This window comes from Polaromonas sp. DSP2-3-2b2, from assembly GCF_049895905.1.
Classification (GTDB): domain Bacteria; phylum Pseudomonadota; class Gammaproteobacteria; order Burkholderiales; family Burkholderiaceae_C; genus Polaromonas.
In genome coordinates, this window is sequence record NZ_JAFCTH010000017.1 from 1 (window position 1) to 55,482 (window position 55,482).

A 55,482-nucleotide genomic window follows, 5' to 3' on the forward strand; every position below is an offset into this window, starting at 1 on the left:
CGGCGGGGGGTAACTTTCTTTTCTGGCAAAAAAGAAACTCACGAAAGAAAGTTGCCTTGGGAGCGGGTTAGAGCTGAGCGCTCTATCGGGCCATCGCTTCGCGCGGCCCTGGGTTCCTTGATCAACGGCTAGTGGCCAATGCCTGTCACTGGCTGGTTCGACCGCTCGTTCGCCAACAGCTTCACGCTCTGCTTGATCGTTTCTGCTGTGCTTTAAACACTGCTGGCAGTTTCTTGCGTTTTTTTTCTTGGTTGAGCAGGCAGACTGAAGGCGATTGATAAAAAGACGATTGCTGTCCCGCAATCACTGGCGGCCAACCCCTGCCAGCCTCCAGCAAAAAGAAACAATAAAAAGCGACGCGCGCAGCGCAAGCCAACCAGATCAAGCAGAGCGTGAAGCTGTTGGCGAACGAAGGGTAGAACCAGCAAGCTTTCGGCATCGTCGCCAGCCACCGATCAGGTACCCAAGGGCCCAGCGCAGCGATGGCCCGTCAGAGCGCTCAGCTCTAACCCGCTCCCGACCCCAGGGCAACTTTCTTTGGTGACTTTCTTTTTTGCCAGAAAAGAAAGTTACCCTCCGCCGGGAAGGCGCTCCACACCAAAAAACCCAAGAAAAGCAGGAAAAAGAGACCGCAACCCTGCGCCATGCCAAGCAAGGGCAACGCCAAGGACCGACAAAGCCGTTGACCTGCGGCAAGGTAAGTAGCTACGAAAGCTTCGCTTGGAAAGCAGCTTTCCCTGCTCAAGCGGCCGCAGCGCCCAGGGTGAAATAGAACGTGGCGCCTTCGCCTTGCACCGAATCGGCCCAGACCCTGCCACCATGGCGCGCAACGATCCGCTGCACCGTCGCCAGGCCGATCCCGGTGCCGGCAAATTCAGCGGCGGTATGCAGGCGCTGAAAAGCGCCAAACAGCTTGGGGGCATACGCCATGTCAAAGCCGGCGCCGTTGTCCCGGACGAAAAACACCTCCTCGCCCTCTGGGCCGGCCATCCGGCCCAGCGCGATGCAGGTACGGGCCTTGCCGGCGCTGAACTTCCAGGCATTGCCGAGCAGGTTGCAAAGCACCTGCCTGAGCAGGCGCGAGTCGCCCCGCACCATCAGGCCGGGCTGGACCTCCAGGCGGGTTGCCCGGTTTGGCTCGCGCTCCTGCAGGGCAGACAGCAGCGCCTCGGCAGTGGCGCTCAGGTCAACCGTTTCCCAGGCCAGGCTGGAGCGCGACACCTGGGCCAGCGACAACATAGCATCGATCAGCTCGCCCATCTGTTGGGCACCGGCGCGAATGCGCGCGAGGTAATGCTGGTTGCGCTCGGTCGGCGGCGTCGTGCCCTGGCTGGCAATTGACTTGGCCAGCAGGTTGCTGAATCCGTTGATGCTGCTCAGCGGGCTGCGCAGGTCATGCGAGACCGAATAGGAAAACGCCTCCAGCTGCTCGTTGGCAAACTTCAGTTGCGCCGTGCGCTGCTGCACGCGATCTTCGAGGCTGGAATTGAGCAGCAGGATGTCGGCACGTGCCTGGCGGCGCTCGCGAATGTCGGTGTTGACGATCATCACGCCATTGACCTGCCCGTTTTCATCGCGCACCACGGTGCCGCGCATCTCGACATACACCGGCGAGCCGTCGCTGGCAACCTGCTCCAGCTCGCCGGTCCAGTCGCCCTTGGCCGCCTTGATCTGCTCAATGACGGCAGTCAGCACCTGCGGGTCGCGGTATAGCAGCGTCTGCATGGTCATGCCCAGCACCTGTTCCGCCGGCCAGCCATAGAGGCGCTCTGCGCCTTTGCTCCAGAAGCGGATGCTCAGGTCCAGGTTGCGCACCACGATGGCGCCCGGCGCCAGGTCGATCAGCGAAGCCTGCTCATGCAGCCGCACCGCCGTCCGGCGTTCGGCCTCCTGGCTGCGCAACTGCTCCAGCCGGGAACGCAGGCTGACGATGCCAAAGGCCAGGTTGTCGGCCAGCTCCTGCAACAGCTGGATCTCTTCGGGGGAAAACCGCTGAAGCTGGCCGGCATACAGGCACAGCACGCCAAAACTGTGCCCGTCGCTGCACAAAGGCAAGGCGAGGGTGCTGAAATAACCCCGCTGCATCGCCGCATCACGCCAGTGAAATTCGCTGCACTGCTGGCTGATGTCCTCGATTTGCTGCGGCAGCCCGGTGCGCACGGCCCGGCCCGCCGCCCCCCGCCCTTGCGGACGGTCATCGCGCCAGCACAGGGTGATGGCATCCAGGTAGCCCAGTTCCTGGCCCGCATGGGCCACGGGCTGGATGCTTTTTTCCTCGTCGTGGTGGGCGTAACCCACCCAGGCCATGCGGTAGCCGCCGACCTCCACCGCCACGCGGCACACCTCGGCCAGCAAGGCGGCTTCGTCATGAATCCGGTTGATGGCCATGCTCGAACGGCTCAGCATCTCCAATGCCCGGTGGGTGGTGGCCAGCGCCATTTCGGCCAGCTTGCTGGCGGTGATGTCGCGTATGGTGCCCACCACACGCTCGAGTTCGCCCGCATCGCTGAACACCGGGTAGGAGCGGTCGCGCAGCCAGCGGATCCGGCCATCCGCCGAACGAATGCGGTATTCCACCCGGGAATTTTTTCCGGCTGCATTGAGCGCATTGGCCAGCGCCAGCACCGGCAGGTCCTCGGGCAGGACGGCATCGGCCTGGGAGCCCGGCACGGCGTACAGGCTCTCGCAGCTGCGGCCCCAGACCTTTTCATAGCCCGGGCTGACATAGCGCACCCGGCCCTGGTGGGCATCGACGTTGTAGAACACATCCTCGACGTTTTCGGCCAGTTCGCGAAAGCGCGCCTCGCTGTTGACCAGCGCTTGCTCGGCGCGTGCGTGCTCCAGCGCCAGCCGCGCCAGCCGGATGGCCGCGTCGATCAGCAGCTGGTCGGCAGGCTGCGGCCTGCCGGGCGTGCGGCGGTAAATGGCAAAGGTGGCCAGCACTTCGCCGTCCGTCGCCACGACCGGCGTGCTCCAGCAGGCCAGCAGTCCGTGAGTGGCCAGCAGTTCCCGAAAATCGTGCATCAGCGGGTCGCACCGAGCGTCTTCGACGATCACGCTTTCGCGGCGAAAGGCCGCGGTTCCGCAGGCGCCCATGCCTTCGGCGATCCTCAGGCCGTCGGTGGCTTGCACGAAGGCTGGCGGCAGGCCGGGCGCAATGGCCTGGCGCAGCTGCCCGCCCTGCGCCATCAGCATGGAACACAGGCTGTCAGGCGCGCTGCTTTCGATCAGCCGGAGGATGGCCTCGATCGACTCGCGCACGGGCGCGCCGCCGGCGATCAAAACCAGCACTTCTTCCTGGGCCAGGGCGAAGCTTTCCGCGGCCTTGGCATCGGTGACATCGACGAACACCAAAAGTGCGCCGACCTGCCGGCGCTCGGCGTCCAGCAGCGGATGGGTGCTCATGCGCAGGATACGGTCGTGCGTGCCCGGCCGGGAGAGCAGCAGGTCCCGTTTGTCGATGCTGGCGCCTGCCAGGGTCTGCGACAAGGGTTCGTCCGAAAGCAGGCTGGCGCCATCGAGCGACTTGAGCGGGTTGCCCTGCCGCCAGTCGCTGAACAAGACCTCTTCGCCGGGCGCGGGGAAGAGCTTGCGCGCGGTCTGGTTGAACAGCAGGAAACGGCCTTGCATGTCAATGGCGATCACGCCTTCGCTCATGCTGTTCAGGATCAGGTCGAGCATGGCGCGCTCGCCATCGCCCTTGCGCAGGGCGGCATCGAGTGCGCTGCGCTGCGCCTGCAGGTAAGCGGCCATGCGGTTGAAGGCCAGCGCCAGTCGGCCGATCTCGTTGTGGTGCGAAAGGCCCAGGCTGACGCGCGCCAGAAAATTGCCCCGGGCGATTTCGTTGGCTTCCTTCAGGATGGCATTGGCCGGATCGACCACCAGGCGCCGGCCCATCGCCCAGGCGCTGGCCATGCCTAAAGCGGCCATGGCCAGCAGGGCGGCCAAATCAGCCATCAGCAGGGTGCGCGGCGTGGCGACCAGGACACTGCACGGCACGCTGATGGCCACGAACAGCCCGCCCTTGGTGGCGCCGACCGGGGCATAGGCGTACACCTGCTCGACGCCGCGGCTATCGGTAGCCTGTCCCACGCCCGGCTGCCACAACCGGGCCGCGCCCAGCACCACCGGATCGCGCTCCTGGCTGCCGGCCAGGCCGGCGGCCGGATGGGATGCCAGGACCGTGCCCTGGCGGTCGATCACCCGCAGCTGCGCACCATCCGGGATTTTTTCCGCTGCCAAGACATCGGCAAACCTCGTGACATCCACGGCGGCAAAGGCCACGCCGTTGAGAACGCCGTCGTTGCTGTACACCGGCATGCCGAAGGCCACGCCGGGCCGGCCCGTGGACCGCGAAACCGCATAGTCGCCGACTGAAAATGCCCGCTGTTCGAGCGCCTGGGTAAAAAAGGCCCGGTCGCCGATATCTATATTGGCGACCGGACTGGCGGCATGGCACGACAGCCTGCCGTTCAGGTCGACAACGCCCAGGTTGGCATACGCCATGTCCTGCGCCTGCAGGTTTTTCAGGTACTGCTCGCACAGGCGATTTCGCGTGTCCTTGATGGAAGGGCCGCTGGCAATGTCGCCCAGCAGCTGGGCGGCCCGTTCCACCAGGCGCTGCTGGTGCGCCGCCGCCAGCAGCGCATCGGACTGCAGGCCGGCCTGGGCCAGTGCCAGCACGGTCTGCTGGTTTTTAGTCGCCGACCAGGCGAACAGGCCAAAGACCGGCACCAGCCCGGCCAGCACGAGCAGGACCAGGCGGGAACGAAGACCAAGCCGGCTCAACATCGGGAATTTCCGGGCGGGATCAATGGGGAATGTGCGAAGCGTGATGCGGACATGGGGTCGGGCGAACGCCTGTACGAAGCGCGTGGCAAAGTTCGGACAGGCGCCCTGGGTTTACTGTTTGCGCTGCACAAACAGGTTGCGCTTGGCGTCTTCGGGATAGGCAAAGGTCACCGCGCCATTTTTGACCATGCCCATCACCAGCATGTTTTGTGTGGTCGCATCCTTGTCCTGCTTGCTGAAGGGCTGCTCGTAGGTGGCGGTGACGCCGTAGTAGGTGCGGTTGCGGCTTTCCAGCGCGGTCTTGATGGCCGGGCCGGTGAGCTTGCCGCCCCTGATGCCGAACAGCGAATGGATCAGCACGTACACCGCGTCATAACCTTGCGCTGCGGCCATCGGGACCGGGATCTTCTTGACCTTGTACTTGCGCGCATAGCCGGTCAGGAACGACGCCCGGCGCTCATTGCTGGGCTCGGCGATGAAGGTCTGGGCCATCAGCGCGCCCTCGGCGGCATCTTTCGCACCGTCGATGAAGAAGGGAAACGACAGCGTCCAGGCGCCGACCTGCGGCACCTTCCAGCCCAGCGACTGGCGGCCACGGGCAATCACCGCATTTTCGGGGCCGACGGTGTAGCTGAAGACCACGTTGGCGCCGGCCGCCCTGGCGGCCTTGAGTTCCTCGCCCAGGTCCTTGACCCCCAGCGCGAACCGGGCGACATGCACCGGCTTGAGCTTTTTGGCGGCCAGTGCGGCCTCGACATCCTTCAGGCCGGCCTCGCCGTAACCGGTGGTGTCGGCAAAAATAGCCACTTTGTCCCAGCCGCGCTTGACGATGTCTTCGACCACAAAGGGCGCCTGGATGGCGTCGCTGGGCGAGGTGCGGAAGATGTAGCTGTCGGGCGCGGGGTATTTGGCGGTGAGCGGCTTGCCGGTGGCGCACGGGATGATCAGCGGCAACTGGCTCGTCTGGTACACCTCCAGCGACTTGGCGGCGACGCCGGTGTTGCAAAAACCAATGGTTGCCACGACCTTTTCAGCGACCAGTTCCTGCGACAGCTTCAGGCCGGTGTCGGGATTGGCCTGGTCGTCCTTGAGAACGATCTCGATCTTGCGGCCCAGGTAGCCGCCGACGGCATTGATTTCATCGACGGCCTGCGAAATGCCATTGAGCATCGGCACGCCGAAGTCCGCCGAGCCGCCGGTGAACGGACCGATAACGCCGATCTTCAGCGTATGGGCAGCTGCGCCCGCCGCCGGATCGCCCTGCGCGACGGCTGGCAGCGAAATGGTCAGCGCGGCCGCAAGGGCCGCTGCAATTCCGGTCACGGCGCGCAGGCCGGCAGAGCGCAAAGAAAGCATCGAATTTCTCCTGGGGGGTTACCCGAGTATATGAAACAGCTTGTATTCAGACCCCAAGTTTCAGCCCGCCGTGAAACAAACGGTTGTCAAAATGGTTTTCAGCTGCAGCCTTTTGGCCGGATGCACCAAAATTCAGGCGGCCAGCGCTGCCTCAGCCGACCGGGTCAGCGCGCAGCTCAAGGCATCAAGCACTTCGGACTCCAGGTTCCAGCAATGCCAGTAAAGCTGGATCGGCAGCACGCAGGAAGGCACCAGGTTGACCAGCAGGCCCTGCTCCAGCAGGGGTTGCGCAAGCAGGCGCGGCAGCACGCTGGCGCCCCAGCCGGCCAGCACGGCGCGCACCTGGCCTTCGGACGAGGGCACGAACAACTGGTTGAGCATGACGCGCTTGAGCCCGAAGGCCTTGCCGACGAATTCGCTCTGCATGTCGTCCTTGCGGTTGAAGGCGACGAAGGCAATGTCGCGGAAATTGTGCGCCGTCAGCGCATCAAAGCCCAGACGCTCCTGCGCCAGCGCGGGCGTGGCGACGGCGACATATTCCATCGCGCCGAGCGACACCACCTTGCAGCCGCGCAGCGCCTGTTTGACCGTGGTGACGCAGCCCAGCACCTGGCCCTGGCGCAGCCATTCATGCGTGAAGTCCTGGTCGTCGGTGACGATTTCCATCGGCAGGCCCGACTGCGCCAGAGCGGTCAGCGCCGGCAGCGCCCAGGTGGCGATGCTGTCGGCATTGATGGCAATGGATATGCGCTCTTCCTCGCGCGCGCCGCGCAGCGAGCTGGGCGCCAGCTCCTTCAGGTCGCGCTCCAGGTCGGCGCGAAGCAGGCGCAGCATGCGCGTGTGCTTAAGCAGCAATTGCCCGGCCGAGGTGGCCTTGAGCGGGCGGCTGCGCACGATCAGCACCGTGCCGACCTGCGCCTCCAGCGCGCGCAGCCGCTGCGACACCGCCGACTGGGTGATTGACAGGCGCCGCGCGGCGCGTTCAAAGCCGCCCTCTTCCACGATGGCCGCCAGGCATTCCAGCGCATCCGGGTCAAAAGTGCTCATTGGGAAGGCTTTCAGTATTAGGTAGCCTGATGATTTAGCTGACAGTTTAATTCGACTGTTATCCAGCGCCAAGCTCCTGCACACTTGCGCTTTGCACAAGGGGAACGGCATGAACGTTGTGGTTTTGGGCGCAGGCATCATCGGCGTGAGCACCGCCTGGCATCTGCTGCAGCGCGGGCACGAGGTCACCGTGGTCGACCGCCAGCCGGATGCCGCGCTGGAAACCAGCTTTGCCAATGCCGCGCAGATTTCCGTCAGCTACTGCGAGCCCTGGGCCAACCGCGACGCGCCGCTGAAGGCGCTCAAATGGATGTTCCGCGACGATGCGCCGCTGCTGTTCAGGCCGCAATCGCCGTTTGGCGAGGGCTGGCGGCAATGGCGCTGGGGCCTGCAGTTTTTGGCGCAGTGCAACGATGCCGCCTTCGAGCGCAATGTGCAGCAGCTCGTCGCCCTGGGCGCCTACAGCCACGCCGCGCTGAAAGACGTGGTGCAGGCCACCGGCATCGACTACCACCGCTTGGAGCGCGGCATAGCCCACTACTACACCGAGCAGAAATCGTTAGACACCGCCGGCGACGCGGCCGCGCTGATGCGCAAGTACGGCGTGGCGCGCCGGGTCGTGAGCACCGCCGAACTGCTGAAGATCGAGCCAGCCCTCGGCGCCTTTGCCGGGCACATCGTCGGCGGCACCTACACCGCCAGCGACGAAAGCGGCGACGCCCGGGTGTTCACCCAGGGTCTAGCCCGGCGCTGCGCCGAACGCGGCGTGCAATTTTTGTACAACCATGACGTGCTGCGGCTGGAAAAAACCGGCAATGCTATTGAATCAATAGCTATACGCGCCCGTGGAACAGGCGCGAAAGGGCTAAAAGATGCTCAACTCAAGCCCACGACGCAACTGAAGGCCGATGCGGTGGTGGTGGCCTGCGGTTCCTACAGCGCGCCGCTGCTGCGCAGCGTGGGGGTGGACTTGCCGATCTACCCGGGCAAGGGCTACAGCGCCACCTTCAGGCTGCTCAAGCCCGAACTGGCGCCCTTCGTCAGCACGATTGACGACGAGGTCAAGTGCGCCATCAGCCGGCTCGGCAACGAGTTGCGCGTGGCCGGCACCATCGAGGTCGGCGGCTACGACCTGTCATTGGACACGCCGCTGGCCAAGGCCAGGTGCCGCATGCTGGCCCGCCGCATCGAACAGGTCTTCCCCGGCGTGTGCGACACGCGGCTGGAAGAAGAAGGCGGCACGCCGCAGTTCTGGACCGGTCTGCGCCCGGCCACGCCGACCAACATTCCCTACATCGGCAAAACCAGGGTCGGCCGTCTGTGGGTCAACGCCGGCCACGGCACGCTGGGCTGGACGCACGGCGCCGGATCGGGCAAGGCCATGGCCGAACTGATCAGCGGCAAGGCGCCGGCGATGGCCTTCGACTTTCTTGGATTCGACCACGGCCGCCGCCAGCCCGGGCTGTCCGCCGCCTGAGCCTGTTGCCTGCGGCCCGGCAGCGCCCGCAGGGGCATCTTTTCCTACAGCCAATGCTTTTTCAAGCTGACAGCCGGGAAGGCCAAAGACGGCGACAGTGCAAAGATGACCACTCAAAAATCCATCACTTCACCTGAAAACACCCCTGACCAGCCCGCCGCCGGCAAGGGCATGCCAGCCAAAGACGCGCAAGCGCAAGCGCCGATGGCCGGCAAGCAGCCCGATCCGAAGGACGGCTCGGCCCAGGACAAGCTGGAGTTGCCAAGCGACCGGGACCAGGCGCTTGATATGACCAGCAGCCAGCCCGACCCGCTCATCGAGCAGGCGGCGAAAGATGTCAAGGACGGCCGCAAGGACACCAGCAAGGCGGCCGAGATGGACCAGACCTACAAGAAGCTCTGAGCCTTTACGTTCTCAAGCAAAAATCGGCTTTTGCGCATGTCCAGCAAACGTATTTAGCTATTTATTTCATAGCATTTAACGCCAACCAAACGCTGTTTTCGTCCTGCGTAAGCGAGCGGCGCAAGCCCCGAAGCCGGCGCGTGCCGGTGGCTTCAGTTAAATTAGCGCCCTATGTTGCCCCTCTCCCCCCTTCGCCAAGCGCGCAGCCCGAGCTTTTCGCCCCGGGAATTCCGCGCCTCGCTGGCGATGTTCGCCACCGGCGTGACCATCGTCACCGCACGCACGCCAGCCGGCGTGCTGGTCGGCCTGACCGCCAATTCCTTCAACTCGGTGTCGCTCGACCCGCCGCTGGTGCTCTGGAGCCTGTCGCAGGGCGCCAGCTCGATGGCCGCGCTGAGCACCGGATCGCACTACGCCGTCAACATCCTGTCCGCCGACCAGAAAGAACTGGCCGAGCGCTTTGCCAGCCGGCGCGAGGACCGCTGGGCGGACGTGGCGTTCACCGAAGGCCTGAGCGGCGCGCCCTTGCTGACCGGATCGGCCGCCACCTTCGAATGCTTCAACCGCAGCCGCTACGAGGAAGGCGACCACGTGATCTTTGTCGGCGAAGTAGAGCGCTGCAGCCACCAGGCCGGCGCCGCGCCGCTGCTGTTTCACGGCGGCAGGTTCTACACCGAGCATCCACTCTAAGCCAGCCCTGCCGGCGGGCGGCGACCTGCTGGTCAAGCGCAGACCGCGCGCCGCCGCCTGATCGAGTCGAAGCCGCTGGCAAGGCCCGCTCAAGCCTGCATGATGACCGGCTGCGCCTGTCGCCTGGCCTGCTCGGCGACTTGCGCCAGCCAGGTCTCCAGCTTGCGCGAATCGACGGGCTTGGCAAAATGAAAATTGAAGCCTGCGGCAAAGGCGGCCTGCTTGTCCCTGGGCTGGCTGTAGCCGGTCACCGCCGCCATGACCGCCGTCTGCATGCCCGTAATCAGGCGCAGCTGGCGCGCCAGCGTGTAGCCATCCATGTCGGGCAGGCCGATGTCGAGCAGGCACAGGTGCGGCAAGACCCGGCGCGCGCATTCGATCGCATCAAGGGGATGGAACTGCACAAACACTTCATGCCCGAGCAGTTCGACGAACATTCCCAGCAGGCGCGCCGCATCGGCGTTGTCATCGACCACCAGGACACGCAGCGAATTGCCTGCGGGGCGGGAATCCGCATCGCTCGCCTCGATGCGGCACTGCGCGTCATCGTGCTTCAGGCGCGGCAGCACCACGGTCACTTCGCTGCCCATGCCGATTCCGGCGCTTTGCACCTTGACGGTGCCGCCGTGCAGTTGCACCAGGCTGCGGACCAGCGCCAGGCCGATGCCCAGCCCGCCCTGGGAACGGTCGGAGCTTCTTTCGCCCTGGGTGAACAGCTCGAAGGCGACTTCCAGCAGTTCGCTGGACATGCCTATGCCGTTGTCGCGCACGCGCAGCGTCAGGTGGCCGTCGTCGGCCAGCATCCGCAGGTCGATCCGGCCGCCGTTGGGCGTGTACCGGATGGCATTGCCCAGCACGTTGACCAGCACCTGGACCAGCCGCGGCCGGTCGCCCATCACCTGGGTGCGTTCGGGCGACAGGTGGATGTCCAGCTGGTGCGCCTTGGCTTCAAGCAAGGGGCGAAGCTGCTCCAGCGCCTCGGTGGCGATGGTTTTCAGGTCCACCGGCTGCCGGTCCAGCGTCACCTGGCCCCGGGTGACGCGGGACACGTCGAGCAGGTCGTCGATCAGGCGGGTCATGTGCCTGGCCTGGCGCGAAATCACTTCGCTGAGCTGCCACACGCTGGCTTCGTCCAGCGAGCCCCGGGACAGCAGGTCGGCGGCGGTCGCAATCGGCGCCAGCGGATTCCTGAGCTCATGGGCCAGCATGGCCAGAAACTCGTCCTTGAGCCGGCTCGCGTGCTGCAGGTCCTGCTGCGCCAGCTTTTGCTCATGGATGTCGGTGCAGGTTCCGATCCAGCGAACAATCACGCCCTGCGCGTCGCGCACCGGCCGGGCTCGGCCCAGAACCCAGCGGTGTTGGCCGGAGTGGTGGCGCAGGCGGTGTTCGATCTCGTAGGACTCGCCGGTGGCGCGGCAGTGGTGCCATTTTTCCATCGCCAGCATCCAGTCATCGGGATGAAACAGCGCCCGCCACGCCCTGCCGTCGATGGCGCCCTGCGCAACGCCGGTGTAGTCATACCACTGCTGGTTGCAGTAGTCCAGGCAGCCATCAGGCGTCGTGCTCCAGACGATCTGCGGTATGGCATTGGCGATCGTGCGGTACTTGAGGGCGGTTTGGTGCAACGCATCGTCGGCGCGGGCATGTTCGGTGACGTCGTTGCCTTCGATGAAAACGCCGCTGACGACACCGTCGGGACCGGTGATGGGCTGAAAAATGAAATCGATGAAACGCTGCTCCGGCGGTCCCTTGGCATGCGGGGAAAAAATCACCGGCATCCGGGTGCCGATGAAGGGTTTGCCGCTGGCAAAGACCTCATCGAGCAGCGCGCCGTAGTCCTGGCCCGCCACTTCGCGGCCGATGTCCCGGAAGGTCTTGCCGACCACCTCGTCGCGTCCGACCAGCCGCAGGTAAGCGCTGTTGGCCAGTTCATAGACATGGCCAGGCTCGCGCACCACCGCCATGAAGCTGGGGGCCTGTTCAACCATGCTGTAAAGCCATTGGGTTTCGGTTTGACGGGTTTTTTCCGCCAGCACCTTGGCAGTGGTCTGCGCCAGCGCGCAGTACAGCCCGGCCACCGTGCCGTCCGGACCATCGACAGGCGCAAACGAAAAACTGAACCAGGCTTGACCGTCCGCGCCATTGCGGCGCAGCGGGAAAGGCGCGCTCTCTTGATGGACAGACTCGCCGGCAAGGGTCTGGTTGACCAGCGGCTCAATGTCCGGCCGCACTTCGGGCCACACCTCGTACAAGGGCCGGCCCAGCGCCGCCGGATGTCCTTGTCCCAGGATTTCCAGGCAGGCGTCGTTGTACAGCATGCACAGCTCAGGGCCCCAGGCCACGAACACCGGCGTTGTGGAACGCAGCATGAGACCGGCAACGGTCTTGAGCGCCTGCGGCCAGTCTTGCGGGGGACCAAGCCGCGAGGCGGCCCAGTCGTGGCCGCGCATCAAAGCTCCCGCCCTTCCGCCATCCCTCAAAAAGCCGGGAAATGCTTTTGATTTATGAGACAAATTTGATTTTTTTGATTAAATTAATAAAATGACAAGGCAGATGCTAATGCTAACGCAATATTTCTGCTCGGCTCACCTGTTATTTCAGGCTCATCCCTACACTGTTATTGTGTCTTTTTGCGCATCAGTTGCGTCCATTCTTTACCTGCAGCGCAGTTCATAAAGAATTCTCATTTTCAAAAATCCAGGGATTCTAAAGATTCATGGCCAAGGTATCAAAAGCGTGCAGTGCCCGCATTGGTCTGATCTCCCACACCGGACGGTCCGCCGCATGACACAAGACCCTGAAAAAGCTGCTAATCCTGAAGCCAGGATGTCATCGCAAATTTACACCCACGGCTTGCGGGCCTGAAAGGCAGGCGCCATGCCGCTTCGCTCTGCCCTTCCCGCCCTTCTCGCCGCGCTGCTGTTCGGCGCCAGCACGCCGCTGGCCAAGCTGCTGGCCGGGAACATGCCGCCGCTGCTGCTGGCCGGCCTGCTCTACCTGGGCAGCGGTTTTGGTCTGGGCGCGCTGCTGGTCCTGCGGCGCATCCGCGAGCGCCACGGCGGCCAGCCCGTGACCCGGCTGCACATTTCACGCGCCGAGCGGCCCTGGCTGCTCGGCGCCATCGTGGCCGGCGGCATGCTGGCGCCTGCGCTTTTCATGCTGGGCCTGGCGCAAACCAGTGCTGCGTCGGCGTCGCTGCTGCTGAACCTGGAAAGCGTGCTGACGGCGGTCGTGGCCTGGCTGGCCTTCCGCGAAAACGCCGACCGCCGCATCGTCCTGGGCATGGCAGCCATCGCGCTCGGCGGCGTGCTGCTGTCGTGGCAGCCGGGCGGCGCAAGTTTTTCGCCCGGCGCCCTGCTGATCGCCGGCGCCTGCCTGTGCTGGGCGCTGGACAACAACCTGACGCGCAGGGTGTCGAGCAACGACACCCTGCTGGTCGCCTGCCTGAAAGGCTTGCTCGCTGGCGTGACCAACACCGCCATCGCGCTGTATGCCGGCGCGGCTTTGCCAGGCATGGCGCAGCTGGGCTATGCCGGCCTGGTGGGTTTTTTGGGCTACGGGCTGAGCCTGAGCTTGTTCGTGGTGGCGCTCAGGACGCTGGGAACCGCGCGCACTGGCGCCTACTTTTCGGTGGCGCCACTGTTCGGCGTGATGATTTCGCTGGCCCTCTGGCCCGACATGCCGGGCCTGCTGTTCTGGGCGGCGGCCGCGCTGATGGGGCTCGGCGTCTGGCTGCACCTGAGCGAGCGCCATGCGCATCAACACACGCATGAAACGCTGTGGCACAGCCACCCGCACCGGCACGACGCGCACCACCAGCATGCGCATGATTTTGGCTGGGACGGCACGTCGCCGCATGCGCATCCGCACCAGCATGAACCGCTGGCGCATACGCATGCGCATTACCCGGACATTCACCACCGGCATCCGCATTGACATGGTGAAGCTTTTCACGACGGCAAGCTCAAGCGCCTTTCACCCATGAACAGAACTGTCCTTTGCAGCACGTCAATTTCTTACATTTGTGCAGGTGCTTTTTTGCTACCGTAAGGTCCGCTTTTGCCATGCAAACCCCGCCACAACATTCCAAGCCCATCCAGTGCGATTCCGCGGAATCAGCAAACCCTGCCCGCGCCGCACTGGCAGCCGGAACCCCATGACATCACCCGCCCCTGTTCCGCGCCCGGAAGAAATCGAACTCAAGCTGGCCTTGCCCAGCGCCGACCCGCACGGCCTGGCCCACCGGCTTGCGCGCACGCCGCTGCTGGCGCGCCGCAAGCCCACGCAGCAGCCCTTGCACAACATCTACTACGACACGCCCGCCCAAGACCTGTACGAAGAGCGGGTGGCCCTGCGCCTGCGCCGCGTGGGCAGCAGCACCAGCCCGCAGTGGCGGCAAACGCTGAAGATGGGCGGGCGCAGCGACTCGGCCCTGAGCCATCGCGGCGAATGGGAAGTGCCGCTGGCCGGGGCCGAACTGTCGCGCGAAGCGCTGGAGGCGACGCCCTGGCCCGAGTTCGACCCGGACGGCAGCCGCTTCGATGCGCTGGCGCCCTGCCTGGTCACCGCCTTCGAACGTACCTCGTGGACGGTGCGCCAGCGCGGCGGCAGCGTGGTCGAGGTATCGCTCGACATCGGCCAGATCGTGGCGGGCGAGAAAAGCGCGCCGCTGTGCGAACTGGAACTCGAACTCGTGGCCGGAAAGCCGGCGGCGCTGTTCGAGCTCGCGCAGCAGATGGCCCGCAGCGTGGCGGTGCTGCCGCTCAACGTCAGCAAATCCGAGCGCGGCTACGCGCTGCTGCAGGACCGCCTGGGGCAGCCGCTGCGCGCCCGACCGCCGGCGCTGGCGGCGGGCATGACGCTGCCGCTGGCCGCGCAGTTGGTGCTGCGGGAAATGTTCTGCCAGTTCACCAGCAACCTGGCGCTGCTGGCCCAGTCCGACGATCCGGAAGTGCTGCACCAGGCGCGGGTCGGCTGGCGGCGCTTCAAAAGCGCCGTGCGGCTGTTCAAACCTGCTCTGGCGGCCGACCTGCTGCCCGACTGGCAGGCGCTGCAGCCGCTGCTGGCCTTCATCGGCGAGCTGCGCGACATCGACGTGGCCAGGACCGAAACCCTGCCTTCGCTGGCCGACGCCTACCGCGCGGGCAATGCGCAGCGGGCGCAAAAATGGCAGGCCATGCTGCACACCCTGTCGGGCGCCGCCCGGCGCAAGCGCAAAGCCATTGCCCATGCGCTTGAAGTGCCGGCCGTGGGCGCCACGCTGCTGGGCATCACGCAATGGCTGGAAGACCTGCCAAGGCAGCAAGGGCCGGCCGATCACGAGGCCGGCGAGCACAGGCGGCCCTTGCGCCGCTGGGCCCGGCAGCGCGTGGAGCGGCTGCACCGCAACATGTTGCGCGCACTGGCCGACACCGCCCATCCCGAAAGCCTGCACCGCGCCCGCATCCTGGCCAAGCGGCTGCGCTACGCCATCGAGGCGCTGCAGCCGCTGCTGCCGAGGCGGCACACGCAACGCTGGCTGGCGAAGGCGAAAAAACTTCAAGCCGACATCGGCAGCACACGCGACCTGCAGCAGGCCGGCGTGCTTGTAGCCCGGCTGAAGATCGACCCCGGACTGGCCGAATTCCTGCGTGGCGTCGCCGTTGGGCAGCAAGCGCCTCGCTGAGCCGGCTTTGCTTCAGCCGTGCTGCGCCAGCCGCTCCCGGGCAAAAGCCACAAACCAGTCCAGGCAGTGCGGGTTGGCCATCGCGTCGCGGTTCAGGACTTTCTCCAGCGGCTGGCCGAGCAGCAGCTTCTTGATCGGCAGCTCCTGCTTCTTGCCCGACAGGGTGCGCGGGATTTCAGCCACCTGAAGGATGTCGTCGGGAACGAAGCGCGGGCTCAGCGCGGTCTTGACGGCATGGTGGAGCCTGGCCTTCATCCCTTCGTCAAGCACCGCGCCGCCCCGAAGCACCACGAACAGCGGCATGTAGCTGGCGCGGCCCAGGTATTCCAGGTCAACCACCAGCGAATCGAGCACTTCGGGCAGCGCCTCAATGGCGCTGTACAGCTCGCTGGTGCCCATGCGCAGGCCGTGGCGGTTGATGGTCGCGTCCGACCGGCCGTAGATCACGCAGCCACCTTCGAGCCCCGGGTCGATCTTCAGCCAGTCGCCATGGCGCCAGACCGCGCCCGCCTCCGGTCCGGCATCGCCGCCGCCGGGCCTGCGGCCGTGGCCGGGCGGGTACATGTCGAAATAGCTGGCCAGCAGGCGCGCGCCGCTGTCGTCGCCCCAGAGGTAGAGCGGCATCGACGGAATCGGCTGGGTGCAGACCAGCTCGCCAACCTCGCCGATCACCGGCTGGCCCGCTTCGTTCCAGGCCTCGACCGCGGCGCCCAGCATGCGGCACTGCATTTTTCCGGGCGTCTGCGGCAGCTCGCGGTTGCCGCCGATGAAGGCGCCGGCGAAGTCGGTGCCGCCCGAGATGTTGCACCACCAGATGTCCTCGACCCCGGCTGAGGCCATGAAGGCTGAACCCCATTGCTGCACCTCGGCGCTCAGCGGCGAGCCGGTCGAGCCCAGCGCGCGGATGGCGCGCAGGTCGCCGCATTGCGCAGGCGTGATGCCGGCCTTCATGCAACTGGCGTAAAACGCCGCGCCCGCGCCGAAGAAAGTCACGCCGGTGTCGGCGGCGAAGCGCCAGAGCGTGGTCCAGTCGGGCCGGTCCCGGGGGCCGCCGGGGTTGCCGTCGTAGATCACGCAGGTCGTGCCGCCCAGCAAGCCGGCCAGCTGCGCATTCCACATCACCCAGCCGGTCGAGCTGTACCAGTGGTAGCGCTCGCCGAAGGAATTGGGCTGGTAGCTGCAGCCGACGTCGTTATGCAAAACGCCGAGCTGCAGCTGCACCAGCAGCATGCCGCCGTGGCCGTGGACGATGGGCTTGGGCAGGCCGGTCGTGCCGCTGGAATACACGATCCACAGCGGATGGTCGAACGCCAGCCAAAGCGGTTCGAAACCTGCGGTTTGTGCATCATTTCGTGCTGTTGCGCTTATCCAGCCTGCGCAACCAGCTATTGAAACCGTAGCATCCAGATTACCCAGCAGCAGCGTGTGCCGAACGCTGGGCAGCGCCGCCTGCAACTCGGCCAGCACGCCAAGACGGTCATGGTCGCGCCCGCCGTGGGCCACGCCGTCGCAGGCGATCAGCACCGCAGGCGCGATCTGCCGGAAGCGGTCGAGCACCGCGTGCGTGCCCATGTCGGGCGCGCACAGGCTCCACACGCCGCCGATGCTGACCGTCGCCAGGAAAGCCACCATGGCCTCGGGAATGTTCGGCAGATACGCTGCCACCCGGTCGCCGGGTCGCACACCCTGCGCCTGCAGGTGCAGCGCCAGCGAGGCCACCTGGCGGCGCAGCTCGGGCCAGCCCAGTTCGCGGCGCTGGCCTTTTTCGTTGCTGCTGACGACTGCCGGCAGCCCGGCGGCATGGGCGGCATGGGCGGCATCGACATGGCGCAGCACCTGGCGCGCATAGTTGACCTGCGCGCCGGGAAACCACCGGGCGCCGGGCATGACGTTCTGGGCCAGCGCCGCGCTGTGCGGCGTGGGCGACTGCAGGTCAAAATAATCCCAGATGCTTTGCCAGAACGTGTCCAGTTCGGTGGTGGACCAGCGCCAGAGCGCGTCGTAGCTGTCGAACACCAGTCCATGACGCTCACGCAGCCAGTCCTGGTAGAGGCGGATTTGCGCAATATGGGGCGGCGCTTTGCTTGTCTGGTTCATGCCTGTTGTCTCCATGCGGGTGATGAACGGTCAGCGTAGCAGCGTCGGGCGGGCTTTGCTGTCGCCAGCCGTACCCGGACCACCGCGTGCCTGCTTCGCGGCAAGCAGTGCGCTTATCGGACCGCATGGCCGACGCAGCCAGACGAAAAACGCCTACAGGCAAGCCGGTCGTTTCCTGAAAAATCAAGGGCCAGGAGTTATTTTTTCAAGCCCGGTTTTGCCCCGGCTTTTTATCCACCCACCCGCTCCTGACGAAAGGATTTCACATGCAAGAACAGTACGCCGATTGCCTGCAGGCCTGCAACGACTGCGCTGCGGAATGCAACCACTGCGCCGCCGCCTGCCTGCAGGAAGATAACGTGGAAATGATGGTGGAATGCATTGCGCTGGACATCGATTGCGCCCAGGCCTGCGCCTTTGCGGCGGCAGCCATGGCCCGCGACAGCGTGCATGCCGTTGCCATTTGCGACCTCTGCGCCGACATTTGCCAGTCCTGCGCAGAAGAATGCATTCAGCACGAGATGCAGCACTGCCAGCAATGCGCCACCGTCTGCTTCAACTGCGCGGAAGAATGCCGCCGCATGGCCAGCGCCGCCTGACAAGCTCAGGAATCAGAAAAAGCCGGTAATTTCAGAAGGCGCGTTGGTGGTGCAAAGACACGCGGCCAGGCGGCGTGCGTCAGCGCACTTCCTTGAGCGCTGCCAGATCGACATCGCCGCTCTGGCTGGAGAAGCGCAGGTCGCCGCCCTGGCTGCCTTGCGCCTGGCTCACGCCGGAAATGCGGTGCTCGCCGGTGTCGTATTGCTTGAGGTTCCCGTCCTGCTCGACCGCAAGGCGACGCTGGTCGGGAAAAAAAGCATAGCGCACGCCGTTCTGGCTGCCGCTGCTGGAAGGACTGGAAAGCCCCTTGGGCCACCAGCTTGAGTCAAGGCCAGCCATGGGCTTCATGGGCACCATCGGCTTCATCGGCTGCATGCTCAGTAATCCTTTTTGTCGCGCCCACGGCGCATGACCAGCGCGGCCAGCAGCGCACCAGCGGCCATGCCAATGGCTACGGCCTTGAGGGGTTCATCCGCAATGCGGCGGGCAGTGGTTTCCTGAAAGTTGGACGCCTTGGCCTTGATGTCGCCAAGCTTTTCGCCGGCCACGCCGCCTGCGTTTTTGGCGTAGCTCCGCGCCGTGTTCCAGGCATCGCCGGCAATCGCCTTGGCATCGCCCGCCAAAACCTTGGCCGTGTTCAGCGCGTCGCGGCCGGTGGCCTTGGCCTCCTCCACGGCGGGACGCAGCGCCTGCACCGTGCTGGCCGCATTGGCCTGCGCCTCGTTGGCCAGCTGGCCCGCTGCATCGGCGGCATTCTGGCCGGCTTGCCTGGCCTCGTCAGCAATCTGCGAGGGGGTCTTGATGTCGTCAGTCATGGCGGTCCTTTAAATTTTCTTGGCAACAGCGCCACTGCACATTGGACTATCGCTGCTCAGGCATGCGTGTGGGTCGGCATACCCTTCCCCTGTAGGCTGAGGATTTACAAAGCCTCCGGAAATGGCGCATGCGGCCTTTGCCATGGCCCACGCGGCAGTTTTGGCGTGCGGAAAAACGTAGGGAGGCAGCGCCCGGCATGGGACCGATGGACACGCCCGACCCAAACCGCCTAATCATCAAAAATAATAGCTGCTTGCGACCGTAGCATATGCGCAAACAGGCGATTTGGCTTGAAATTTACCTGAAAGCGCCAGCTTCAGCGGCAAGAACGGCACTCTGCAGGCCGGGAAGGCTGAAAATTCGGCACCACCGGGTGATTTTCAGCATCATTCAGTGCTCTGGCGCTTATTGCACGGGCGCATGCAGCTATTTTATTCATAGCATCAGGCGGACACCAGCCGCCCATCGACCAGTTCGATGATGCGGTCGCAGCCCGCCGCCAGGCGCGGGTCGTGGGTGACGATCAGGCAGGCGCTGCCATGGTCGCGGTTGAATTCTCGCAGCAGGCTGAACACCTCGTCGGCCGACACGGTGTCGAGGTTGCCGGTCGGCTCGTCGGCCAGGATCAGGCGCGGCCGCAGCGACAGCGCCCGGGCAATCGCCACGCGCTGCTGCATGCCGCCCGACAGCTCGCCGGGCCGCTTGTATTCAGCGCCCTTCAGGCCGACGCGCGCCAGCAGTTCGCGCGCGTTGGCTTCAGCTTCAAGCGTGGCGGTGCCGTGGGCAATGATCGACGGCATCAGCACGTTTTCCAGCGCGGTAAAGGCCGGCAGTAGATGATGGAACTGGAACACGAAGCCGATGGTCGCGCCGCGCAGTTTCGTCAGGCCGGCATCGTCAAGTGACCCGGTGGGCTGGCCGGCGATTTCGAGCAGGCCCGAGGTCGGCCGCTCCAGCAGGCCGATGATGTTGAGCAGCGTGCTTTTGCCCGAACCCGACGGCCCCTTGAGCGCGACGAACTCGGCGCTCTGCAGCGCGATGGAAATGCCGTGCAGCACCTCGGTTTCAACATCGGTGCCGACGTTGTAGCTGCGGTGGATGTCGGCGAGGCGCAGGATGGGGTCTGGTGGGGTGGTCATGCGCTGGCTATTGTCAACGCTTGGGTCGCAGTACTTCAAGCGCATCGCCAGGAACTGCAACAGGTCAAAACCTGGATTTTCAAGCCTTGCAGGTCCGAAGGCTGAAATCAGCCCTTTCAGCTTTTTGAAACCGTCGGCTGGGTACCCTGCACCTGCGTGCCGGACAGGGTATTCCCCTAAAATTAACGCATGACTCTTCTGGACTCCCTGTATTCCCTGGCACCTTGGCACCTGCTGACCCGGCTTGGCGAAGCGCAAATCCTTTTGCCCGCCGCAGCGCTGACCATGCTTGCCTTGCTCGCGCGCGCCAGCACACGCAAGCTGGCCTTGATCTGGATGACGCTCATCATCCTGGCCACCGTCATCACCACCGCCAGCAAGGTTGCCTTCATCGGCTGGGGCATCGGCTGGGCCGACATCGACTTCACGGGCATATCGGGGCATGCGATGTTCGCCTCGGCAATCTACCCCGTGCTGATGGTCACTTTTTTCTCCGGCCGGTGGCGCGGCGCTCACCGGCTGTCGCTCGCGCTGGGCTGCGCACTGGCGCTGGTGGTGGGCCTGAGCCGAATCGAAGTGGGCGCGCATTCCTGGTCCGAAGTGCTGGCCGGATGGGCCGTCGGCGGCGCGGTGAGCGCCGTGGCGCTGGCGCTTTCCGAAACCTCGGCCATCGTGATTCGGCCCATCGTGCCGGTCCTGTTGTTGGCGTGGGTGGCGGTCATGCCTTTCAAACTGCATGCCTCCCCGACACATTCTTTCGTCATACGCCTGGCCGTGGCCATGTCCGGCAACGAGACGCCGTTCCAGCGCAGCGACCTGCTGCACCCGGCACGCCGCCAAAACGCCCTTGCGTGCTGATGGCGCATGGCCGGGCAAGTCAAACCCGGCTGACACCATTGCCATGGCTTGTTGCCCGCCTGCAATCGGGCCGCTGTTGAGGCCGCCAAAATCAGCCTGTGCCAGCAGTGCCGGTGCGCTCCAGCAGGCGGGTTTCAATATGTATGTCCAGCATGTTGCGTGACCACCCGTGCTGGATGGCACTTTGGGCATAAGCCAGGCGCTGCTGCTGATCTTTCAGCCGCGTCAGCAACACCAGGTTATGCCCCCAAGGCAATTGTCCAACAGCCTGTTGGACAATTGCGGCATCCGGCCAGGCCTGGGCAAAGGCACGCATGTACATCAGGTTGGCGCGGGAAAACCCCTTCATCTCGGGAAAGGCGGTGCGCAAATCATGTGCCAGCCGCTCGATCACCTTGGCGCCCCAGCCCTGCGCGCTCTAGCGCGCCAGAATGTCTTGCCCGATCTGCCAGTACAGCAGTACCAGTTCGCGATTGACCGCCAGCGTGGCGCGCTGCTGGGCGGTGTGGATACGGCCCTTCAGGTCAGCCAGCCAGTCGGCATAGCCGGCGGGGGGCGGGGTCAGGCTGTGCATCAAATAATTGAACCCGCAAGGGCAAACTGCTCGTCATCGGCAAGCGCGACAAGCACCTCCGGGTTCCTTTGCGCGATGGCGATCAGCGTTTTGGCCGCACCCGTGGGTTGTCGGCGCCCTTGCTCCCAACCCTGCAGCGTTCTGACCGACACGCCCAGCAGGACGGCGAACTGGGCCTGGGAAAAACCAGAGGCTTTGCGCGCAGCGATAACAGGGGAGTAAGCCAGCGAAGTCTTGCCATCGGTCATCTGGCGCACCGACTCGATCAATTCGGCTTCAAGGTCGCGGCTTGACTCCCACGCCTCCAGTTCGGCGTCAGTCATGGGCCTTGAGACTTTTTTCGATGGCATTTTTCAACTCCTTCAAGGTGGATGCCTTGAGCGTGTCCAGCTTGCTCTTGGCGTACATGATCAACAAAACAACTTCGCCGGCTTCGGTGCGGGTGAAATAGATCACCCGAACGCCGCCAGACTTGCCGGAGCCGGCACGGCTCCAGCGAACCTTGCGCACGCCGCCTGACTGGGCAACCACATCGCCCGCCTCATGGTTCACTGCAATGTAGGCACAGAACTCGCCGCGCTCTTCTTCTGTCCAGTAGTGGGGCCAAGTGCGCTGGAAAATGGGGGTTTCAACGACGGTCAACATGATAAATTATACGTCATTGGCGTATAAAGTCATGATGGAATTACCTCGTATGCAGTGCTGGGTTTCACAGTTTTTCGGGGATGTGTCGCCCGGCTACTTCTCAAGCCCGTATCGCCTGCACCGGGTCCATCCGCGCCGCACTGCGCGCCGGAATCGCTGCCGCCGCCAGCCCCACGCCGCAGGCCACCACCGACGCCAGCAGCACCAGCATAGGGTCGAGCTGCGCCGAAAACAGCGAGCTGCCGTCAGGACTTTTGAAGACGCGCGAAAACACCACCAGCAGGCCAAACGCCAGCGCCGAGCCGAGCACCGAGCCGGCCAGCCCGACCAGCCCGCCCTGCAGCAAAAACACGGTCATGATGCGGCGCCGCCCAGTGCCCATGGCCCGCAGGATGCCGATTTCGCGCTGCTTTTGCACCACGCTGACGACCAGCACGCTGGAAATGCCGAGCGCCACGATGATCACGACAAAACTGCGGATCAGGTTGTTCGACACCGTCTGGTTGCTTAGCGCGTTGAGCAGGCCGGAATTGGTCTGCATCCAGCTGTCCACCGTGAGATGGGTCTGGGCGCGCACGGCGTCGGCGACCTCGTTGGCGCCGAACAAATCCTTCACCGTCAGGTCGATGTTGGACACGCCGCCTGGCAGGTCGAGCAGCGTCTGCGCGAGCTTGAGCGTGACGAAGACCCAGCGCCGGTTCAGGTCCCGGTTGCCCATGTCGAACAGGCCGGTGATGTCCAGCGTTTCGCTGCGGCCGCTGGCGCTGGTCACGCGCAGCTTGTCGCCCACCGTTATGCCCAGGTCGCTGGCCAGGTCGGTGCCGATCAGGGCATGGGTGCCGGTCACGTCGAAGCGGCCGCGCGTCATGTAGTCGTCCATCTTCACCACGCGCCGGTAGGCGTCGGGCTGCACGCCGAGCAGGGCGACGCTCTTGTTGCTGTTGCCGCGCGATGCAAAGGCCGGGCCGCTGACCACGGGCGACACCGCCAGCACGCCGGGGGTGGCGGCGGCCAGGGCGGCGATGCGCTCCCACTGGTCCACCGAGCGCAGGCGCTGGTCGCGCGGCTGCACCACGGCGGCCACGGCGCGGTCGGCGCTGGGTGCGAGCACGCGCTGCGTGACTTCTTCCAGCGGGCGGATCACCACATGCGCCTGCGAGCCCAGCACGCGGTCGATGATGGTCGATTGCAGCTGGTTGATGAGCTGCGTCAAAAAGATGATGACCGCGACGCCGCCGGTCACGCCGGCCAGGATCAAGACGCTCTGCATGCGCCCTTCGCGCAAAAAGCGCAGCGCCACCAGCAGCTCGAACGGCATCCAGCGGGTCCAGGAACTCAGGGCGGGGCGGTGGCGCGAAAGCATGGTGTCCAGTCCGGAAAAAGGTCAGCGCGAAATGAAGGACGGCGTTTCCATGCCCTTGGCGGGCGCGAGCACCGGGCCGGGCCGCACGCGGTCGCCGGCAATGGCTTTTTCGGTTTGGGGAATCACCGCATCGCCTTCTTTCAAGCCGTCAAGGATTTCCACCGAACCGATGCCGCGCAGCCCCAGCTTGACGGGCACGCGCACCGCCACGCCGCCTTGCAGCGCCAGCACCCAGGGCGCTTCGCGGTCGGCGTCGCGCACCGCGCCCGAAGGCAGCACCAGCGCATCCTTTTTCAGGCCGCCGACCAGCTCGACCGACACCGTCATGTCGGGCCGCAGGAAGGGCGGCGGGTTCGGCACGGCGAGCCGAACCTCGACCGTGCCGCGCTGCGGATCGATGGCCGGGGCGATGTAGTTGAGCTGCGCGTCGAAGGACTGGCCGGGATAGGCATCGGCCACCGCCTTGGCGGGCATGCCGGGGGTGAGCAGTCGCAGGTTTTTTTCATCGACATTGGCGTCGATCCGCGTGCCGCCCTGCGCGGCCAGCGTCAACAGCACATGGCCAGGCTGGGCCATGGAGCCAGGCTCGACGTTGCGCGTCAGCACGATGGCATCGACCGGGCTGATGATGCGCAGGCGGGCCAGCCGCGCCTCGGCCACGCCGACCGCCGCCAGCGCCTGGTCGATGCGCGACACAGCCAGCGTGCGCTCGATGCCGCTGGGCTGGTTGGCCTGCGCCTGCACCCGGGCCGACTGCAGCGCGCTTCTGGCCGTGTCGAGTGCGCGCCGGGCATCGTCGAGCTTTTGCTGCGAAAAGAAGCCTTGCGCCACCAAGTCGCGGGCGCGCTGGTGCTCGCGCTCGGCAGCGGTGAACGCGGCTTCGGCCTGCACCACCGCCTGGCTGGCGACGGGCGCGGCCACCGTGGACTGCTGCAGGGCGCGGCCACGCGCTTCCCCCAAGGACGCGCGGGCCTGCTGCAAGGCGGCGCGGGCTTCGGCATCCGACAGACGCAGCAGCAGATCGCTGGCCTTGACGCGGTCGCCTTCGCGCACTCGTACGTCGAGCACGGTGGCGGTGACCTCGGCTCCAATGTCCATGCGCGCCGGGGCGTTGAGCCGCCCGGTGGCGACGACCGACTGGACGATGCCGGTGCGCGCCACCGCTACCTGCTGCACCGGCGTGCCGCGCCGGTTGGACACGACTGCGGCGGCGGCCAGGGCAAGCACCAGCACCGCGCCGATGCCCCATTTGACAAGAGGTTTCATAGCCGGCAAGCGTAGCAGTTGAACGGCCGCGCCAGGCTGTGCTGGGTCAAGGCGCGGCTGAAATGCGCCGCTGCCGGCCGTCGGCCGCTTTTTTATTACCTTTTAAGCATAAAAAATGCTGTTTGCGCAATCTCAGCGGGCATTAACAGCTATTAATTCAGTAGCACACAAGCATCATGCATTGAAGGCCATGATGCCGCGCCAAGCGCCTGCTGCTTCCTACGCGCCTTTGGCGGGCTTGCCGACAGGCGGCGGCGCCCAGGGCGTCTAGAGTGTGGCGAGTCATCTTTTTAACTGATTCACCGCCCATGACCTTTTCCCTTTCCGACGCACTGGTGCTGCTGGGCCGCTGGCTGCAAGCCGCTGGCTACCAGTTCACGACCGTCACGCCGGCCACGCATGCACGGGTCAATGCGCGCAGCGGCGCTGGCATGGCGCGCAGTCTGCGCGATGTGTTTGGCTGGAGCCGGCCATTTGCGCCCGGCTTGCTGCCCGTCAACGCGCTGGACTGGCTGAGCGGCGCCGGCCTGCTGGAGCAAAACGGCGAGCGGCTGCGCAGCAAAGTGCGTTTTTCCACGCTGGGCGGCCAGCTTTACGCGCATTCGGCCTATCCGACGGTGGAGGCGGATGCGGTGTTCTTCGGCCCCGACACCTACCGTTTCGTGTCGCTGATCCAGGCCGAGCTGGCGCGCCAGCCCTTGCGCCCGGGTGCGCGCATCCTGGACATCGGCTGCGGCGCCGGCCCTGGCGGCATCGCCGCGGCGCTGGCCAGCCCCGATTTCCAGCTGTTTCTGGGCGACATCAACCCGCAGGCGCTGGCGTTTGCCGGCGCCAATGCGCAACTGGCGGGCCTGGCGGATGTGCGCTTTGCGCAAAGCGACCTGTTTGCATCGCTGGAAGGCCGCTTCGATCTCATCGTCGCCAATCCGCCCTATATGGTCGATGCGGGCGAACGCGCCTACCGGCACGGCGGCGGCGCGCTGGGCAGCGGCCTGTCGGTGCGGATCGTGACGCAAAGCCTGGCGCATCTGGCACCGGGCGGGCGGCTGGTGCTGTACACCGGGGCGCCCATCGTCGAGGGCCGCGACCCCTTTCTGGACGAGGTGGCGTCGCTGCTTGAGCGCGCCGGCTGCCTTTTCAGCTACCGAGAGATCGATCCGGACGTGTTCGGCGAGGAGCTCGATGCCCCGACCTATGCCGATGCCGAACGCATCGCCGCCGTGGCGCTGGTGGCGACCCTGCCCGCCTGAAAGCGCTGGATTGCCCTGACGCCGCCGGTAGGAAAGCGCCCACGGGCAATAGGGCCGCGAACCTATAAAACGGCAGTGCTGTCTGGTCCAGACTCAAAGCTCTTCAACTTCAGAAAATATGAATGTTTGTTGCAGCTCATGAATGGACCTTGCCAGGCGACGCGGCCACCGGCCCTGTCGCATCGCCCAGGCGCATGGCGGCGCCCAACGACAGGACGCGTCAGCTTTATGACCGGCTGGCCGGCGGCCCGCCCGATGACAGCGCCAGAGGCGACGCCATTGCCTTTTTGCGCCAAGCATTGCACGCGGCGCAAGCCGACCAGACCGACCTCCCCGACTCGCGCGACGGCCTGGCCGCCTGGATGCATGAATCGGCGCAGCGCGCGGGCACCAGCTACCGCGAGTACCTTGAAGTGCGCAAGGCGGGTGCGCCGCGCCGGTATTTTCAGAACCGCGCCCATGCGCTGTACTTTTTGCGTGCCGTGGCGCCGACCAAGCTGGTCGATGGCGCCTGGCTGTTCGGCCTGCTGGCGCATGCGCAAAATCCGCGTTTCACCGACCTGATCGCCACGTATGTAGAGGAACTCGGCGAAGGCCGCGCCGACAAGAACCACGTGGTGCTCTACCGCAAGCTGCTGGAGCGCCATGGCCTGAATCCGCTGCACGGCCTGCCGGATGCGCTTTACACGCAGGGCGCGCTGCAGCTGGCGCTCGGATGGAACGCCGATGAATTCCTGCCCGAGCTCATCGGTTTCAACCTGGGTTATGAACAGCTGCCGCTGCATCTGTTGATCACCGCCTACGAATTGAACGAACTGGGCATTGACCCGTATTACTTCACCCTGCACATCACGGTGGACAACGCCGACAGCGGCCATGCGCAGCGGGCGGTGCAGGCAGTGCATGACACGCTGCCGCGCTTTGACAACAACGCCCATTTCTGGCGGCGCGTGCAAAGCGGCTGCAAGCTCAGCAATGCCGGCGTCGGCACGACCGAGGTGATTGCCGGCTTTGACATTCAGCGCGAAGTGGAAAACATCCTTTCGCGCAAGCGCATGTCAGGCCAGGGCGCGCATTCCGACTATTGCCGCGTGGCGGGGCGCAGCGTCAATGACTGGCTGGCGCAGCCTGACGGCATTCCGGCCTTTCTGGCGGCGCTGGAGCAGGCGGGCTGGATCAAGCGCAATGCACCGGCGCACGCAAGCCGCTTCTGGAAACTGCTGCAGGGCGACAAGGCAGAAATGTTCGGCGTGTTCAGCCCCTATGAACTGCAGGTCATCCACGACTGGATTCGCGGCAACGCCAGCGCCGACGGCCAGGCGCACGATGAACCGGCTCTGCTCTCCGGCCGACGACGCGCCAGCTTCCGTGCGCAGTCGCGACTGGCACTGCATCAGGCCGGTCCTTCCAATCCCGGCCACCTGAAAGGCCTTGACAGCTTGAAGGACGAAGCACCGGACCCCGACCTTCAGGCGCTGAAGGCCGAACTCGCCGCGAGCGTTGATGCTAAGGCGCATCGGCAATGGCTGGTCCGGGCCATGGCGCCCGACCTGCACTGGACGCCGGCAGGCCTGTACGCGACCCGCCGCTTCATGCAATTGGCAGCCTGAAGCATCCTTCTTTCCGGCCGGCGCGCCTGCGCGGGAATGACGGACGATTTTTTCTGGTCAGGGCGAAACTACCGCTAGCATTGCCCCATTTGTAAAACTGGAGCAATCAATGGGCATGCTGGACTGGACGGAAAAAAGCAGCGCGGTGCTGGGGCAAGGCGGCGTGATCGGGCCGGACGAACGGCTGCCCTGGCCGCAGACGGCTCTGATGGGCGTGCAGCACGTGATTGCGATGTTTGGCGCCACCGTGCTGGCGCCGCTGCTGATGGGCTTCGACCCCAACATCGCCATTTTGATGAGCGGCATCGGCACGCTGATTTTCTTTGTCGTCACCGGCGGCAAGGTGCCCAGCTATCTTGGGTCGAGCTTTGCCTTCATCGGCGTGGTGATTGCGGCGACGGGTTACGCCGGCAAGGGGCCAAACGCCAACATCGGCGTGGCGCTGGGCGGCATCATCGCCTGCGGCGCGGTGTATGCGGCCATTGGCGCGCTGGTGCAGCTGGTTGGCACGCGCTGGATCGAGCGGGTCATGCCGCCGGTGGTGACCGGCGCGGTGGTGGCGGTCATTGGCCTGAACCTGGCCGGCATCCCGATCAAGAACATGGCGGCCAGCAATTTTGATTCGTGGATGCAGGTCGTCACCTTCGTCAGCGTGGCGCTGGTGGCGGTGATGACGCGCGGCATGCTGCAGCGCCTCTTGATCCTGATCGGCTTGGTCATTTCGTCGCTGATCTATGCGCTGCTAACCAACGGTCTGGGCCTGGGCAAACCCATTGACCTGTCTGGCATCGCCAACGCCGACTGGTTCGGCCTGCCGGGCTTTGCCGCGCCGGTGTTCAGCGCCAATGCGATGCTGCTGATCGTTCCGGTGGTGGTGATTCTGGTGGCCGAGAATCTGGGTCACATCAAGGCGGTGACGGCCATGACCGGCAAGAACCTGGACATCTACATGGGCCGCGCCTTCATCGGCGACGGCATCGCGACCATGGTGTCGGGCAGCGCCGGCGGCACCGGCGTGACCACCTACGCCGAAAACATCGGCGTGATGGCGGCCACCAAGATCTACTCGACGGCGGTGTTCGTCTTTGCGGCGCTGGTTGCGGTGGTGCTGGGCTTCAGCCCCAAGTTCGGCGCGCTGATCCAGGCGATTCCGCTGCCGGTGATGGGCGGCGTGAGCATCGTGGTGTTCGGCCTGATCGCGGTCGCCGGCGCCAGGATCTGGGTCGTGAACAAGGTTGATTTCTCGGACAACAAGAATTTGCTGGTCGCTGCGATCACCCTGGTGCTGGGCACCGGCGATTTCACGCTGAAGTTCGGCCAGTTCGCGCTTGGCGGCATTGGCACCGCCACCTTCGGCGCGATTTTGCTGTACGCGCTGCTCGACCGCAGAAAGTAAGGGGGGAAGAGAAGGCGTGGCGCCAGCGTCAAACCGCCCGGCTATTTCCATCAAGGCACTTGGCCCCTGGCGCTATTTTGCTTCTTAATTTATAGCTGCTTGCGCATGCTGGTCGTGCGCAAACAACCTATTTAATGCTAAAAATGGCTTGACTCGATACGCGCTAGCAGGAAGCCTGCGGCTTGCCACGTGGCCTGTCCGGCGGGCTGTTTTGTCCGGCGCTTTGCGCCTGCTCCAGCGCGGCCTGGGCCGAGGCCAGTTGCTGCTCAAGTTCAACGCGCACCTGGATTTCTTCCTTCAGCGCATGGTTGACCTGTCCCAGCTTGTCGGCAGAGGCCTGGATGCGTTCTTCAAGCTCGTCGGTTTTCTGCAGGGCCTGCGCCACATCGCCAGTCTTGAGATGGTCTGGCACTTCTTGCTGCAGCACCGCATGGATCACGCACAATTCGGCCGCCGACTGGCAGACCGTTTCCTGGATGGCTTCGTTCTGGTCCAGCGCGCGTTCCAGCGACGTGGGCGTGAGAAGGGCGGTGGGGTGTTGTGACATGGTCAAGGCCTGCGCAAGTGCGCCCGTTGAAAACGGCAAAGCTTAGCAGAACCCTGCAAAAATAGGCCAATTCAGGCCTTGCCTGACAGACAGACAGACAGCAGCAAAATCGGAGCGCCCTTTTGAGCAGCGCTACTTCTCGACAGGCGCAAGGCGCCGCTTGTCCTCGGGCTCCGAACCGAGCAGCTTGCCAATCGCCGACCCGATGCGGGCGCCTATGGCTATGCCGACGCCCGGCAGCACCGCCGTTCCCACGGCCGCACCCGCCAGGGCGCTTGGGGGCACCGCTACCCGCACCTTGTCCACTGGGCCGCTGAGGGTCAAGGGAACGCCGACCACGCCATCGACCAGGTCCACCGCCAGTTCGGCGTCGATCTGCCGGTTGGCGACCCGCGCCTTGCCCGTGGCGCTGAGCGCGCCCGAACGCATTTTCAGGCCAGTGAAGGTCACCACCATGCCTTGCGGCGTGTTCTGCGTGTCGATCTGGCCGCTGATGGCGTCGAGCGGCGTGCTTCCGTCATGCTCGCGGCCCAGGCTGCGGATGGCCTTGCCCACGTCAAAGCGCAGCAGCGTCGCGGGGCCCACGCTGAACCTGGTGGTGGTGTGCAGCGACCAGGCGATGTCGACCAGATTGCTGCCCCTGGCCGACAGCGTGGTGTCGCCCGACAGCTTGCCTGCCACGACGGAGCGGCGGCCAAAGGCCTGCAGCGTGCTGACGATGTCGATGTGGCGCGGCTGCAGTTTTCCGGCCAGGCGCAGCCCGCCGTCGGCACCGGTTTGCAGTTGCATATCGCCATGGGCGGTGCCGCCGCCGACGGTGTTTTTCACCTCCCAGCGGTCGTCCTGCCCCTGGCGGGCAAGCGCCATTTCGGCCGGCGGGCTGGTGCCAGGGCGGCGAAGCGCGGCGGTGCGCGGCCGCCAGCCGGCGTCGAAATCGGCTTCGCCGTCGTACACCAGGCGAATGCCCCGGCGCGACACCCAGGTCACGTCGCGGAACTCGATGCGCGCCGGCGGCAGGCCGTCGAGCGTGAAGGTCTTTGCTTCTAGCGGCGCCGAGGCTGCCGGCGGACGGCCAAGCCCGCGCAGCGACAACTGCGGCAGCACCGCGCCCGCTACCAGCGCACGCTCGACCTTCAGCCGCCGCTGCCAGAGCGCGGACGTGTCCAGCCAGACGCTCAGGCGCTTGACTTCAATCGGCTGCGGCTGGCCGGTGGCCGCGTTTTCAATCACCACCGAAGGCGAAGGCAGCAGGCGCCAGTGCAGCGCGCCGATGCTGACCGGAACGCCCAGCGCCGCTTCGAGTTCGCCAGAGAGGCGCCGGGCCAGTTCTTCGCTTGAGGGAATCAGGCGGACCACCACCACGGCCAGCAGCACCAGCAAGCCCGCGAAGATGCCCGCGCCCAGCAGCCATCGGCGGGCGCGCGTCATGGGGGCGAAAGCAGCCATCGACATGATTGCCAGCTTAAAACCGGCCTGCCGTGCCTGCGGCGCGACAAACCGCCCATCGGCTGTAGGCGCCGACCTTATAGTGGCTTGCTTTACCGATCGGGAACCCTATGCGCATCTGGAAGCAGCCCATCTCTGTTGAATTGCTGACCGCGTCCAGCGCCGGCACCGCCGTCAGCCACCTGGGCATCGAGTTCCTCGAAGTCGGCGACAACTTCATCCGCGCCCGCGTGCCGGTCGATGCGCGCACCGTCCAGCCCTACGGCCTGCTGCACGGCGGCGTGTCGGTGGTGCTGGCCGAAACCCTGGGCTCGTGCGGCGCGGCCTATTGCGCGCTGCCCGGCCAGCGTGTCGTGGGTCTGGACATCAATGCCAACCACCTGTTGGGAACGACCGGCGGCTGGGTCACGGGCATCGCCCGGCCGGTGCACATCGGCCGCAGCACGCAGGTCTGGGCCATCGAGTTGACCAACGACGCCGGCGAGCTGACCTGCGTGTCGCGCATCACGATAGCGGTGCTGGCAGCGAAATGACCGGTTGAATCGGTGCTGGCCGGGCCGGGTCTAGCCAGCGCCAGCCTGAATTTTTACGTCATTTCAGGCTTTTGCGCAATCTAGGCGGGCGCAAGCAGCTATTGAATGCATAGCATTATGCGGTCCGGCCGGCTTCGGTGAGCCGCCCGCGCCAGAACGCGTCAGGGGGCCTGGCAAGCCAAGCCTTGAAACACGCCGGCCGCATGCGCCTGCTGGTCGGCATGGCAGGAGCTGCGCACCAGCGGAGCCGAGAAGGCCTGCACAAAGCTCATGGCATGGGCGGCATCTGCATAGGACGTGGTCAGTCATAACTTCCCTGCGTCATACCCGCGCAGGCTAGTATCCAGACACGTTTGAGCGTTTCAGCCCGTGGCGCTGGATTCCCGCCTGCGCGGGAATGACGGAACGTTATTGTTTGCCAGATCCTGGCGTTTGAAACGGAGGTTCGTCTGCCGGCCTGCCCCGGCGGCAGGCTACACCGCCACCACGGCGAGGTCCGGCTCGATCGTTCGCACCAGGTTCTCGATGGCGCCCAGCGTGCCGGAGATCGAGCTCGGGCAGCTGCCGCAGGCGCCCTGGTAGTGGATGCTGAGGTAGTTGCCGGACAGGCCGACCACATGCAGGTCGCCGCCGTCGGCTTGCAGCGACGGCCGGATGCGCTCATCGAGCAGCTCGCTGATGACTTCCAGCCGCGCCTGGTCCTCCTCGCTCATGTCGTCGATGGACGCGCGCGCGGCAAACACGGCAGCGGCCGACTGCGTGGCGGCGGCCGGCGCGGCGCGCAGCGGCACGGCAATCAGCCGCACCAGCTCGGGCCAGTCGGCGCCGCCGTCCTGCGTCACGGTGAGCCAGCGGTCCACGTAGAACACGTTGCTGACATGGGGAATAGCGAACAGCGACGACGCCAGCGCGTCGCCCTGGGCCTGTTCTGCGTTCTCGTAGGAATGCGAAACACCCCAGGTCAACGGCTCGTGGAGCGTGAACTTGACCGCGTTCGGGTTCGGGGTGTCGTCTATTTCGGCAATTTTCGGCATCTGAATCTCCTGGAAAACATCACGCTTCGGTGCTGGCCGTGTCCTGCGAATTGAAGGCGGCCTGCAGCGTGTGCCACGGCAAAATGGCGCATTTGACGCGGGTGGGCAGGTCGCGCACGCCGGCAAACACCGCCAGCCGCCCGATCTGGTTGGGCTGGCTCAGGTCGAGCTTGCCGGTGGCCATGGCCAGAAATTCCCGGGTCAGCGCCTGCGCCTGTTCGCGCGTCTTGCCCTTCACGGCCGCCGTCATCATCGAGGCCGACGCCTTGCAGATGGCGCAGGACTCGCCGTGGAAGGCGATCTGGTCCACGGTGTCGCCGTCCAGATTCAGCGCCACGCTGAGGTGGTCGCCGCACAGCGGGTTGTGGCCCTCGGCATGGTGACTCGGGTGTTCCAGCGTGCCGTAGTTGCGCGGCTTTTTGTTGTGGTCCAGGATGACTTCCTGGTAGAGCGCTTTGTAGTCGGCCATCACGCAAACACTTGTCGAACGCTGCGGATGCCGGCCACCAGCGCATCGACTTCGGCCATGCTGTTGTAGAACGCAAACGAGGCGCGCGTGGTGGCAGGCACCTTGAAGCGCGTCATCACCGGCTGCGCGCAATGGTGGCCGGTGCGCACCGCGATGCCGTCCTGGTTCAGCAGCGTGCCGACATCGTGCGGGTGGATGCCGTCCAGCGTGAAGGACAGCACCGCCGCCTTGTGGGTGGCCGTGCCGATGAGGCGCAGGCCGGGCAAATCGCCGAGCTGGCCGGTGGCGTACTGCAGCAGCGCGTGCTCGTGGCGGGCGATCGTGTCCATGCCGATGGCCGACAGGTAGTCGACCGCTGCGCCCAGCCCGATGGCGGCGGCAATCGGCGGCGTGCCGGCCTCGAACTTGTAGGGGATCGTGTTGTAGACGGTCTTCTCGAACGACACCGACAAAATCATGTCGCCGCCACCCTTGAAGGGCTGCATTTTTTCGAGCAGCGCGGCCTTGCCGTAAAGCACGCCAATGCCGGTCGGACCGCACAGCTTGTGGCCCGAAAAAGCGTAGAAGTCGCAGTCCAGATCCTGCACATCCACTGGCATGTGCGGCGCGGCCTGCGCGCCATCAACCAGCACCGGTACGCCGCGCTCGTGCGCCAGCGCAATCATCTGCTTGACCGGGTTGATGCTGCCCAGCGCGTTGGAAACATGGCTCACGCCGACCAGCTTGGTGCGCGCGTTGAACAGCGGCTCGAACTGCTCCAGGCACAGCTCGCCGGCATCGTTGATCGGCAGCACGCGGAGGATGGCGCCGGTTTCCTCGGCCAACATTTGCCATGGCACGATGTTGGAATGGTGCTCCAGCGTGGTCAGGATGATCTCGTCACCGGCCTTGATGAACTTGCGGCCGTAACCGTGCATGACCAGGTTGATGGCCTCGGTGGTACCGCTGGTGAAGATCACTTCGCGCTCGTCGGGCGCGTTGATGAAGCGCTGCAGCTTGACGCGCGCGTCCTCGTAGGCGGCGGTTGCCCGCTCAGACAGCGTGTGCACCGCGCGGTGGGTGTTGGCGTGCTCCGTGGTCTGGTAGCGCACCAGGCGGTCGATGACCTGCTGCGGCATCTGGCTCGATGCGGCGTTGTCGAGGTAGACCAGCGGCTTGCCTTCAACCGCTATCTGCAGGATGGGAAAGTCGGCGCGCACCCGCTCGACATCGAAGGCCGGCGCGAGCGCAGCGGGGGCCATGTCGGGTTGGCGGGCGTTCATGGCTGGCTGCCGGTTTGCGCCAGCATGCGCTGCTGCAGCTGGTGCTTGAGCGAGGGCACGGGAATGCGCTCGAGGATCTCGGCGCCGAACGCATAAGTCAGCAACTGGCGCGCGGCGCTCTCAGGCAGGCCGCGGCTCTGCAGGTAGAACACTTCTTCCGCTTCGAGCTGGCCAATGGTCGCGCCATGCGTGCATTTCACGTCGTCAGCAAAAATCTCCAGCTGCGGCTGGGTGTCGACCTGGGCCCGGCTGCTCAGCAGCAGATTGCGGCTGGACTGCGCGGAGTCGGTTCGCTGGGCGCCGGGGCGCACGATCACCTTGCCGTTGAAGACCGCATGCGCGCTGCCGTCGGCAATGCACTTGTGCAGCTGGCGGCTGGTGCCGTGCGGCTGGGCGTGGTCGATGCAGCTGTGGGTGTCGGCCAGCTGGCTGCCGGCCAGCAGCGCGAGGCCGTCGACCGCGCACTCGGCGCCCTCGCCCAGCACCACGCTCAGGTGGTAGCGCGACAGCTGCGCGCCCATCGCCACGCTGACCGACTGGTAGTTGGCCGAGCGCCCTACCGACACCGCGCAGTTGGCGATGTGAAACGCCTGCGGGCCGTCGCGCTGCACGCGGACATGCGTGAGCTGTGCCTGCTCGCCCAGCACGATTTCCGTCACCGGGTTGACCAGGTAGGCCGCATCCTGCAGCGTCACATAGTCTTCGATCAGCGTCACGCGGCTGCCGGCTTCAGCCAGCAGCAGGCAGCGCGGGTGGCTGAGCACGCCCGCCTGTGTGGCCACGAACAGCAGATGTACCGGCGCGGCCAAGGCCACATGGCGCGGCACCATCACGACCGCCACATCCTGCAAGAAAGCCGTGTTGAGCGCGGCAAACACGTTGTCGCCCAGCATCTGCCGGGCGCCCAGTTGCGCCTCAAGGGTCGCCGCATGGGTGCGCATGGCGGTTGGCAAGTCAGTCACCAGCACACCGCTCTCGGTGGCCGGGCTGGACAGCTGCGGCGCATAAACGCCATCGACAAACACCAGCCGGGTCGCGGCGTCGTCAAGGCCAAACGGTGCGATGTCGGCGGGCTGCAGCCGGGGAGCGGCGAGCACCGGCTGGAACGTCAGCCGGTGCAGCGGCGCCAGGCTGGTAAAGCGCCAGGCCTCGTCGCGCAGCGTCGGCATGGCGAGCGCGCCCAGGGCGGTCTGCGCCTGTTCGCGCAGCGCGTTGACGTGCGCCCAGGGGCTGGGCGCCAGCAGCGGCTGGCCGGCCAGCAGCGTGCCCAGGTGGTCCACCGTGGGCGAGCGAAGGGCGGTAATGCTGCTCATGCGCTGACCTCGTCGGCCCTCGCCGCACCCGCTGCGTCGTGCTCCGCGCTGACCCAGTCGTAGCCGCGTTTTTCAAGTTCCAGCGCGAGTTCCTTGCCGCCGGTCTTGATGATGCGGCCGGCCTCCATCACGTGGACGAAGTCGGGCACGATGTAGTTCAGCAGCCGCTGGTAGTGCGTCACCAGAATGACGGCGTTGTCCGGGTTGATCAGCTGGTTCACGCCCTGCGACACGATGCGCAGCGCATCAATGTCGAGTCCGGAATCGGTCTCGTCCAGAATCGCCAGGCGCGGCTCCAGCAGCGCCATCTGCAAGATTTCGTTGCGCTTTTTCTCGCCACCCGAAAAGCCCTCGTTCACGCTTCGGTCCAGAAAATCTGGGCTCATCTCGAGCAGCTTCATTTTTTCGCGCACAAAGTCGTCGAACTCCAGCGGGTCCAGCTCTTCCCGGCCGCGCTGGGCCTGCAGCGTGTTGTAGCTCAAGCGCAAAAACTGACTGTTGGCGACACCGGGTATTTCAATCGGGTACTGAAAGCCCAGAAACACACCGGCCAGGGCGCGCGCTTCGGGCGCCAGCGCCAGCAGGTCCTGGCCCTCAAACAGTACCCGTCCAGCGCTGACTTCATAGGCCGTGTGGCCGGCCAGCACTTTGGCAAAGGTGCTCTTGCCCGAGCCGTTGGGGCCCATGATGGCGTGCACTTCGCCGCGCCTGACCGTGAAGTCCAGGCCTTTGAGAATGTCAATGCCATTGACGCTGGCGCACAGGCCGCGTACCTCAAGTAAAACCGGGCTGTTGGGGTTGATCATCCGACCGCTCCTTCAAGTTTGAAGCCGAGCAGCTGGGTCGCTTCGACCGCGAACTCCATCGGCAATTGTTGAAAAACATCCTTGCAAAATCCATTGATGATCATGGACACGGCGGCTTCGGCGCTGATGCCGCGCTGGGCAAAATAGAACAGCTGGTCCTCGCCGATCTTGGAGGTCGAGGCCTCGTGCTCGACCTGGGCGGTCGGGTTGCGCACCTGGATGTAGGGAAAGGTGTGCGCACCCGATTTGTCGCCAATCAGCATCGAATCGCACTGCGAATAATTGCGCGCCCCGGTGGCCGTCGGCATCACCTTGACCAGGCCGCGGTAGCTGTTGCTCGACTGCCCGGCCGAGATGCCCTTGCTGACAATGGTGCTGCGCGTGTTCTTGCCCAGGTGGATCATCTTGGTGCCGGTGTCGGCCTGCTGGTGGTGGTTGGTCACCGCCACCGAATAGAACTCGCCGACCGAGTTGTCGCCGCGCAGAATCACCGACGGATACTTCCAGGTGATGGCCGAGCCGGTCTCGACCTGCGTCCAGGAAATGCGCGAGTTCACGCCTTTGGCCAGTCCGCGTTTGGTGACAAAGTTGTAGATGCCGCCGATGCCGTTTTCATCGCCCGCATACCAGTTCTGCACCGTCGAATACTTGATGTCTGCGTTGTCCAGCGCCACCAGTTCCACCACCGCCGCATGCAGCTGGTTGCTGCTGAAGGCGGGCGCGGTACAGCCTTCGAGGTAAGACACCGAAGCGCCCTCTTCGGCCACGATCAAGGTGCGCTCGAACTGGCCCGACTCCTCGGTGTTGATGCGAAAGTAGGTCGACAAGTCCATCGGGCACTTGACGCCCCTGGGAATGAAGCAGAACGAACCGTCGGTGAACACCGCCGAATTAAGGGCGGCGTAGTAGTTGTCGCCGGTGGGTACCACCGTGCCCAGGTACTTTTTCACCAACTCCGGGTGTTCCAGCACGGCCTCGGACATCGAGCAGAAAATGATGCCTGCCTCGGCCAACTTGGCTTTGTAGGTCGTGGCTACCGACACGCTGTCGAAAATTACATCGACCGCCACGCCGGCCAGCGCCATGCGCTCGTGCAATGGCACGCCGAGCTTTTCAAAGGTGCGCAGCAACTCGGGATCGACCTCGTCCATGCTGCTGAGCTTGGGCTTTTGTTTGGGCGCCGCGTAGTAGCTGATGGCCTGGAAGTCGATCTTCGGGTAATGCACGTTGGGCCAGGCCGGCTCGGTCATCAGCAACCAGGCCTGGTAGGCCTTGAGCCTGAAATCGAGCAGCCACGCGGGCTCGTTTTTCTTGGCCGAAATCATTCGGATGGTCTGCTCGCTCAAGCCCTTGGGCGCGACATCGGATTCGATGTTGGTGACAAACCCGTGCTTGTAGGGCTGGTTGACGAGTTGCTGCAGTAGTGCACTCATGATGTTCCTTCTGACTGGTGATATGGCTTGAAGAAAACGCGGGCGGCGGAACGTTGGCGTCGCTTACGTTTTGGCAAGACCTGCCTTTTTCTTGACATTGAAGCTTTCGCCGCAGCCGCATTGGCTGTCGACGTTGGGGTTGTCGAACTTGAAGCTTTGCTTGAGGCCGTCGGTGACGAAGTCGATGCGCGAGCCGTCGAGGTACTCAAGGCTGGCGGCATCGACCACGATGCGCGCGCCATACGACTCGAAGCTGTGGTCGTTCGGGCCGACCTCGTCGATCAGGTCAAAGGTATGCGCCAGGCCGGTGCAGCCTACCTTTTTGACGCCGATGCGCAGGGCAATGCCCTGGCCGCGTTTTTCAAGCTGGCGCTGGATCTGCAGCGCTGCGTTTTCAGTCAATGTCATGGTCATGGGTCTGATTCCTGGGTTGCTGCCAAGCCGCTGTCAGCGACCGCCTGGCTGGTCCTTTCGGGAGGGATGTCCCTGATGGAAAAGGGGATACCTGACTTATTTAGTCAACTATAAATATCTTGACAAAATTAGTCAACTATCAGCCCTTTGCCATTGGCGCGTGAAGGGACTTGGCGTGGCCAGGCGCTCGGGGGCGTGGCGTGCGGGGATCTTCTTGGGCTGGGGCGGCGGGCTTGGTTGGCACTGCTCAATTGCTATTTTTTTAATAGCTACTTGTGTACGTCAATATTGCGCTGGAGGCCTGAAAGGCTTGAGAATGTAGCGGTTTGGGTGGTGGCTTGTTTGGTCGCGTGCTGGCTTGTCGGGAGGTGAGCTGGCCAGGCAAGCCCCGGCCAGCCAAACTACGAAATGCCAACGCAAGCACCCAAAAAGCATCCAATCACATCAAGGGTTTACCCTTATCGATGGCCGACGGACTGATAAAATCCGCGCACCCATGGCGCTGCCGCGCTGTCTTAACACCCCCGGAGCCGCCCTGATGTCTTTCGCCGACCGCGTACAGAACCCCGCCCTGCAAACCAAGATCATGTCGGCCGACGAGGCCGCCGCCTTGATCCCGGCCGGCGCGCATGTCGGCATGAGCGGCTTCACCGGCGCGGGCTACCCCAAGTCGGTGCCGCAGGCGCTGGCCAAGCGCATTGAAAAGCTGCATGCCGCCGGCGAGGAATTCCGCATCGGCCTGTGGACCGGCGCCTCGACCGCGCCCGAACTCGATGGCGCGCTAGCCAAGGTCCACGGCATCGAGATGCGCCTGCCCTACCAGTCAGACCCGACCTGCCGCCGCCAGATTAACGCGGGTGAAATGCAATACACCGACATGCACCTGTCCAACGTGGCGCAGTTCGTCTGGTTCGGCTTTCTGGGCAAGCTCGACGTGGCGGTGGTCGAAGTCGCCGGCATCCTGCCCGACGGGCGGCTGATTCCGTCGTCATCGGTTGGCAACAACAAGACCTGGCTGGACCAGGCCGACAAGATTATCCTGGAAGTCAACACCCTGCAGAACGCCGGCCTCGAAGGCATGCACGACATCTACTACGGCACCCGCCTGCCGCCGAACCGCATGCCGATTCCGCTGACCGGCCCCGGCGACCGCATCGGCCAGCCCTACCTGACGTGCGACCTGAGCAAGGTGATTGCCGTGGTGCCGACGCGCCAGCCGGACCGCAACTCGGCCTTTGCCGCGCCCGATGAAAACTCGCGGCGCATCGCCAGCCACATCATTGAATTTTTGCAGCAGGAGGTGAAACTCGGCCGCCTGCCGGCCGAATTGCTGCCGCTGCAATCGGGCGTGGGCAACATCGCCAATGCCGTGCTGGCCGGCCTGAACGACGGGCCGTTCACCGGCCTGTCGGCCTACACCGAGGTGCTGCAGGACGGCATGCTGGACATGCTGCGCTCGGGCACGCTGGCGATGGCGTCGGCCACCGCGCTGTCGTTCAGCCCCGACGCGCTGGCCGACTTCAATGCCAACATCGATTTTTACCGCGAGCGCATCGTGCTGCGCCCACAGGAAATCAGCAACCATCCGGAAGTGGTGCGCCGCCTGGGCGTGATCGCGATGAACGCGATGATCGAGGCCGACATCTACGGCAACGTCAACTCCACGCATGTCATGGGGTCGAGCATCATGAACGGCATCGGCGGCTCGGGCGACTTTGCGCGCAATGCTTATTTGTCGTTCTTCATGACGCCGTCGGTCGCCAAGAACGGCTCGATTTCCTGCATTGTGCCGATGGCCTCGCATGTGGACCACACCGAGCATGACGTGGAAATCATCGTTACCGAGCAGGGCCTGGCCGATTTGCGCGGCCTGTCGCCGACGCAGCGGGCGCGGCTGATCATTGAAAAATGCGCGCATCCCGATTTCCGCCCTGCCCTGCGCGACTACTTTGAGCGCTCGCTGCATGGCGCCTCGGGCAAGCACACGCCGCATTTGCTCGATGAAGCGCTGTCCTGGCATGCGCGCTACCTCCAGACGGGCGACATGCTGCCCGTCACGGCCTCGCACGAGCCGGTGCACCTGGTCTGACGCCTGCGGGAAGCCTGCGCCTGACCCGGCCTCGGGATTTCAAGCCTTTCAGGCCGTCTACGCATACCCGGTATGCGCTTCCAGCTATTTTTTCAATAGCAACCAGGCGCAGCGGCGCCGGGCTCAGGACGGGGTTTGCGCCTCTGCCGCGTCGTCCTGCGCCATGCGCGCCATGCGCTCGCTTTTCCAGCACACGTCGTCGCCGCCGTTCATCCGGTTGAGCACGCGCGACAGCACGAACAGCAGGTCGCTCAGGCGGTTCAGGTACTGGCGCGGCGTGTCTTTCAGCGCGTCCTGCTGGCCCAGGGCGACCACGGCGCGCTCGGCGCGGCGGGCGACGGTGCGGCAGACATGGGCCAGCGACGCGGCCCGGCTGCCGGCAGGCAGGATGAATTCGGCCAGGCGCGGCAACTGGGCGTTGTAAGTTTCCAGCGCCTCGTCCAGCTGCAGCAAGGCTTCCGGCTTGAGCAGCTCGAAGCCCGGAATCGACAGCTCGCCGCCCAGGTTGAACAGCTGGTGCTGCACCTCGACCAGCACCTCGCGCACGTCAGCGGGCATGTCTTCGCACAGCAGCACGCCGATGTTCGAATTCAGCTCGTCCACGTCGCCCATGGCGTGAACCCGCCGGCTGTCCTTGGAAACGCGGGTGTTGTCGCCTAGTCCGGTGGTGCCGTTGTCGCCGGTGCGGGTCGCGATTTGTGAAAGTCTGTTGGCCATGGGAGTGATGTGCGCTGAAGGCGCAGTGGGTTGAAAAAGGTTGATGGGGCAAGCCCGCAAGCTTATCAAGCTTCGGCGCGGCCAGCGCGGCGACGGCCTTGCCGGCCTCATGCCATCCGGCCCGACGCGCAAAGCATTGCAGGTCGTAAACTTCAGTTTCCCCCTCAAGAGACAAGCCATGAACGCACCGCTGCCCCACCACCTGCTGCCCGAAATTGCCCAGCGCGAAACCCCGCAAGCGCTGATAGCCGCGCTGAAAACCCGCTTCGCCGAACGCTGCTCGACCGCGCTCGTCATACGCGAGCAGCACGGCCGCGACGAGTCCTCCTTCGCTTCGCCGCCGCCGGCCGCCGTGGTGTTTGCCGAAAGCACGCAGGACGTGCTTGATGCGGTGACCCTGGCCAGCCAGTACAACGTGCCGGTGATTCCGTTTGGCGTCGGCACCTCCCTCGAAGGCCATCTGCTGGCCGTTCAGGGCGGCATCAGCATCGACGTGAGCCGCATGAACAAGGTGCTGGCCATCCACGCCGAAGACCTGACGGTGACGGTGCAGCCTGGCGTGACGCGCAAGCAGCTGAATGAAGACATCAAGAGCACCGGCCTGTTCTTTCCCATCGACCCCGGCGCCGACGCGACGCTGGGCGGCATGAGCGCGACCCGCGCCAGTGGCACCAACGCCGTGCGCTATGGCACCATGCGCGAGAACGTGCTGGCGCTTGAAGTCGTCACCGCCAGCGGCAGCGTCATCCGCACCGGCACCCGCGCCAAGAAGTCCGCCGCCGGCTACGACCTGACGCGCCTGATGGTCGGCAGCGAAGGCACGCTGGGCGTGATCACCGAGGTCACGGTCAAGCTCTATCCGCTGCCCGAGGCGATTTCGGCGGCGATCTGCTCGTTCCCTAGCATCGAGGCGGCGGTGCGCACGACCATCGAGATCATCCAGCTGGGCGTGCCGATTGCGCGCGTCGAGCTGATCGACGCCAACACCGTGCGCATGGTCAACGCCCACAGCAAGCTCGGCCTGCGCGAGGAAGCCATGCTGCTGATGGAGTTCCACGGCACGCCGGGCAGCGTGAAGGAGCAGGCCGAGCTGGTGCAGGAACTGGCCAGCGGCCAGGGCGGCAATGCCTTTGAATGGGCCAGCACGCCCGAGGAGCGCACCCGGCTGTGGACGGCGCGGCACAACGCCTACTTTGCCGCCATCCAGAGCAGGCCCGGCTGCCGGGCGATTTCGACCGACACCTGCGTGCCGATTTCGCGCCTGGCCGACTGCCTGCTCGAATCGGTGGCTGAGGCCGATGCCAGCGGCATTCCCTACTTTCTGGTCGGCCATGTCGGCGACGGCAATTTCCATTTCGGCTACCTGATCGACCCGGACAGCGCCGCCGAGCGCGACGCCGCCGAAGACCTGAACCACAAGTTGGTGGCGCGGGCGCTGCGGCTGGAAGGCACCTGTACCGGCGAGCACGGCATCGGCCTGGGCAAGATGGACTTTTTGCTGAGCGAGACCGGCGGCGGCGCGGTGGACATGATGCGCAGCATCAAGCGCGCGCTCGACCCGAAGAACATCATGAATCCAGGCAAGATTTTTTCACTTTGACCGCATTTCCTGCCGCAACCCTGCGCAACTCCTGCAGCGGCTGACGGCGGGCTGGCCGGTTCAGACAGCGGCCAGGTTCGCGCTCAATCGGTCAGGGCGTTGCGGCCAAAAGCGGCCCCGCATCAGGCGCCGTGCCATCCGCCAGCCCCAGCAGAGTGCCCACATGGCGGGTTTCAGGCAGCACGTAAACGACGGCGGGCTTTTGCCCGAACACCGGCTTGACGAACGCGTCGTAAAAATCCGCAGGCACGTTGACGCAGCCGTAGGAGATTCGGTTGTCGGCGGCCGTCGGCGTTGCCAGGCGTTCCAGCCGGCGGTCGGCCTTATGGCTGGCGCGCACACGGTGCATCGAGACGGCCGCTTCGTAGTCGATCCAGACAATGTCCTCGCCCTGCAGGTTGCGGCCCGGTTCGGTCACGAAGCGGCCTGCCGGCGTGGTGCGTTCAGCAGGCCGGATGTCAGCCAGCTTGCGCGTGCCGATGCCGGGTGCCGAGTCGTCCCCCACGGCCAGCCCCAGCAGCACCGGCGACGAACCGAGCGGGCTGCCGGCCGCGTCAAAGACATGCAGCATGGCGGCCTTTTTGTCGATGACCGCAAACGGCATGCCTTGGTGATCGCCCTTGGCGCGAATCCACGCTGTCACGCGTGGCACGTCTTGTCCTGCAGCAAGCGGCTGCGGCTGAATATTTTTCGCGGCCAGGACCGCTGGGGTGGTCGCCCGCGAGGGCTGCGGCATGCCCAGCAGCGCCGCCAGCCCCCCGAAAAGCAACGCGCCCGCCAGCGTGCGCGGAGAGAGGGAAAAACGGGTTTTCGGCGGCGAAGCAAGAGGCCAGGCATTCATGGATGGGATGGTAAGGCATTGCCGTAATGTCGGAAACCTGGCGTGCAAAATTAGCGGCCCTCTCCTACGACGCCATACGGCCACCTCTGAAACGCGATCAAAGCCGTGCTTTTTATAGTTTACCCAGCTTGCAATTGAAGCTTATCGAAGACACGCCATGCGTGTTGGCCACAAACTTTTTCAGAAGGACAGGACCATGAAACATCACATCAGATCAATTTCCCTGGGGGCTTTGGTGGCACTTGCGGCAGCCAGCGTCTCAGCCCAGACGGCGGCGCCGGCAGCCGGCGCGTCAGCGCCCGCCACGGTGGGCGTGACACCGCAGGAAGCGGCGACGGCCAACCAGCAGGCCGTGCCGCGCAGCGATACGGCGACCGTGGTGCGTACTGCGCCGGCGCCCACACAGCGTGCCAGTGATGCCATGAGCGGCAACACCACCAGAGCCCCTGCCGGCAGCACCGGGGGCACGGCGGCCATGAACAACACGACAGGCAACGCAGGCATGGGAACAACCCGTGCAGCCCGCGCCGACCGCAACTGATTGCTGTCAGTCTTTTTGTTTTTTTAAGTTGATAAAAGGAGATCGTCATGAACATGAACCCTAACGCCACCCCTTATACCGGCAGCACCGCAACTTCCACCACGGGAAGCGGCAACATGGTGACAGGCCTGTTTCCTGACCGCGCCAGCGCCGAAGCGGCCTACAACGCGGCCCAGACGCGCGGCTATTCAAAAGACGATGTCAATCTGGTGATGTCGGACGACACGCGCAAGCTCCACTTTGCCGACGGCAGCACCATGGGCAAGGAAACCGAACTGGGCAACAAGGCCGCTGAAGGCGCCGGCATCGGCGGCGCCATCGGCGGCACCATCGGCGCCATCCTGGCAGGCATTGCCGCCGTTGGCACAAGCATCGCCCTGCCCGGCCTGGGTCTGGTCATTGCAGGCCCCCTGGCTGCCGCTGCGGCTGGCGCCGGTGCCGGCGCTGCGAGCGGTGGCCTGCTGGGCGCCCTGATCGGCTGGAACATTCCTGAAGAGCGCGTCAAGGAATACGAAGAAGGCGTCAAGAACGGCGGCATCTTGATGGGTCTGCGGACCCGCAATGACGAGGATGCGCTGCACGTTGAAGACGAGTGGAAGCGTACCGGCGGCCAGCATATCTATCGCTAAGCATTGGCGGCACCGGCAAGCTCCGCAGGGGCTTGTCAAACGGCTGTAAAAGCGGCGTTCCAGTTCTGGAACGCCGCTTTTCTTTTGTATTTTTTAAAAGAATGGCAGCCCACTGCCGCTGCCAGGCCGGGGACGGGTCGGCTGAGTGTTCCGTCACGCAACCAGCCGCAGGGCTTCAGGCAGCGTGCGTATAGGGTTGCCAGTTGGCCGGATGCTGGCCCAGGCGGTCGCCGACAATCTGCAGCACCGCCGGATTCCAGCCCATGCCGATGTGGCTGCCATTGATCTCGATGTCCTGCACCTGCCTGGCGGGCCGTGCATGGCGGCAGGTTTCCCAAGCCACCACGCCGTCGGAGCGGCTGTAGATCGAGGTCGTGGGCAGCGGCGGCGGCGTGCGCAGGCGCTGGCTCAGCGCCGGATCGATGGCCGCCGACGTGCCGCTGAGCATGCGGAACAGCCAGCCGACATTGGTATGGTCAGCTTCGGCATTGAACGGCGTGCCGATGGTGATGACCTGCCGCACCTGCGGCGCCAGCAACTTTCCGACTTCACGGGCATACAGCCCGCCCAGGCTCCAGCCGATCAAGGTAGCCTTGTCCTGGTGCTCGCCGAGCACATCGGCCGTGTGCGCGGCCAGGTCTTCAAGCCAGCGGTCCAGGTCGCCCTTGGGGCCGGTGTTGAAACCCCGGCCCCAGTCCAGCATGCTGTAGCCGAGGGATTCGCAGTAGTCGCTCAGCGGGGCAATGGCCGAGCTGTCGGTAGCCAAGCCAGGAAAGATGATGACCGGGTGTCCGTCGCCTGCGGGAACCATCTTCCTTTGACTGACATCGTTGACCTTGAAAGCGAGAAATTCCAGCGCGGCGCGCCACGGTTCGGTTCCCAGAAGGCGCAGGGACGGGCGGCAGATTTCAAGGCTGGCGGTAGAAGGCATGACATGAAGGGCATGGGCCAAAAGTTTCGAATACCTTCATGGTCAGGCCTGCGACAGCTTAAAAAAAACGGGAATTAGCCCCAGACAGCGTAGGAAAAACGCCAGCCCGCCTGCCATACCGTCAGCCCTGGCGCTGTCAGTCTGCCGTGAATATCGCGTTATTGCGCTGGGCAATAACGCGGTAACCCGGTTACTGAAACTTTGTTACGGAGCACATGAATGGCGCATCCCGCCAATCGTCAGGCAGTACGGCGCAGGCGCTCGATCAGCCCGTTGATCTCGTCGAGCGACGAAAACTGGATGGCCAACTCGCCAACGGCCTCGCGCTTGCCGTTGCGCTTGACCTGCTTCTTGATGCGGACATCGACATCGGCCATCAGCAGGTCGGCAAGTTCCTCTTCAACCCGCAGGGTGTCGCGCGCCTTTTCAGGACTGGCCTTGTTCGGCGTCAGCGAAAACTCGCTGCCGAGTTTCTTGACCAGGCTTTCGGCCTCGCGCACCGACAGCTTGCGGGCGGTGATCTGGTTGGCAGCGGTGATCTGCGTGGCCCGGTCCAGCGCCAGCAGCGCCCGCGCATGGCCCATGTCCAGGTCGCCGGCCATCAGCATGGCCTGCACCGGATCGGCCAGGTTTAAGAGGCGCAGCAGGTTGGACGCGGCGCTGCGCGAGCGGCCCACGGCCTGCGCCGCCAGTTCGTGCGTCATGCCGAACTCCTTCACCAGGCGCTGCAGGCCCTGCGCTTCCTCCAGCGGGTTGAGGTCTTCGCGCTGGATGTTCTCGATCAGCGACATGGCCGCCGCCGACTCGTCGGGCACGTCGCGGATCAGCACCGGCAGGCTGTCCAGCCCGGCCAGCCGCGCCGCCCGGAAGCGCCGTTCACCGGCAATGATCTCGTACTTGCCGCTGTTGCTGCCGCCCTTGAGGCGGCGCACCAGGATGGGCTGCATGATGCCCTGCACCTTGATCGATTCGGCCAGCTCGTACAGCGCGCCCTCGTCCATGCGGGTGCGCGGCTGGTACTGGCCCGGCACCAGGTCGTCGAGCAGCAGCGAAGCCGGCAGGCCCGGGCTGCTGGCCGCGCTCAGGGCTTGGGCAGCCTCGGGCGAGTCATCGACCTTGGGGCCGAGCAGCGCTTCGAGTCCGCGACCCAGCCCTTTTTGTTTTTTGGTGACCATGGCGTTGTCTTGTCTTTCTTTGAATCGGTATGAACGGTGGCGCGGTCGGGTCGCGCTCAGGCGGAAGTATCACGCATCAGCTGCTGCAATTGTTCATGGGCTTCAGGCCAGTCGCCCAGGCCGCTTTCGGCGTTCAGGTGGCCACATGCGCCGGCATCGACAAGGTCGGCGCCCCAGGCCGAGGCAAACTGCCGGGCGCGCGCCGGGCTGCAGAACGGGTCGTTGCTGCTGGCGAACAGCACCGCATCGAAGGGCAGTTTCCCCAATGCAACCGGTGACCAGCTGGGCAGCAGCGCGCGCACATCGTCGCGCTCGACATCGGGTGGCGCGACCAGCAGCGCGGCCTTCACGCGATGGGTGTTGCGGCTGTGCGCGGCCCAGGCGGCCACATGCTGGCAACCCAGGCTGTGCGCGACCAGCACGGCCGGCCCATCCCGTTCGATATCGCACGACAGCAGCACATCCTCAAGCCGCGCAATCCAGTCGCCCCGCAGCGGGCGCATCCAGTCGTGCTGCTCGACCCGGGTGTAGCCGTGCAGGCGCTCCCAGCGGCTTTGCCAGTGGTCTGGGCCGCTGCCTTGCCAGCCGGGAAGAATCAGGACATTGGAGGGTTTCATGGCGTCAGTCAGGCATTCAGTGCAAAAAACTCGGAAAACTTCAATTTGCTATGCTTTTAATAGCTATTAATGCACGTCGGATATGCGCAAATCACTGTTTTAACCCCTAAATCGGGTTTAGACCTACAGAATGCGCCCGACCATCTCCTGCGCAAAGGCCACGAAGGCCTGCGCGCCCTTGGACGACGGGTCGAAAATCACGCCGGGCAGGCCGTAGCTCGGCGCCTCGGCCAGGCGGACATTGCGCGGAATCACGGTGTTGAACACCTTGTCGCCAAAGTGCCCCTTGAGCTGCTCGCTGACCTGCTGCTGCAGCGTGATGCGCGGGTCGAACATGACGCGCAGCAGGCCGATGATCTGCAAGTCCTTGTTCAGGTTGGCATGCACCTGCTTGATGGTGTTGACCAGGTCGGTCACGCCTTCGAGCGCGAAGTATTCGCACTGCATCGGAACGATCACGCCATGCGCCGCGCACAGGCCGTTGAGCGTCAGCATCGACAGCGACGGCGGGCAGTCGATCAGGATGAAGTCGTAGTCCTTGTCCACCTTGGCCAGTGCCTGCTTCAGGCGCTTCTCGCGCCGCTCCAGTGCCACCAGTTCGATCTCCGCACCAGAAAGTTCGCGGTTGGCACCCAGCACGTCGTAGCCGCATTTCTCACTGTGAACGCGTGCATCGACAATCGAGGCCGCTTCAAGCAGCACGTCGTACACCGTCATCTCCAGCTTGCGCTTGTCCACGCCCGAGCCCATGGTGGCATTGCCCTGCGGGTCCAGGTCCACCATCAGCACCCGCTGTCCGACCTGGACCAGTCCGGCGGCCAGGTTGACGGTGGTGGTGGTCTTGCCCACGCCGCCCTTTTGGTTGGCAATACAGAATATTTTGGCCATAGCGTCTTGTTGAGTTGTCGTTCCGTTGAGGGAATCGAGGATTGCAGTGTTCGATTTACCGTGAGAGGGCCAGCTTGATGCCAAAGGCGATCAGAAACAGGCCGGCAGCCTTTTCAAGCGTCATTGATATTTTGGGATTGGCCCGGATGCGCGCCGCCAGTTTCCAGGTCAGCAGCACGGCCGTCAGGCCATAAAGAAATGTCAGCGCGGCGATGGTCACGGCCATCACGCCAAAGGTCTTGAAGCCCTGATGCTGCGCCGGATCGACGAACAGCGGAAAGAAGGCCAGGTAAAACACGATGGCCTTGGGGTTGAGCAGCGTGATCAACAGCGCCTGGCGAAAATAGTGGCGCGGCTTGATCTGCAGGATGGGCGCCGCGCCAGGCTTGGCCAGCAGCATCTTCAAACCCAGCCAGGCCAGGTAAAGCGCGCCCAGCCATTGAACGGCGTGAAAAGCAGCAGGATAGGCCGCCATCAGCGCCGAAACGCCCGCCACGGCCGCCCAGAGCAGCACCTGGTCGCCAGCAATCACGCCCAGGGTAGCGCCCATGCCGCCGGCAATGCCGCCCTTGCCGGTCGAGGTGATCAACGCCAGGTTGCCGGGACCGGGAATGGCCAGAAAGACCAGGATGGCAACAACAAAAGCGCCATAGTCGGCAACACCAACAAACGAAGCCGGCATGGAAGGTTCCAGTAGTAGAGACCCTGAGTTTACGACACGGGCCGCAGCCAGAGGAGGCAGCGCTCGGCATCCAGGCCAGGAACCTTCAATTGTTCCACGTGAAACATTGCAATGTTTTTGGACAATGCCAGCAACTCATCGGATGGATGCTTGCCCTTCATCGCCATCCACACGCCCTGAGGCACCAGCGCGCCCATTGACCAGTTCGTAAAATCTGCCAGCGACGCAAACGCCCGCGAGCAGATTATGTCGAAGGGCTCGGTGATGCTTTCGACCCGCGCATGCAGTCCGGCAAGATTCGGCAACTTCAAGGCAAGCGCCGCCTGCTTGATGAAGGCCGCCTTTTTGGCGACGGTGTCCACACAGGTCACGTTAACGGCCGGACAGCAAATCGCAATCACAACGCCCGGCAGGCCCGCACCCGAGCCCACATCGAGCAAGCGGCTGCCCTGCTCCAGCCCGGCCCCCAGCAGATAGCGCTGCAAGGCGGGCACCACCGACAGGCTGTCGAGCAAATGATGCGTCATCATTTCCGCCGGATCGCGCACCGAGGTCAGGTTATAGACCTGCGTCCATTTTCCAATCATGGCTTGGTAGTTCAGCAACTGGCTGATTTGCGGCTCGCTCAATTTCAGTTGCAGCGCCGCAAGTCCTACCAGCAAAGTGGCGCGCAAATCTTTTTCCAGAGCTGCCATCAGACTTCCGCCTGCTTGATGGGCTTCAGAGGAACCGTGTTCTTCCAAAGGTTTTTCTTCAAGTGCACCAGCAACAGCGAAATGGTGGCCGGCGTGATGCCCTGGATGCGCGATGCGAGGCCGAGGGTTTCGGGCCGGTGCTTGGACAGCGTTTGCCGCGCTTCAAAACTCAATGCCGAGACCTGCAGGTAATCCAGATCGCCTGGGAGCTTGAGATTTTCGTACTGCGCGGCGCGTTCAACCTCGACCTTTTGCAGGTCGATATAGCCGGCGTATTTGGCGGTGATTTCGATCTGCTCGATCACGCTTTTTATCAAATCTGCCGGCAATGCGTCACTCGTTGATGTTTCACGTGAAACATCAACATATTCCGACGGGATTTCTGGGTTGGCATATTTTCCGCCATCAAGCGACATCAGCCCGGCGTAATTCACGTCGGGGCGGCGCAGCAGATCGGCCAGGTTGTATTCGCGCTCGATCGCCTTGCCCAGCACACGCTCGGCTTCGCTGGCGGGCAGGTTGTTCGGATTGATCCAGAGCGAACGCAGGCGCTGTGTTTCACGTGAAACAATATCGCGCTTGCGGTTGAAGGCGTCCCAGCGGGCGTCATCGACCAGACCCAGTTCGCGGCCTTTTTCGGTCAAGCGCATGTCGGCGTTGTCTTCTCGCAGCATCAGGCGAAACTCGGCGCGGCTGGTGAACATGCGGTAGGGTTCGGTCACGCCCTTGGTGATCAGGTCATCGACCAGCACACCCAGATAGGCTTCATCGCGCTTGGGCAGCCAGGCTTCCTTGCCCTGGCATTGCAGGGCGGCATTGATGCCGGCGAACATGCCTTGCGCAGCGGCTTCCTCGTAGCCGGTCGTGCCGTTGATTTGGCCGGCAAAAAACAGGCCGGCAATGGCGCGGGTTTCAAACGTCGTCTTGAGCGCGCGCGGATCAAAGTAGTCGTATTCAATCGCATAGCCGGGCCGCAGGATGTGCGCGTTTTCCATGCCCGCCATCGAACGCACCAGCGCGTACTGGATGTCGAAGGGCAGGCTGGTCGAGATGCCGTTGGGGTAGATCTCATGCGTCGTCAAGCCTTCGGGCTCCAGGAAAATCTGGTGGCTGTCCTTGCCGGCAAAGCGGTTGATCTTGTCTTCCACGCTCGGGCAGTAGCGCGGCCCGACGCCGTCGATCTTCCCGGTGAACATCGGGCTGCGGTCAAAGCCGGAGCGGATGATGTCGTGCGTGCGCTCGTTGGTATGCGTGATCCAGCAGGGCATCTGCCTCGGATGCGGGATATTGCCGCCCATGAAGCTGAACACCGGCACCGGCCCGGGCGCGCCGCCCGGCATGCCGTCGCCCGGCTGGACGCCGCACTTGCTGAAGTCGATTGAGCGGCCGTCGATGCGCGGCGGCGTGCCGGTTTTCAGCCGGCCTTGAGGTAGCTTGAGTTCCTTGAGGCGCGCACTCAGCGATACGGCAGGCGGGTCGCCGGCGCGGCCCGCCGCGTAGTTGCTCAGGCCGACATGTATCTTGCCATCCAGAAAGGTTCCGGCCGTCAGCACCACGGTGCGCGAGCGAAACTTGATACCGACCTGCGTCACCGCGCCAACCACGCGGTCGCCCTCGACCATCAGGTCATCGACCGCCTGCTGGAACAGCCACAGGTTGGGCTGGTTCTCGACCATGCGGCGAATCGCCGCCTTGTACAAGATGCGGTCGGCCTGCGCGCGGGTGGCGCGAACGGCCGGACCCTTGCTCGAATTCAGGATGCGGAACTGGATGCCGCCCTCGTCGGTGGCCAGCGCCATCGCGCCGCCCATGGCGTCAACCTCCTTGACCAGATGGCCCTTGCCAATGCCGCCAATCGACGGGTTGCAGCTCATCTGTCCCAGCGTTTCGATGTTGTGCGTGAGCAGCAGCGTCTTGCAGCCCATGCGGGCGGCGGCCAGCGCGGCCTCGGTGCCGGCATGGCCGCCGCCGACCACGATCACGTCAAATTCCTGGGGATAAACATAGGGTGAGGTCATCACGCATCTTTCAATAAAGTGGCATTCAGGCCAAGCGCCTGGGCGCCGTTGAACTGGCGGATGTCTGCGGTCACAAACAAATCCACCCCGGCCGCGAGCGCAGCGCCGACGTGCAACGCATCCATGGCGCGCATGGCGCTGGCTTCCAGCGCGCGAATCGCATTGCGCTCGACACTGGCCGACAGGGGCAGAACCTCCATGTCGGAAAAATTGCGCTCCACCTCGGCGCAGGTATCGCGGTAAGACGTTTCGCTGGCCTGGGTTTCGCGACGCACCCGGTTCAGCGCGGAATAAAGCTCGACCTTGCAATGCGGCGCAGCCACCGCCGTCGTGGCGCTGGCCACTAGCGCCAGCACGGCCTCGCGACCGCTTTCAGGCAGGTAGCGCTTGAGCAAGGCGGACGTGTCAAAAAGAATTTTCATGCCGGCTTTTTCACCATGGGGCGCTGTCACGCTCATCGAGCAAGGCCTTGACCGCCGAATAGCCAAGCGGCAACTGCAGCAAGGGTTCAAACGGGCGCTTGTAGCTGGGAATCTCAGCCGCCACGTCGGCCCGGACCGGCACCAGTTCGGCCACAGGCTTTCCATGTCGCAGGATAAGGACGGTTTCACCGCGCTCGACCCGGTCAATCATGGCGGACGCATTCGCGCGGAATTCGCTCAAAGGAATGGTATGCATTTTGTACAAGTAAAATTATTTGTACATTTTATCGGTTTCCCCTTGAAGCAGACCGCGCCGAGGCATTTCCTGGCGGGCTGTGATGAAATCAGTTTCATGACCCCCCCAAAACTCACTCCCAAGCTGCTGGTGTTTGCCGGCAGCACCCGCCTCAATTCCTTCAACCGCAAGCTTGCCGGCGTCGCCGCTACCCTGGCTCGCGCCAGCGGCGCCGAGGTCACGCACATCGAACTCGTGGACTTTGACATTCCGATGTACAACGCCGACCTGGAAGCGCGCGGTACGCCGCCCGACGTGATGAAGCTCAAGGAAATGATGCATGCACACCCGGCCTGGATCATCTGCTCGCCCGAGTACAACGGCAGCTACACCGCCTTGCTCAAAAACACCATCGACTGGGTGTCCAGCCCGGTCAAGGGCGACCCGGATTGGCACGACGGCTTCAAGTCCTTCACCGGCAAGGTGGTCGGCGTGCTCAGCGCGTCGCCCGGCGCACTGGGCGGCCTGCGCTCGCAAAGCCACCTGGTGCCGCTGCTGTTCAATTCGCAATGCTGGGTGGCGCCCAAAACTTTTGCGTTGGGCAAGGCCGGAGATGCGTTCGATGCGCACGATGAACTGGTCAGCGACAGCCACCGCAAGAGCGTGCAGGCGGTGATTGACCAAGTGCTGTTCGCCGCGCAGCGCCTGGCGGCGTGACCGGGCTGGTTTGGCCACATCTTTTTTAATAGCAGACTACGCAGACCAGGATTGCGCAAAAGCCATTTTTTGCTTTCAAATGATGAAAATCAACCGGATGCCCGGCCCGCCTTCGCCATCAATGCCATACTGATTCTTGCCGCTTCCCGTGTCAGCCGGGCGTAGCCAAAACGGTTCACACTTCAAGCGGCTTTTTTAAAACCCAGGAGATACCCATGACCCGTGAAGTTGTAGTTGTCAGCGGTGTGCGCACCGCGATTGGAACCTTTGGCGGCAGCCTGAAGGACACGCCGCCTACCGAACTGGCCGCGCTGGTGGTTCGTGAATCGCTGGCGCGTGCCGGCGTCGAGGGCAAGGACGTCGGCCATGTGGTGTTCGGCCATGTCGTCAACACCGAACCGAAAGACATGTATTTGTCGCGCGTGGCGGCCGTCAACGGCGGCTGCGCCGAAAGCACGCCAGCCTTCAACGTCAACCGCCTGTGCGGCTCCGGCCTGCAGGCCATCATCTCGGCCAGCCAGAGCATCTTGCTCGGTGATGCCGACATCGCCATCGGCGGCGGCGCTGAAAACATGAGCCGCGCACCCTACGCCAGCCTGAACATGCGCTGGGGTGCCCGCATGGGTGACACCAAGATGGTGGACATGGTCGTCGGCGCGCTGCATGACCCGTTTCACACGGTCCACATGGGCGTGACGGCCGAGAACATCGCCGCCAAATGGGGCATCACGCGTGAAGAACAGGATGCACTGGCCGTGCAAAGCCACAACCGCGCCCAGAAAGCGATCGAGGCCGGCTACTTCAAGGAGCAGATCGTTCCCGTGATGCTCAAGAGCCGCAAGGGCGAGGTGGCTTACGACACCGACGAGCATTTCCGCCCCAACTGCACGCTGGCCGACATGGCCAAGCTCAAGCCGGTGTTCATCAAGGAAAACGGCACGGTGACCGCCGGCAATGCGTCGGGCATCAACGACGCCGCTGCGGCCGTGGTGCTGATGGAATCTAGCGTGGCCAAGGCCCGTGGCCTGAAGCCGCTGGCCCGCCTGGTCGCTTATGCGCACGCTGGCGTGGACCCCAAGTTCATGGGCATAGGCCCGGTGCCCGCCACGCAGATGGCGCTGAAAAAAGCCGGCCTCACGATCAATGACCTGGATGTGATCGAGGCCAATGAAGCGTTTGCCGCCCAGGCCTGCGCCGTCAGCCGCGATCTGGGTCTGGACCCGGCCAAGGTCAACCCGAACGGCTCGGGCATTTCGCTCGGCCACCCGATTGGCGCCACCGGCGCCCTGCTGACCGTCAAGGCCGTGTACGAGCTGCAGCGAATCCAGGGCCGCTACGCGCTGGTGACGATGTGCATTGGCGGCGGCCAGGGCATTGCGGCGATCTTCGAGCGCCTGTGAGCGCCTCTAGCCTCTAGGCGTTCGCATCGACCCAGCCCCCGGCCAGCCGCCCGCTGGCCGGGGGCTTTTTTTCTAGCGTCGCGCCACGCGCTGGCCAAGGCCCCGCCCTTTCGCCATGGACTCCAGGCGCAGAACGGCTGCGCCACACATCCGAAGCGCCGTGCGCGGGCTCACGGATGGTCATCGGGCTTGATGCACATCAAACCGGCCCGGCGGGCAGTCTCCAAAATGGGCTCTCATACAAGGAGTGCGCCATGGGTCGCCCGGCCATCATTCACAAGACTCCCGCAGATCTGGCGGTGCCGCCCAACCTGGCCGACTACGCTGCCGCCTGCCGCGCGTTTTCGTGGAATGCCGCCCGGCGTGAACTGGCAGGCCTGCCCGGCGGCGGCCTGAACATCGCCTTTGAAGCCGTGGATCGCCATGCGCAGGGCGCGCGCGCCGATCATGTGGCTTTCCGCTTCCTGGGCAGCCAGGGTCAGCATGACATCCGCTACCGCGATCTTTCCCTGCTCACCAATCGCTTTGCCAACGTGCTCAAGACGCTGAGCGTTCAGCGTGGCGAACGCGTGTTCGTGCTGACCGGGCGCACTCCAGCGCTGTACACGGCGGTGCTGGGCAGCTTCAAGAACGGCTGCGTGGTGTCGCCGCTGTTTTCAGCCTTTGGCCCAGAGCCGCTGGCCACACGCCTCAAGCTCGGCGAAGGCGCGGTGCTGGTCACCACCGACGGGTTGTATGAACGCAAGGTAGCGAAGATTCGTGATCAGTTGCCCGCGCTGCGGCAGGTGCTGCTGGTCAGCGATGAAGGATTGCCGACCGCCATCCCCGGAACGCACGATCTGGCGCAACTTATGGCCGAGGCTTCAGAAGACTTTGACATCGTGGCCACGCAGCCGGAAGACCCGGTCCTGCTGCATTTCACCAGCGGCACCACCGGCACGCCCAAGGGCGCACTGCTTGTGCATGGCGCGGTGGTGACGCACTGG

At 64.5% G+C, this 55,482-nt stretch carries 50 protein-coding genes and 1 pseudogene (1 of these 51 only partly in view); 18 read left to right on the forward strand and 33 right to left on the reverse strand.

Going from position 1 to position 55,482, the window contains the following annotated elements; translation table 11 throughout:
- Positions 1–741: 741 nt before the first annotated feature.
- The 3 genes from ACP7AD_RS13775 to ACP7AD_RS13785 form a co-directional block, all read right to left on the reverse strand.
- Positions 742–4,791, reverse strand: coding sequence for a PAS domain S-box protein (locus tag ACP7AD_RS13775; RefSeq protein WP_426148302.1), 4,050 nt, complete (start codon positions 4,789–4,791; stop codon positions 742–744).
- Between the two features lie 111 nt (positions 4,792–4,902).
- Entirely contained in the window at positions 4,903–6,147 is a 1,245-nt protein-coding gene (locus ACP7AD_RS13780; RefSeq protein ID WP_426148303.1) for an ABC transporter substrate-binding protein, read from the reverse strand.
- A 132-nt stretch (positions 6,148–6,279) separates the two neighbouring features.
- The gene (locus ACP7AD_RS13785; protein ID WP_426148304.1) at positions 6,280–7,194 is read right to left on the reverse strand and encodes a LysR family transcriptional regulator ArgP; all 915 of its coding nucleotides are present in this window, start codon (positions 7,192–7,194) and stop codon (positions 6,280–6,282) included.
- 109 nt (positions 7,195–7,303) lie between these two features.
- Here ACP7AD_RS13785 and ACP7AD_RS13790 point away from each other — a divergent pair, with 109 nt between their 5' ends.
- From ACP7AD_RS13790 to ACP7AD_RS13800, 3 genes are all read left to right on the forward strand, one after another.
- Positions 7,304–8,671: a D-amino acid dehydrogenase gene (locus tag ACP7AD_RS13790; RefSeq protein WP_426148305.1), complete on the forward strand. Its 1,368-nt coding sequence runs from the start codon at positions 7,304–7,306 to the stop codon at positions 8,669–8,671.
- A 105-nt stretch (positions 8,672–8,776) separates the two neighbouring features.
- Positions 8,777–9,073, forward strand: a complete 297-nt coding sequence (locus ACP7AD_RS13795) for a hypothetical protein (RefSeq protein WP_426148306.1) — start codon at positions 8,777–8,779, stop codon at positions 9,071–9,073.
- 171 nt (positions 9,074–9,244) lie between these two features.
- Positions 9,245–9,763 (forward strand): flavin reductase family protein, encoded by a 519-nt coding sequence (locus ACP7AD_RS13800; protein ID WP_426148307.1) that lies wholly within the window; start codon positions 9,245–9,247, stop codon positions 9,761–9,763.
- An 89-nt stretch (positions 9,764–9,852) separates the two neighbouring features.
- On the opposite strand, the gene ACP7AD_RS13805 is transcribed toward ACP7AD_RS13800, so the two are convergent.
- Positions 9,853–12,213 carry a PAS domain-containing protein gene (locus ACP7AD_RS13805; protein ID WP_426148308.1) on the reverse strand — a complete coding sequence of 787 codons (2,361 nt, stop codon included), beginning with the start codon at positions 12,211–12,213 and terminating at the stop codon, positions 9,853–9,855.
- Between the two features lie 427 nt (positions 12,214–12,640).
- On the opposite strand from ACP7AD_RS13805, the gene ACP7AD_RS13810 reads away from it, so the two are divergent.
- Together ACP7AD_RS13810 and ACP7AD_RS13815 are read left to right on the forward strand one after the other, a co-directional pair.
- Entirely contained in the window at positions 12,641–13,699 is a 1,059-nt protein-coding gene (locus tag ACP7AD_RS13810; protein WP_426148309.1) for a DMT family transporter, read from the forward strand.
- 220 nt (positions 13,700–13,919) lie between these two features.
- On the forward strand, positions 13,920–15,428 hold the full coding sequence (locus ACP7AD_RS13815) for a CHAD domain-containing protein (RefSeq protein ID WP_426148310.1): 1,509 nt from the start codon (positions 13,920–13,922) through the stop codon (positions 15,426–15,428).
- Between the two features lie 12 nt (positions 15,429–15,440).
- Here ACP7AD_RS13815 and ACP7AD_RS13820 read toward each other — a convergent pair whose 3' ends face one another.
- Complete coding sequence (locus ACP7AD_RS13820) at positions 15,441–17,525, reverse strand: acetoacetate--CoA ligase (RefSeq protein WP_426148312.1); 2,085 nt, start codon at positions 17,523–17,525, stop codon at positions 15,441–15,443.
- A 266-nt stretch (positions 17,526–17,791) separates the two neighbouring features.
- On the opposite strand from ACP7AD_RS13820, the gene ACP7AD_RS13825 reads away from it, so the two are divergent.
- The gene (locus ACP7AD_RS13825) at positions 17,792–18,124 is read left to right on the forward strand and encodes a four-helix bundle copper-binding protein (protein WP_426148313.1); all 333 of its coding nucleotides are present in this window, start codon (positions 17,792–17,794) and stop codon (positions 18,122–18,124) included.
- A gap of 79 nt (positions 18,125–18,203) precedes the next feature.
- Here the strand turns inward: ACP7AD_RS13825 and ACP7AD_RS13830 are convergent, their stop codons facing one another.
- The 3 genes from ACP7AD_RS13830 to ACP7AD_RS13840 form a co-directional block, all read right to left on the reverse strand.
- Positions 18,204–18,500 (reverse strand): hypothetical protein, encoded by a 297-nt coding sequence (locus tag ACP7AD_RS13830; RefSeq protein ID WP_426148314.1) that lies wholly within the window; start codon positions 18,498–18,500, stop codon positions 18,204–18,206.
- Positions 18,501–18,502: 2 nt separating this feature from the next.
- Positions 18,503–18,940: a hypothetical protein gene (locus ACP7AD_RS13835; RefSeq protein WP_426148315.1), complete on the reverse strand. Its 438-nt coding sequence runs from the start codon at positions 18,938–18,940 to the stop codon at positions 18,503–18,505.
- Positions 18,941–19,384: 444 nt separating this feature from the next.
- On the reverse strand, positions 19,385–20,080 hold the full coding sequence (locus tag ACP7AD_RS13840) for an ABC transporter ATP-binding protein (RefSeq protein WP_426148316.1): 696 nt from the start codon (positions 20,078–20,080) through the stop codon (positions 19,385–19,387).
- 189 nt (positions 20,081–20,269) lie between these two features.
- Between ACP7AD_RS13840 and ACP7AD_RS13845 the strand changes: the two genes are divergently transcribed.
- The gene (locus tag ACP7AD_RS13845; RefSeq protein WP_426148317.1) at positions 20,270–20,938 is read left to right on the forward strand and encodes a phosphatase PAP2 family protein; all 669 of its coding nucleotides are present in this window, start codon (positions 20,270–20,272) and stop codon (positions 20,936–20,938) included.
- Positions 20,939–21,035: 97 nt separating this feature from the next.
- Here the strand turns inward: ACP7AD_RS13845 and ACP7AD_RS13850 are convergent.
- The 5 genes and pseudogenes from ACP7AD_RS13850 to ACP7AD_RS13870 form a co-directional block, all read right to left on the reverse strand.
- Positions 21,036–21,512: pseudogene (locus ACP7AD_RS13850) on the reverse strand (DUF1016 N-terminal domain-containing protein); the annotation flags it as partial.
- Positions 21,512–21,835, reverse strand: a complete 324-nt coding sequence (locus ACP7AD_RS13855) for a helix-turn-helix domain-containing protein (protein ID WP_426148318.1) — start codon at positions 21,833–21,835, stop codon at positions 21,512–21,514. The pseudogene ACP7AD_RS13850 and the gene ACP7AD_RS13855, both read right to left, overlap by 1 nt.
- Positions 21,828–22,157, reverse strand: a complete 330-nt coding sequence (locus ACP7AD_RS13860) for a type II toxin-antitoxin system RelE/ParE family toxin (protein WP_426148319.1) — start codon at positions 22,155–22,157, stop codon at positions 21,828–21,830. The genes ACP7AD_RS13855 and ACP7AD_RS13860 overlap by 8 nt, the downstream gene beginning before the upstream one ends.
- A 100-nt stretch (positions 22,158–22,257) precedes the next feature.
- The gene (locus ACP7AD_RS13865; protein WP_426148320.1) at positions 22,258–23,520 is read right to left on the reverse strand and encodes an ABC transporter permease; all 1,263 of its coding nucleotides are present in this window, start codon (positions 23,518–23,520) and stop codon (positions 22,258–22,260) included.
- A 21-nt stretch (positions 23,521–23,541) separates the two neighbouring features.
- Entirely contained in the window at positions 23,542–24,786 is a 1,245-nt protein-coding gene (locus ACP7AD_RS13870; RefSeq protein ID WP_426148321.1) for an efflux RND transporter periplasmic adaptor subunit, read from the reverse strand.
- A gap of 308 nt (positions 24,787–25,094) precedes the next feature.
- Here ACP7AD_RS13870 and ACP7AD_RS13875 point away from each other — a divergent pair, with 308 nt between their 5' ends.
- The 3 genes from ACP7AD_RS13875 (at position 25,095) to ACP7AD_RS13885 (ending at position 29,042) form a co-directional block, all read left to right on the forward strand.
- Positions 25,095–26,036 carry a methyltransferase gene (locus ACP7AD_RS13875; RefSeq protein WP_426148322.1) on the forward strand — a complete coding sequence of 314 codons (942 nt, stop codon included), beginning with the start codon at positions 25,095–25,097 and terminating at the stop codon, positions 26,034–26,036.
- A gap of 122 nt (positions 26,037–26,158) precedes the next feature.
- Positions 26,159–27,646, forward strand: coding sequence for an iron-containing redox enzyme family protein (locus tag ACP7AD_RS13880; protein ID WP_426148323.1), 1,488 nt, complete (start codon positions 26,159–26,161; stop codon positions 27,644–27,646).
- 109 nt (positions 27,647–27,755) lie between these two features.
- Positions 27,756–29,042, forward strand: coding sequence for a solute carrier family 23 protein (locus tag ACP7AD_RS13885; protein WP_426148325.1), 1,287 nt, complete (start codon positions 27,756–27,758; stop codon positions 29,040–29,042).
- A gap of 163 nt (positions 29,043–29,205) precedes the next feature.
- On the opposite strand, the gene ACP7AD_RS13890 is transcribed toward ACP7AD_RS13885, so the two are convergent.
- Both ACP7AD_RS13890 and ACP7AD_RS13895 read right to left on the reverse strand, forming a co-directional pair.
- Positions 29,206–29,589 carry a hypothetical protein gene (locus ACP7AD_RS13890; RefSeq protein WP_426148326.1) on the reverse strand — a complete coding sequence of 128 codons (384 nt, stop codon included), beginning with the start codon at positions 29,587–29,589 and terminating at the stop codon, positions 29,206–29,208.
- Between the two features lie 132 nt (positions 29,590–29,721).
- Positions 29,722–31,017, reverse strand: coding sequence for a hypothetical protein (locus ACP7AD_RS13895; RefSeq protein ID WP_426148327.1), 1,296 nt, complete (start codon positions 31,015–31,017; stop codon positions 29,722–29,724).
- Between the two features lie 128 nt (positions 31,018–31,145).
- Here ACP7AD_RS13895 and ACP7AD_RS13900 point away from each other — a divergent pair, with 128 nt between their 5' ends.
- Positions 31,146–31,568 (forward strand): hotdog fold thioesterase, encoded by a 423-nt coding sequence (locus ACP7AD_RS13900; RefSeq protein WP_426148328.1) that lies wholly within the window; start codon positions 31,146–31,148, stop codon positions 31,566–31,568.
- A 473-nt stretch (positions 31,569–32,041) separates the two neighbouring features.
- Here ACP7AD_RS13900 and ACP7AD_RS13905 read toward each other — a convergent pair whose 3' ends face one another.
- The 7 genes from ACP7AD_RS13905 to ACP7AD_RS13935 all read right to left on the reverse strand — a co-directional run bounded on the left by ACP7AD_RS13905 (position 32,042) and on the right by ACP7AD_RS13935 (position 38,299).
- The gene (locus tag ACP7AD_RS13905; RefSeq protein WP_426148329.1) at positions 32,042–32,602 is read right to left on the reverse strand and encodes a NifU family protein; all 561 of its coding nucleotides are present in this window, start codon (positions 32,600–32,602) and stop codon (positions 32,042–32,044) included.
- Between the two features lie 19 nt (positions 32,603–32,621).
- Positions 32,622–33,071 (reverse strand): Fe-S cluster assembly sulfur transfer protein SufU, encoded by a 450-nt coding sequence (gene sufU / locus ACP7AD_RS13910; RefSeq protein WP_426148331.1) that lies wholly within the window; start codon positions 33,069–33,071, stop codon positions 32,622–32,624.
- Complete coding sequence (locus ACP7AD_RS13915; RefSeq protein WP_426148332.1) at positions 33,071–34,333, reverse strand: SufS family cysteine desulfurase; 1,263 nt, start codon at positions 34,331–34,333, stop codon at positions 33,071–33,073. The genes sufU and ACP7AD_RS13915 overlap by 1 nt, the downstream gene beginning before the upstream one ends.
- Positions 34,330–35,646: a Fe-S cluster assembly protein SufD gene (gene sufD / locus ACP7AD_RS13920; protein WP_426148333.1), complete on the reverse strand. Its 1,317-nt coding sequence runs from the start codon at positions 35,644–35,646 to the stop codon at positions 34,330–34,332. The genes ACP7AD_RS13915 and sufD overlap by 4 nt, the downstream gene beginning before the upstream one ends.
- Positions 35,643–36,452, reverse strand: a complete 810-nt coding sequence (sufC, locus tag ACP7AD_RS13925; RefSeq protein ID WP_426148334.1) for a Fe-S cluster assembly ATPase SufC — start codon at positions 36,450–36,452, stop codon at positions 35,643–35,645. The genes sufD and sufC overlap by 4 nt, the downstream gene beginning before the upstream one ends.
- On the reverse strand, positions 36,449–37,885 hold the full coding sequence (sufB, locus tag ACP7AD_RS13930) for a Fe-S cluster assembly protein SufB (protein WP_426148335.1): 1,437 nt from the start codon (positions 37,883–37,885) through the stop codon (positions 36,449–36,451). Before sufB ends, sufC begins: the two co-directional genes overlap by 4 nt.
- A gap of 63 nt (positions 37,886–37,948) precedes the next feature.
- Positions 37,949–38,299 (reverse strand): HesB/IscA family protein, encoded by a 351-nt coding sequence (locus ACP7AD_RS13935; protein WP_426148337.1) that lies wholly within the window; start codon positions 38,297–38,299, stop codon positions 37,949–37,951.
- A gap of 538 nt (positions 38,300–38,837) precedes the next feature.
- On the opposite strand from ACP7AD_RS13935, the gene ACP7AD_RS13940 reads away from it, so the two are divergent.
- On the forward strand, positions 38,838–40,388 hold the full coding sequence (locus ACP7AD_RS13940; protein ID WP_426148338.1) for an acetyl-CoA hydrolase/transferase family protein: 1,551 nt from the start codon (positions 38,838–38,840) through the stop codon (positions 40,386–40,388).
- 123 nt (positions 40,389–40,511) lie between these two features.
- Here the strand turns inward: ACP7AD_RS13940 and ACP7AD_RS13945 are convergent, their stop codons facing one another.
- Positions 40,512–41,105 (reverse strand): cob(I)yrinic acid a,c-diamide adenosyltransferase, encoded by a 594-nt coding sequence (locus ACP7AD_RS13945; protein WP_426148339.1) that lies wholly within the window; start codon positions 41,103–41,105, stop codon positions 40,512–40,514.
- Positions 41,106–41,283: 178 nt separating this feature from the next.
- On the opposite strand from ACP7AD_RS13945, the gene ACP7AD_RS13950 reads away from it, so the two are divergent.
- The gene (locus ACP7AD_RS13950) at positions 41,284–42,705 is read left to right on the forward strand and encodes an FAD-binding oxidoreductase (protein ID WP_426148340.1); all 1,422 of its coding nucleotides are present in this window, start codon (positions 41,284–41,286) and stop codon (positions 42,703–42,705) included.
- A 91-nt stretch (positions 42,706–42,796) separates the two neighbouring features.
- Here the strand turns inward: ACP7AD_RS13950 and ACP7AD_RS13955 are convergent, their stop codons facing one another.
- Positions 42,797–43,546 carry a hypothetical protein gene (locus tag ACP7AD_RS13955; RefSeq protein ID WP_426148341.1) on the reverse strand — a complete coding sequence of 250 codons (750 nt, stop codon included), beginning with the start codon at positions 43,544–43,546 and terminating at the stop codon, positions 42,797–42,799.
- A 196-nt stretch (positions 43,547–43,742) separates the two neighbouring features.
- Between ACP7AD_RS13955 and ACP7AD_RS13960 the strand changes: the two genes are divergently transcribed.
- Positions 43,743–44,087 carry a hypothetical protein gene (locus tag ACP7AD_RS13960; protein ID WP_426148342.1) on the forward strand — a complete coding sequence of 115 codons (345 nt, stop codon included), beginning with the start codon at positions 43,743–43,745 and terminating at the stop codon, positions 44,085–44,087.
- Between the two features lie 47 nt (positions 44,088–44,134).
- Positions 44,135–44,716: a hypothetical protein gene (locus tag ACP7AD_RS13965; protein ID WP_426148343.1), complete on the forward strand. Its 582-nt coding sequence runs from the start codon at positions 44,135–44,137 to the stop codon at positions 44,714–44,716.
- 175 nt (positions 44,717–44,891) lie between these two features.
- Here ACP7AD_RS13965 and ACP7AD_RS13970 read toward each other — a convergent pair whose 3' ends face one another.
- From ACP7AD_RS13970 to ACP7AD_RS14010, 9 genes are all read right to left on the reverse strand, one after another.
- On the reverse strand, positions 44,892–45,647 hold the full coding sequence (locus ACP7AD_RS13970) for an alpha/beta fold hydrolase (protein ID WP_426148344.1): 756 nt from the start codon (positions 45,645–45,647) through the stop codon (positions 44,892–44,894).
- A 239-nt stretch (positions 45,648–45,886) separates the two neighbouring features.
- A complete protein-coding gene (locus ACP7AD_RS13975; protein WP_426148345.1) occupies positions 45,887–46,822 on the reverse strand; it encodes a ParB/RepB/Spo0J family partition protein in 936 nt (311 codons plus the stop codon).
- 56 nt (positions 46,823–46,878) lie between these two features.
- Positions 46,879–47,439 carry an RBBP9/YdeN family alpha/beta hydrolase gene (locus ACP7AD_RS13980; RefSeq protein WP_426148346.1) on the reverse strand — a complete coding sequence of 187 codons (561 nt, stop codon included), beginning with the start codon at positions 47,437–47,439 and terminating at the stop codon, positions 46,879–46,881.
- A 123-nt stretch (positions 47,440–47,562) separates the two neighbouring features.
- Entirely contained in the window at positions 47,563–48,327 is a 765-nt protein-coding gene (locus tag ACP7AD_RS13985; RefSeq protein ID WP_426148347.1) for a ParA family protein, read from the reverse strand.
- A 55-nt stretch (positions 48,328–48,382) separates the two neighbouring features.
- Positions 48,383–49,009 (reverse strand): LysE family transporter, encoded by a 627-nt coding sequence (locus tag ACP7AD_RS13990; protein ID WP_426148348.1) that lies wholly within the window; start codon positions 49,007–49,009, stop codon positions 48,383–48,385.
- Between the two features lie 29 nt (positions 49,010–49,038).
- Positions 49,039–49,704: a 16S rRNA (guanine(527)-N(7))-methyltransferase RsmG gene (rsmG, locus tag ACP7AD_RS13995; protein ID WP_426148349.1), complete on the reverse strand. Its 666-nt coding sequence runs from the start codon at positions 49,702–49,704 to the stop codon at positions 49,039–49,041.
- A complete protein-coding gene (gene mnmG / locus ACP7AD_RS14000; RefSeq protein WP_426148350.1) occupies positions 49,704–51,722 on the reverse strand; it encodes a tRNA uridine-5-carboxymethylaminomethyl(34) synthesis enzyme MnmG in 2,019 nt (672 codons plus the stop codon). The genes rsmG and mnmG overlap by 1 nt, the downstream gene beginning before the upstream one ends.
- Positions 51,722–52,144, reverse strand: a complete 423-nt coding sequence (locus ACP7AD_RS14005; protein WP_426148352.1) for a type II toxin-antitoxin system VapC family toxin — start codon at positions 52,142–52,144, stop codon at positions 51,722–51,724. Before ACP7AD_RS14005 ends, mnmG begins: the two co-directional genes overlap by 1 nt.
- 10 nt (positions 52,145–52,154) lie before the next feature.
- Positions 52,155–52,400, reverse strand: coding sequence for a type II toxin-antitoxin system Phd/YefM family antitoxin (locus ACP7AD_RS14010; protein ID WP_426148353.1), 246 nt, complete (start codon positions 52,398–52,400; stop codon positions 52,155–52,157).
- 96 nt (positions 52,401–52,496) lie between these two features.
- Between ACP7AD_RS14010 and ACP7AD_RS14015 the strand changes: the two genes are divergently transcribed.
- From ACP7AD_RS14015 to acsA, 3 genes are all read left to right on the forward strand, one after another.
- A complete protein-coding gene (locus ACP7AD_RS14015) occupies positions 52,497–53,096 on the forward strand; it encodes an NADPH-dependent FMN reductase (RefSeq protein ID WP_426148354.1) in 600 nt (199 codons plus the stop codon).
- 215 nt (positions 53,097–53,311) lie between these two features.
- Positions 53,312–54,496 (forward strand): beta-ketothiolase BktB, encoded by a 1,185-nt coding sequence (gene bktB / locus ACP7AD_RS14020; RefSeq protein WP_426148356.1) that lies wholly within the window; start codon positions 53,312–53,314, stop codon positions 54,494–54,496.
- A 254-nt stretch (positions 54,497–54,750) separates the two neighbouring features.
- Positions 54,751–55,482 carry the 5' portion of an acetate--CoA ligase gene (acsA, locus tag ACP7AD_RS14025; protein ID WP_426148357.1) on the forward strand. Its footprint extends 1,032 nt past the window's final position, so only the first 732 of its 1,764 coding nucleotides appear in the window; the start codon lies at positions 54,751–54,753; its stop codon lies off the right edge, out of view.

Bases quoted from the DNA above. Each gene is read 5' to 3' on its own strand.
- ACP7AD_RS13775 (WP_426148302.1), bottom strand. From the start codon at position 4,791: ATGTTGAGCCGGCTTGGTCTTCGTTCCCGCCTGGTCCTGCTCGTGCTG.
- ACP7AD_RS13780 (WP_426148303.1), bottom strand. From the start codon at position 6,147: ATGCTTTCTTTGCGCTCTGCCGGCCTGCGCGCCGTGACCGGAATTGCA.
- ACP7AD_RS13785 (WP_426148304.1), bottom strand. From the start codon at position 7,194: ATGAGCACTTTTGACCCGGATGCGCTGGAATGCCTGGCGGCCATCGTG.
- ACP7AD_RS13790 (WP_426148305.1), top strand. From the start codon at position 7,304: ATGAACGTTGTGGTTTTGGGCGCAGGCATCATCGGCGTGAGCACCGCC.
- ACP7AD_RS13795 (WP_426148306.1), top strand. From the start codon at position 8,777: ATGACCACTCAAAAATCCATCACTTCACCTGAAAACACCCCTGACCAG.
- ACP7AD_RS13800 (WP_426148307.1), top strand. From the start codon at position 9,245: ATGTTGCCCCTCTCCCCCCTTCGCCAAGCGCGCAGCCCGAGCTTTTCG.
- ACP7AD_RS13805 (WP_426148308.1), bottom strand. From the start codon at position 12,213: ATGCGCGGCCACGACTGGGCCGCCTCGCGGCTTGGTCCCCCGCAAGAC.
- ACP7AD_RS13810 (WP_426148309.1), top strand. From the start codon at position 12,641: ATGCCGCTTCGCTCTGCCCTTCCCGCCCTTCTCGCCGCGCTGCTGTTC.
- ACP7AD_RS13815 (WP_426148310.1), top strand. From the start codon at position 13,920: ATGACATCACCCGCCCCTGTTCCGCGCCCGGAAGAAATCGAACTCAAG.
- ACP7AD_RS13820 (WP_426148312.1), bottom strand. From the start codon at position 17,525: ATGAACCAGACAAGCAAAGCGCCGCCCCATATTGCGCAAATCCGCCTC.
- ACP7AD_RS13825 (WP_426148313.1), top strand. From the start codon at position 17,792: ATGCAAGAACAGTACGCCGATTGCCTGCAGGCCTGCAACGACTGCGCT.
- ACP7AD_RS13830 (WP_426148314.1), bottom strand. From the start codon at position 18,500: ATGCAGCCGATGAAGCCGATGGTGCCCATGAAGCCCATGGCTGGCCTT.
- ACP7AD_RS13835 (WP_426148315.1), bottom strand. From the start codon at position 18,940: ATGACTGACGACATCAAGACCCCCTCGCAGATTGCTGACGAGGCCAGG.
- ACP7AD_RS13840 (WP_426148316.1), bottom strand. From the start codon at position 20,080: ATGACCACCCCACCAGACCCCATCCTGCGCCTCGCCGACATCCACCGC.
- ACP7AD_RS13845 (WP_426148317.1), top strand. From the start codon at position 20,270: ATGACTCTTCTGGACTCCCTGTATTCCCTGGCACCTTGGCACCTGCTG.
- ACP7AD_RS13855 (WP_426148318.1), bottom strand. From the start codon at position 21,835: ATGACTGACGCCGAACTGGAGGCGTGGGAGTCAAGCCGCGACCTTGAA.
- ACP7AD_RS13860 (WP_426148319.1), bottom strand. From the start codon at position 22,157: ATGTTGACCGTCGTTGAAACCCCCATTTTCCAGCGCACTTGGCCCCAC.
- ACP7AD_RS13865 (WP_426148320.1), bottom strand. From the start codon at position 23,520: ATGCTTTCGCGCCACCGCCCCGCCCTGAGTTCCTGGACCCGCTGGATG.
- ACP7AD_RS13870 (WP_426148321.1), bottom strand. From the start codon at position 24,786: ATGAAACCTCTTGTCAAATGGGGCATCGGCGCGGTGCTGGTGCTTGCC.
- ACP7AD_RS13875 (WP_426148322.1), top strand. From the start codon at position 25,095: ATGACCTTTTCCCTTTCCGACGCACTGGTGCTGCTGGGCCGCTGGCTG.
- ACP7AD_RS13880 (WP_426148323.1), top strand. From the start codon at position 26,159: ATGTTTGTTGCAGCTCATGAATGGACCTTGCCAGGCGACGCGGCCACC.
- ACP7AD_RS13885 (WP_426148325.1), top strand. From the start codon at position 27,756: ATGGGCATGCTGGACTGGACGGAAAAAAGCAGCGCGGTGCTGGGGCAA.
- ACP7AD_RS13890 (WP_426148326.1), bottom strand. From the start codon at position 29,589: ATGTCACAACACCCCACCGCCCTTCTCACGCCCACGTCGCTGGAACGC.
- ACP7AD_RS13895 (WP_426148327.1), bottom strand. From the start codon at position 31,017: ATGACGCGCGCCCGCCGATGGCTGCTGGGCGCGGGCATCTTCGCGGGC.
- ACP7AD_RS13900 (WP_426148328.1), top strand. From the start codon at position 31,146: ATGCGCATCTGGAAGCAGCCCATCTCTGTTGAATTGCTGACCGCGTCC.
- ACP7AD_RS13905 (WP_426148329.1), bottom strand. From the start codon at position 32,602: ATGCCGAAAATTGCCGAAATAGACGACACCCCGAACCCGAACGCGGTC.
- sufU (WP_426148331.1), bottom strand. From the start codon at position 33,071: ATGGCCGACTACAAAGCGCTCTACCAGGAAGTCATCCTGGACCACAAC.
- ACP7AD_RS13915 (WP_426148332.1), bottom strand. From the start codon at position 34,333: ATGAACGCCCGCCAACCCGACATGGCCCCCGCTGCGCTCGCGCCGGCC.
- sufD (WP_426148333.1), bottom strand. From the start codon at position 35,646: ATGAGCAGCATTACCGCCCTTCGCTCGCCCACGGTGGACCACCTGGGC.
- sufC (WP_426148334.1), bottom strand. From the start codon at position 36,452: ATGATCAACCCCAACAGCCCGGTTTTACTTGAGGTACGCGGCCTGTGC.
- sufB (WP_426148335.1), bottom strand. From the start codon at position 37,885: ATGAGTGCACTACTGCAGCAACTCGTCAACCAGCCCTACAAGCACGGG.
- ACP7AD_RS13935 (WP_426148337.1), bottom strand. From the start codon at position 38,299: ATGACCATGACATTGACTGAAAACGCAGCGCTGCAGATCCAGCGCCAG.
- ACP7AD_RS13940 (WP_426148338.1), top strand. From the start codon at position 38,838: ATGTCTTTCGCCGACCGCGTACAGAACCCCGCCCTGCAAACCAAGATC.
- ACP7AD_RS13945 (WP_426148339.1), bottom strand. From the start codon at position 41,105: ATGGCCAACAGACTTTCACAAATCGCGACCCGCACCGGCGACAACGGC.
- ACP7AD_RS13950 (WP_426148340.1), top strand. From the start codon at position 41,284: ATGAACGCACCGCTGCCCCACCACCTGCTGCCCGAAATTGCCCAGCGC.
- ACP7AD_RS13955 (WP_426148341.1), bottom strand. From the start codon at position 43,546: ATGAATGCCTGGCCTCTTGCTTCGCCGCCGAAAACCCGTTTTTCCCTC.
- ACP7AD_RS13960 (WP_426148342.1), top strand. From the start codon at position 43,743: ATGAAACATCACATCAGATCAATTTCCCTGGGGGCTTTGGTGGCACTT.
- ACP7AD_RS13965 (WP_426148343.1), top strand. From the start codon at position 44,135: ATGAACATGAACCCTAACGCCACCCCTTATACCGGCAGCACCGCAACT.
- ACP7AD_RS13970 (WP_426148344.1), bottom strand. From the start codon at position 45,647: ATGCCTTCTACCGCCAGCCTTGAAATCTGCCGCCCGTCCCTGCGCCTT.
- ACP7AD_RS13975 (WP_426148345.1), bottom strand. From the start codon at position 46,822: ATGGTCACCAAAAAACAAAAAGGGCTGGGTCGCGGACTCGAAGCGCTG.
- ACP7AD_RS13980 (WP_426148346.1), bottom strand. From the start codon at position 47,439: ATGAAACCCTCCAATGTCCTGATTCTTCCCGGCTGGCAAGGCAGCGGC.
- ACP7AD_RS13985 (WP_426148347.1), bottom strand. From the start codon at position 48,327: ATGGCCAAAATATTCTGTATTGCCAACCAAAAGGGCGGCGTGGGCAAG.
- ACP7AD_RS13990 (WP_426148348.1), bottom strand. From the start codon at position 49,009: ATGCCGGCTTCGTTTGTTGGTGTTGCCGACTATGGCGCTTTTGTTGTT.
- rsmG (WP_426148349.1), bottom strand. From the start codon at position 49,704: ATGGCAGCTCTGGAAAAAGATTTGCGCGCCACTTTGCTGGTAGGACTT.
- mnmG (WP_426148350.1), bottom strand. From the start codon at position 51,722: ATGACCTCACCCTATGTTTATCCCCAGGAATTTGACGTGATCGTGGTC.
- ACP7AD_RS14005 (WP_426148352.1), bottom strand. From the start codon at position 52,144: ATGAAAATTCTTTTTGACACGTCCGCCTTGCTCAAGCGCTACCTGCCT.
- ACP7AD_RS14010 (WP_426148353.1), bottom strand. From the start codon at position 52,400: ATGCATACCATTCCTTTGAGCGAATTCCGCGCGAATGCGTCCGCCATG.
- ACP7AD_RS14015 (WP_426148354.1), top strand. From the start codon at position 52,497: ATGACCCCCCCAAAACTCACTCCCAAGCTGCTGGTGTTTGCCGGCAGC.
- bktB (WP_426148356.1), top strand. From the start codon at position 53,312: ATGACCCGTGAAGTTGTAGTTGTCAGCGGTGTGCGCACCGCGATTGGA.